This window comes from Microcoleus sp. B9-D4 (assembly GCF_036705105.1).
Taxonomy (GTDB): Bacteria; Cyanobacteriota; Cyanobacteriia; order Cyanobacteriales; family Microcoleaceae; genus Microcoleus.
Genome location: NZ_JAUBTS010000004.1, coordinates 1 through 57,671, shown reverse-complemented (window position 1 = coordinate 57,671; position 57,671 = coordinate 1). Strand labels below are relative to the sequence as shown.

The window sequence follows — 57,671 nt, the reverse complement described above, 5'->3', positions numbered from 1 at the left end:
ATCGATCGCACACTAAGATAAAACAATGGGGTTCAGTCTTAAACCGCTTGAGACTAGCCTCAACATCATCAGCCGATTTGCTCGTGTCATGGCTGGCGATCGCATTTTTACCAAAGATTTTCGCTAAATTTTCCGCAATCTCTTTACAAGTTGCAGTAAAACTGGTAAAAATTACAATTTTCGGGAAACGCTCGCCCGGAATCGGTCGTTTAATTTGCTGTTGAATTCTCGACAGTAAATCGCGAGGTTTGCTGTGATACTCGCGCGGAACCTTCAAAGCAACTGCGAGAAATCGGAGAATGGCGATTCGTAACAAACTCAGTCGATCGAGCCCTTCCTGGGGCTTTTCCAGGGTATTGAGCAAGGTTTCCAGCATTTCCCTTTCTTCGGGAAACAGCTCCGTTTTGGTCAAAATTGCCGTGTCATTTTGTCCAAATTCGCGATCGAGTTCTGGAGTCGATTTTTTCTGCAAACGAGCTTTGACAACCCGTTCTAAAACATTCAGCCAAGTACCAGAAGCGCGGAAAAACAGCAGAAAAATTCTCTGATATTCGCTCGACTTGGGAGCGACTGTGCGCCATTTATCGAGTACGGTTTGAATTTCCGACCACTGTTCATCATTCAGATCATACTCGGTTTTGGGGACAGCATCTCGATCGAAAATCACATCTTCAACCGCATCCCGGCGGTTGCGAAGGATGCGACGATGCAGGCGGTAGGTATCTCTAACGTGAGTACGAATAGCTTGGACAAGGCGAGCCTGTTCTGCGGTTTCTTTAGTTTTCAAACAACTTTCTAACTCAGTTGCTAATCCGATTAAATAATCATCTTTGGCAAAAATAGTGCGAAGTAGAGCGAGTTTTGTTTGCAAAACTGCAGGCTTAGCATTTTCTCTAAAATCCAGCAAAGCGCGGCCGATTTCTTGACGGTTTTGCACCTGTTCTTTGAAGCTTTCCAGGTCATCAAGACGGTAAGTTGTGGGATCTAGCAAGTGCAGCATCGTTAGAAAATCTTGCTCGTGGCCGAGAACTGGCGTTGCAGATAATAACAATACATTTTTGCTTTTCTGAGCTAGTTTCTGACAAAGTTCAAAGGACTGCTGCTGAGCGCGATCGCTCGAATTTGCCATTGCCGCCACATCATGCGCTTCATCAACAATCAGAAAATCTAGGTTAGCGTTGCGGCTAATTTGATTGATGTCGCTAACAGCCACAAGCTGCACTCGGTCAGCAAAATGAGACAAATAGAATTTATTTTCCAACTCCTGCCGCCACTGTTCGAGCAAATATTTCGGAACCAGAACCACAGCGCGTCCGTTCGGTTCATCTAGCAGGAATTGGCGGAGAATTGTCCCGGCTTCTACTGTTTTTCCGAGTCCTGGTTCGTCTGCCAATAAATAGCGCACGATTGGGTCTTCTAGGACGCGCCGGACGACTTCCACTTGGTGCGGATAGAGGTCTATGTTAGCAGAAATTAAACCCGTCATGCCGCGGCTGACGGCCCGCTGTTCGATCGCAGATTGAACAAATGCCAATCGGCGATCGTGAAAATACGGCGTTTCTTGGCCTTTGACTGCTAAAATGTCGATCGGATCGGCGATCGGAATATTGCAGCGAACGTAAAGTTCGCTTTCAACAGCTTGCAAACTTTGGCTGTCGGGCAAGTCAATTTCGTACTCTAATTTATCTTCATCCCAGTCATAAACTCGCCCAATTATCCATCTTTCCTGAGTGGTACTCCAGAGGTAGCAGCGGGTTTGGCGCTGAAGTCTGGCTTCTTGCAGCAAACCCAAGGGTACAGTTTTGCGGAGGCGGTTTTTTACTGAGCAAAAATATTCAACTACCGCCTCAGTACGCGATATCTCGACAACTTTTCCGACTCCCAAATCGTTTCTGGGCGATCGAACTAACGAACCAACATCAATCATAATTACAACCTGACAATACTTACTAGATTACAATCAATCCTTTCCAGTTAAAATTTTTAGCAAAATGCGATTTTTGCCTGCGTCATTTTTCTAGTCAAATGACAGTCAATCTTGTATTCTCAAAAAAATAAGTTTAGCATGGTAACTAACATTTTGCACCATTCTCAAGAACGGGATCTCCGGCCCGTTCCACAAAAGATAAATTTTCTTAAAGATAAATTTTCTTGTGGAACAGGCCGAAAAGCCTGTTCCTAAAAGGCTAATTGAGAATGGTTCAACATATAAGTTAAAACTAACATTTTGCACCATTCTCAAGAACGGGATCTCCGGCCCGTTCCACAAAAGATAAATTTTCTTGTGGAACAGGCAGAAAAGCCTGTTCCTAAAAGGCTAATTGAGAATGGTGCAACCTATGAGTTAAAACTAAAATTTTACACCATTCTCAAGAACGGGATCTCCGGCCCGTTCCACAAAAGATAAATTTTCTTGTGGAACAGGCCGAAAAGCCTGTTCCTAAAAGGCTAATTGAGAATGGTGCAACCTATGAGTTAAAACTAACATTTTGCACCATTCTCAAGAACGGGCTCTTCGGCCCGTTCCACAAAAGATAAATTTTCTTGTGGAACAGGCCGAAAAGCCTGTTCCTAAAAGGCTACCATTTTCTGTCCCAAGAAAACGTAGTGAAACAATCTCAAACCCTTGATTCAACGCCATTGAGTGCGTAAGTCCTGAATAACTAATTACGAGGAAGGAAAAATAACGCCTAGATTACCGGATTCCCATTTCGGATATTTCTGCATCACACTACTATAAATTTCCGAGTCTGTGAACCCTGCTAACCAAGCTTGTAGGGGAGGCCAAGGCTGTTGGTTGAACCAAGTTTGATCTGTATGAGCGAATTGACGAACAAAAGGTGCGATCGCCATATCAGCCAATGCTACATTGTTACCAAACAAATATTTAGTGGCGCTTAACTGTGCATTGAGTTTTTCCAGGAATAAAGAACCTTCATACCGATGTACTTGGGCATCAACATCGGGATAACGATCCGGGTACTTATAACGGTCAAGATGATATTTAAATCTATCATCAAATAGAGCGATTAGTTCCAGCATTTCTGTAACAGAACCTTGCTGTGGCATCAACCATTTTTCAGGATCATGTTGTCTCAATGCCCACAACATGATATCGATACTTTGATCGAGTACACGCCCGTCAACATCAATCAATATTGGTACTGTACCTTTGGGAGATACCTCCAACATCTCTTGTGGTTTGTCTCGCAAAACAACTTCCCGTAACTCACACACCCGATTGCTAACCATCAAGGCCAAGCGCGCGCGCATAGCATAGGGACAGCGGCGAAAAGAATACAAAATCGGGTATGTTGCTGACATATTATATCAATTCCGGTTGCACCGGAATTATTGTTGACTGTTGACTGTTGACGGTTGACGGTTGACGGTTGACGGTTGACGGTTGACTGTTGACGGTTGACTGTTGAGTGTTGACTGTTGGTCAAAGAAATGAAAATTGCGCGAATTATTTGTTGACCGCAGGATTAGACTTTACGCCCGACGATGAAGCGCGGATTTGATATCATTCCAGCCTGCGCCGGAATTGATATAATTAGTCGATCGCACGATCGGGTTTTTCGGGTCAGAAACCCGGTTTCTTTCGATATTTCTCGTCGCCAAACAAGATTTTTCCTAGAAACCGGGTTTCTTTGAACTTAGTGAATAATAATATTAGTCGATCGCACCATCTACTTTTTCCTTCCCATCGTAGCGCGCGCCTATATGTACTTGGTTGCGACGCTTAGCAAGCTCAATCTGACGTTGACGTTCAGATAAAGCTTGTTTTTTGGTTTCAGTTTTTGAGTCATGACAATGAGGACAACTCACACCAAGTACAAATAATTCAGAAGCCTTATCTTCCTGACTAATCGGGTGACGACAACCGCGACAAAGTTCATAGTTACCCGGCTTTAAGTCCTGACCAACAGAAACCCGTTCATCAAACACAAAACATTCACCTTCCCAACGACTTTCGGCTTCCGGCACCGTTTCCAAATATTTTAAAATTCCCCCTTCGAGATGATAGACTTCCTCAAAACCTTGAGTACGCAAAAAAGCAGTAGATTTCTCGCAGCGAATACCACCGGTGCAAAACATTGCCACCTTGGGTTTATTGCGTAAAGCAGTTTCCCGCAGCACCCATTCAGGTAACTCAGAAAAGCTTTTTGTTTTTGGATTAATAGCGCCTTCAAAAGTACCCAGAGATACCTCGAAGTCGTTACGCACATCAACCACGACAACATCGGGATCGTCAAGCAGCTTATTCCACTCCTCCGGCTTAACATATTTGCCAGCCATGAGGCGGGGATTAATGTCTGGTACTCCCATCGTGACTATTTCGCGCTTCAAGCGTATTTTCAGGCGGTAAAAAGGTGCTTTTTCCGAGAAAGATTCCTTGTGCACGAGATCCGCAAAACGCGGGTCACTACGCAAGAATGCCAGCACTGCGTGTACGCCCTCGGACGAGCCAGCAATCGTGCCATTAATGCCTTCTTGGGCCAGCAAGATAGTGCCTTTGACGTTGTTGTTGTTGCAACAATCGAGTAGCGGTGCTTTCAGCTCAGCAAAATCCGGTAGTTCAACGAACTTATATAAAGCAGCGGTTAAGAAATAAGCCATAGATTGAAGGGATAGCACTAATTAATTTTCATACTTCTATGAAAATTCAGTTAAAGCGGACGGTGGGACTCGAACCCACGACGTTCAGCATGGGAAGCTGACATTCTACCACTGAATTACGCCCGCGCTTAGTGTTTTTTACTTGCTTTCACCTTCTTTCACTTTGGAGGCCGATCAGTAAAAAACGACTAGAAAAACATTGTACAACTATTTTCGGATTTTGAGTATAGCATTTTGACAATCAATTTTGGGCGACAGCCGATCGCCCCTCCACCGCACAAAAAAAGTCCTGCACCAAAGGCAGGACTTAATGTTTGACAAGAAGCGGTTTCAACCGCCGATCGATCGAGGGGAATCGAACTTTGCCGTTAGACGAAGCGCAAAGAGGTGCTGTCAATAGCCAGGAAAGAAACTGATTGGACGATCGCAATCAATTCATCCGAGCCCGAAGTCTTCTTGAAAATAGCGGTTCCAGCAGGCAATCCTTCGGGTGAAGCACCTAACACGTAAGTGCTAGGAGCACCTTGAAGTTGGAGGATATCTTCACTCGGGTTGAAACCGACAATCAAAGCGTAGTCGCCTGCGCCAGTGCCGGTATCGTTGCCATCGTTGTAATAGAACTTGGTGGCATCTCCCAGCAAGAAAGTATCATTGCCTTCAGCACCAATCAGCGTATCGATTTCGCCTCGCCCTGGGTTAGCAGCAGTGCCGTCAACGCCACTCAGAATGTCGTTGCCTTCTTTGCCGTAGAGGAAATCGTTGCCAGTACCGCCCAGCAAAGCATCATTATCTTTACCGCCGTACAGGGAGTCATTACCAGCGTCGCCGGCTAACGTATTGTTGCCTAGATCGCCGCTGATGGCATCGTTACCGTCGCCGCCATACAAGAAGTCGTCACCTTTTCCTCCTAACTCAATATCGTTACCGCCACCTCCAATCACGGTGTCATTGCCGTCGTTGCCAAATAGGAGATCGTTGCCGTCGTCGCCAAATAAGGCATCGTCTCCTTTGCCTCCGAAGAATGTGTTGTTTTCGCTATTGCCGATTAAGGTGTCGTTGCCTTTGTTGCCGTAGACGGGACTGTTAGCGTCGATCGCAATAATCACGTCATTGCTGTTGCTGCCGATGTTCCCTGACGCTGAGCCTGTCGCTGCGGGCGCGCTTGTGACTGTGAGTGCGATCGGAAGTGCGATCGTCTGAGCCGGCGAGGGAGTGAAAACGGGTGTGGGTGTTGTAGCCGGTGTGGGCGTCGTAACCGGTGTGGGTATCGGTGTGGGTGGCAGCGGTGGGAGTGCAACCGGTGTTGGCGCGGTGGGTGTCGGCGCCGTGGGTGTTGGCGCGGTGGGTGTCGGCGCCGTGGGTGTTGGCGCTGTGGGTGTTGGCACTGTGGGTGTCGGCGCGGTGGGTGAGTCTGGTAAATTAGCAGCCAGAATGTCGCTACCAGAGAGGTTGTTGATGGTTTCGATCAAACCAGCGCCTGCAACCGTCGGCGATGCACCGAAAAAGTCTAGAATCACCAAGTCATCCGCAGCCTTGGCGATTCCGTCTCTGTTGATATCAACTACCAGACTCGTACCTTGCCGCCCTAAGCCCAGAGTTCCCGCTGCCAAGGACAGAGAAATATTGGTTGAGGTACTAAAACCGATTAGCACATTATCGATGCCATCGGTATCCTGAATCTGACTCGACTGGCCGATCAGATAGCGATCGCTACCTGCACCACCTCGCAGCACGTTGGAATTCCCATATTGGGCATCGAGCCTATCATCGCCAGCACCGCCATCTAAGGTGCTATTGGCGCTGCCAAAGGAGGTTGTGAGAGAGTCATTGCCATCGCCACCAAAGAGCAGGCTGTTGCCGCTGCCGGAGAGGTTGTCATTGCCCGCGCCCCCATCCAAAGTTGAAGAAGAACCGGAGCCTTGCAGCGTGTCTTCTCCATCGCCACCGGCCAGACTATCAATACCGCCGAAACCTCCATTCAGAAAGTCATTGCCTGCACCGCCATCTTGGGTGTCATTGCCACCAAGGCCAAGGAGGCTGTCATTACCCGCACCCCCACTGAGGCTGTTGTTTCCTGCATCGCCAACGAGGGTGTCATTGCCTTCTAAGCCAACGAGGGTGTCATTGCCTTCTAAGCCTGAGATGTTGTCATCACCGGCAGTGCCTGTGAGGTTATCATCGCCGGGAGTACCTGTGGTTACATTGAGTCCTGGTGCCGCCGTAGCCTCAGTGAGATTAGCAGCCAGAATGTCGCTACCAGAAAGGTTGTTGATGGTTTCGATCAAACCAGCGCCTGCAACCGTCGGCGATGCACCGAAAAAGTCTAGAATCACCAAGTCATCCGCAGCCTTGGCGATTCCGTCTCTGTTGATATCAACTACCAGACTCGTACCTTGCCGCCCTAAGCCCAGAGTTCCCGCTGCCAAGGACAGAGAAATATTGGTTGAGGTACTAAAACCGATTAGCACATTATCGATGCCATCGGTATCCTGAATCTGACTCGACTGGCCGATCAGATAGCGATCGCTACCTGCACCACCTCGCAGCACGTTGGAATTCCCATATTGGGCATCGAGCCTATCATCGCCAGCACCGCCATCTAAGGTGCTATTGGCGCTGCCAAAGGAGGTTGTGAGAGAGTCATTGCCATCGCCACCAAAGAGCAGGCTGTTGCCGCTGCCGGAGAGGTTGTCATTGCCAGCACCGCCATCTAAGGTGTTATTGGAGCCAGAACCACTCAGAGAGTCATTGCCCTCTGCCCCAAAAAGGCTGTCGTTGCCTAACCCGCCATTGAGAGTGTCATCTAAGGATGTACCCAGAAATATTGCCATGTTTTTTTCTTGCTTAGTGTAAACAGGCGAACGCTAATTTTACTTAGCTACTACGCCCTACTTATCTATCAGTGCTTTTTCCCAAAAATTATGCGGATTTTCCAAAATTTTTTTTAGGCAAAATTTGTTTTATTTGGGACAAAAGATGCTATTTATGATAGCATTTTATTACAAAAATCACAATATTATTTTGGTCAGCGTATATACGCAAGTATATATCACTTGAATAGACTAATTAACCACCAGTAAGTTTTTTTAATCATAAGGAAGGTAATAAATGTTATTAAATAGCGGAACCAATTCTCCTGTGATCATTATTACAGGAATGCACCGATCAGGAACTTCTCTGACTGCTGCCTTCCTACAGAAAATAGGCCTTGACTTGGGAAACAATCTCCTGAAAGGCAACTATTGGAATCCCCCAGGTTACTTTGAAGATAGTGATTTTGTAGAATTTCAGCGAACCATTCTGCAAACTTGCTCTCCGTCTGACGAAACAGGTTTTCCCGATTGGGGTTGGACAGAAACCGAACAGCTAGACGCCCAAAAACTTAACATTAATATAGAGCCTGCGAAGCAATTAGTCAAATCTCGAGCCAGCCACTCAGAACTTTGGGGTTGGAAAGATCCGCGCACCAGTTTAATGTTAGATTTCTGGAATCAAATCATCCCGAATGCTCGCTATCTATTTGTCTACCGCTATCCTTGGGATGTCACTGATTCAATCTTGCGGTTGAACATCCCATTTTTCTCACAAAACCCCGAATATTGCTTAAAGATATGGAAATTTTATAATCGCCACATCTTAGAATTCTATAAAAGGCATTACAATCAATGCCTACTCGTAAATTTGAATAGCTTGCTAACATCTCCCGGCAAAGTGTTAGAGTTATTAAAATTCAAGCTCAATCTGCCTCTGAAATCTCCCTACAACCAAGAACCAGATATCAAAAATACTTTTATGTCAGTTTATAACCCTCAACTTCTGAGCAGCTTGCACCTCAACCATCCCCTAATTCAAGTTCTCAATCTAACATCGGGCGGATGTTTTCAAATCCTAAATCAGCTAGATTTAGTAGCCGACTTGCCGAGTCCATTTTCCAGCTTATCCTTGCCGCGAAATGGCGGAACCCTAGAGCGTTTATCCCTCCGACTGCATCAGGAAACTATCAAAGTTCAGCTCAACCCAGAGTCGCCTCAATTTCTCACTTGGCTGTCCGGTTGTATCGATCGCTATCATAGCACATCCCATGAATCTGCCTTAACAGATTTGCGTCAAGCCCGCCATAAACTAGCAGCATTTTGGCTGTCAGCCCCACCAGATAAACTGCAAAACAGCTATTCTAGCCTTGCGGGAAAAGCCCAGAAAATGCTATTAGCTAGTGGCATGATAGACGAACCTCTGACTGATGTCGAACAGCGGGAAGTTGAGGAGTTATCTCAATATGTTGCTAAAGGATTTGAAGCCCCAGAAGCTATCCAATATTTGCTAGCAGCGATGCTGTATCGGCGGGCTGATCAGTTGCCGTTGCAGTATGGCAGAACTGCGGTTCCCCAGTGGTTTTTTAACGATTTGCTGGAGTTTATGCTTTACTTCCCCAGTTATTTTCAAGAAGTGGGAGAAGTCGAGAAGTATTGCAGCTATATGCAGCAATTAGTAGATTTAGTTCACAGTCGCGTTTTCAGCAATCCTGACTCCAAAATTTGGCAAAATGTTGCTTTAATATTTGCAGATACCGTTAACTTTGTCCCTCTCTATTTTAGCACAAATAACTTGAAAAATGTCTATACCAAGCGATCGGATATTCTAGAATTCATCCTAAAAACTAGGGGACATCAGATTGACTTCAGCTTTGACAAACGCCCCACTAACAGAGGCAAAATTCGCCTCGGCATTCTCAAAGCAAGTTTCGCGCCAATTTCAGAAACTTTTACGACTATCCCAGCTTTTGAGCATTTAGACAGAGAGAAATTTGAGATTATTTTATATGTCCTCAACGCGAGCGATCGCCCTTTGGATATATACTGTCAAAGTCGGGCAGACAAACTGGTGAAGTTGCCGCAGGAACTTAGCACTCAAGTCGAGATAATTCGCGCCGATGACCTGGATATTTTGTTTGTAGGGTCGATCGTCACCAATGCCGCTCAAAACATCATTTTACTAGCTTTGCACCGACTAGCGCGGTTACAGACCACCTATTTTGCATCTCCCGTCACTACAGGCATCCGCAATATCGATTACTACATTTCCGGCACTTTGACGGAACCTTTGCAAGCAGCGCAAGCACAATATCGCGAACGGTTAGTAATGTTAGATGGGACAGGATTTTGCTTTAATTATAGCATCCAAAAAGCCGAAGCAAGTATTAAATTTGAGAGACAAAACTTGGGAATTTCCGAGACAGCAGTTGTATTTATCTCCGGCGCTAATACATTCAAGATTATTCCCGAACTCAGGGAAACTTGGGCAAAGATTATCGCAGCGGTGCCCAATTCTGTCCTAGTTTTATATCCCTTCGGCAATACCTGGTCGGGTGATTACGTCAAACAGCCGTTTATTAATAAAATGTCTGCTATCTTTGATAAATATGGTATCGATCGCACTCGTTTAATTTTATTAAATACCCTGGCGAATCGCGAAGATGTGAAAGCAGTGTTACAACTGGCTGATGTCTATCTCGACTCCTATCCCTACGCGGGTGCAAATTCGACGGTTGATCCGTTAGAAGTTGGATTGCCTACTGTGGTGAGAGAGGGCAATAATTTGCGTTCCCGACAAGGGGCGGCCATCCTGCGAGACATCCAGTTGTTTGATTTAATTGCTGACAGCGAACAGTCTTATATTAACTTGAGTGTCGCACTCGGAATTAATGCCCAATTACGAAAGCAAAAGCGCGATGAAATCCAATACAAAATGCAGCAGCAACCGAGGTTTCTGGATAGTCGCGCTTATTCGGCAGCTTTGGGTTCGGTATTTGAAAAAATGCTAATAGTGAATCGGCTTTAGAACTCAGCCCTTTTTTGAAAAAAACAAATAAAGTCCGCTTCCCTACCCTACCCTTCGGGTCTTTTGAAAGTAATCCTATTAAAATAGGATCGAAATGTTTTTTTTGGGGTCAGACTTCATAGTCCGATCGCAGAATCTGCAAAATTAACTGATTCTCCACTCTTAACAGTACAATTTAGTATAATTTTTAACGATTTCCCGTTTAAATCTTGTCCCCCGCTAGGAAAGGGGGAACTCCAAAATAAGGATTTTAAAATCGCTTGAGCGCACAGACAGAGATTGCGTAGAGATTATATCGGCAGGTAGATGACTCATTATTCATTCGGATATGTATATATATATAAATATATAAATGCAAAATAACTATAATACGCCGCCAGGAAGCTATCTGGTAAAAAAAATGAGTCAGAATAAGTATTCCAAGAAATCTCAACCTAAAGCTGGCATCAAAGCTGATAGAAAGCAGCAAAATAATCAAAACGACTTATTTCCTGTAGTCGGAATAGGAGCATCTGCAGGTGGATTGGAAGCATTTATGCAATTACTGAGCCATTTGCCGATCGATACCGGCATGGCGTTTGTAATCATTCAGCATATGTTGGCGCATCAGGAAAGTGTGTTGAGTGTGATTCTGGCTCGATCGACCCTGATGCCCGTGCATGAGGTGACAGATGGGATGCTCATAGCACCGAATCAAGTCTACGTTATCCCCCCGAATGTCAGCATAACCATCGATCGATCAGTGCTGAAGCTAACGCCTCGCGGCAGAGGACGCGGGGTATTTATGTCCGTCGATATTTTTCTGTTGTCCCTCGCCGAAGAACGGGGGAACAAAGCCATCGGCGTCATTTTGTCCGGGGGCGACGGCGATGGTGCCCAAGGGTTAATAGCGATTAAGGCCGCGGGCGGTATTACTTTTGCCCAATGTCAAGAATCGGCACAAGTTAGCAGTATGCCGAATACTGCGGCGGCTACGGGTCAGGTAGACTTTATCTTGACACCGGCAAAAATTGCCCAGCAAATAGCAGAGATCAGCGGTCATCCCTACATGAGCGATCGGCTTTTAACAGAATTGACCAGCAGCGAAGATGCGATCGAAAGTGAAGGTGCGATCGAAAGTAAAGATGCGATCGAAAGTAAAGATGCGATCGACAGTGCAGATCCGCTCGCCATTATCTACAGTTTGCTGCGGGCGGCTACAGGAGTTGACTTTACTCACTACAAGCAAACCACCTTGAAGCGGCGGATACATCGGCGGATGTTACTCTACAAGCTCGAACGCATTGAAAATTATGCCGAATATCTCCAAAACACCCCAACAGAAGTAACGGCGCTGTATCACGATCTCTTAATTCATGTCACCAGCTTTTTCCGCGATCCCGAAACCTTTGATGCCTTAAACAGCAATGTTTTTCCCGCAATTGTCAAAGATAAATCGCCGAAAACACCGATCCGAATTTGGATTGCCGGCTGTTCCACGGGTGAAGAAGCTTACTCGATCGCCATTTGCTTGCTAGAGTTTTTAGCAGCTCGATCTACTAACCGGCCAATTCAGATTTATGCCACAGACATCAGCGAAAGTGCGATCGCGATCGCCCGCACTGGCTTTTATACCCACGCCCAAGTCGCCAATATTTCAGCCGAACGCCTCCATCGGTTCTTTGTCGAAGTCGAGGGCGGATACCAAATCGCTAAGCCCGTGCGGGAACTCTGCGTCTTTGCTAGACAAAACCTGATCGCCGATCCGCCATTTTCCCAGATGGATTTGATTACCTGTCGGAACGTGCTGATCTATCTGGGCCCCCAGTTGCAGAAAAAACTGCTGCCAATGTTCCACTATGGGCTTCGGCCCGCGGGCTTTTTGCTGTTAGGCACTTCGGAAACGGTGGGTGAGTTTTCAGAATTCTTTGCGGTATTCGACAAACAGAATAAAATTTATACTAAAAAACAGTTGTCGCATTGGCTCAGCATAGATTTAAATGCTAGCAACTATCCTCTGATACCCCCCAACCCTCCACCCCAGCAGACGGAAAGATTGGACGAAATCGAAATGGAAAAAGAGGCCGATCGCATTGTTTTGAATTACTATGCCCCTGTCGGGGTCGTGATTAACACAGCCAGCGAGATTCTGCAATTTCGAGGACAGACGAATGCCTACCTAGAACCGGCTCCCGGTAAAGCGAGCTTTAGCCTGCTGAGAATGGTAAAACAAGGATTGCGCGGGGAACTGCGAACTGCAATTCAAGAAGCCTCACAGCAGAAGCAGCCGATCGCACGGGCAGGCTTGCAAGTGAAAGAGGGCCAGATCATCCGCCAGGTCAGAATTAATGTGATTCCATTCCAAGCCGGCGCTGTGGCAAAAAACTATTTTTTAGTGTTGTTTCAAGACGAGTGCCCGATATCTGCAATGCCTGCTGCTGCTGCTGACTATGCGAGAGTCTATTCCGATCCTTCACAGGGTGAAAGTCTGGAGATTGCAAGGCTGCTACAGGAACTGAAAACCACAAAAGAACATCTTGGAGCGCTCGTCCAAGAACATCAAGCCGCTAATCAAGATTTGAGAGCCGCCAACGAAGAGATTTTGTCAAGCAACGAAGAGTTGCAAAGCATGAATGAGGAACTCGAAACGGCGAAAGAAGAGATTCAGGCAACCAATGAAGAACTCAATACGATTAATGACGAATTGCAGCGGCGCAATCTTGAATCTACTCTAGTGAGCAACGATTTAGAGAATCTGCTGGCCAGCATCAATATTCCGATCCTGATGCTGGGAAGCGACCTGGGAATCCGCCGATTTACTCCCGCAATCGAAGGTATCTTCAGCTTGATTTCTACCGATGTCGGGCGGTCTTTGAGCGACATTACTCACAAGTTGATGGTACCGGACTTACAGCAACTGATTTTAGAGGTGATCCGCACGCTCAATTTGAAAGTTCAGGAGGTTCAAGATCGAGACGGTCGTTGGTACGATCTGCACATTCGAGCCTACCGGACGCTCGACCACAAGATTGATGGGGCTGTGCTGATGTTGGTGGATATCAACGAGCTAAAAGTGAGCGCCCAGCATTTGATGGAAGCGAAAAATTACGCCGAAACGATCGTGGATACCGTGGTGCAACCGTTGCTAGTGTTAGATCTCAACCTGCGGGCGCTCACTGCCAATCGTTCTTTCTACGAGACGTTTCAGGTGATTCCGAGCGAAACTGAGCACCGCTCATTGTTCGATCTGGGTAATGGACAGTGGAATATTCCCAAGTTGCGATCGCTCCTAAAAGAAATTCTGGCAGGAAATGCCGGGTTTAAAGATTTTGAGGTCGAGCATGACTTTGAGCAGATCGGGCATAAAATAATGCTGCTCAATGGCCGCAAAATGCCTCCGACTGGCGATACACAGATGATTCTGCTGGCGATCGAGGATATCACGGAGCAAAAACAGTTGGAGACAGAACGCAGCCTTCGGATTCAAGAACAATCGGCTCGTGCGGCTGCTGAGGAGGCCAACCGCATCAAAGATGAGTTTCTGTCCGTCCTCTCTCACGAACTGCGGACGCCGCTCAATGCGATGATTGGCTGGGCACAGTTGCTGCGCGTGAAAAAATTTGACGAGGCTAAAACCCAGGAGGCCCTAAAAACGATCGAGCGCGCCGCCAAAGCACAAAACCAGCTCATTGATGACATCTTAGACGTTTCGCGGATTACCACAGGCAAATTTCGGCTCAATGCTTCTGACATAGAGATCAATCCACTGGTTGAAAATGCGATCGCGGTAATTCGTTTCGCCGCAGAAGCCAAAAATATTCTAATTGAATCCAGGCTAAGTCCTTTAAAACCAAAGATTTTGGCCGATCCAAGTCGCTTACAACAAGTGGTGTGGAATCTACTTTCAAACGCGATTAAATTCACCCCAGCCGGAGGAAGAATTGACATCGCATTAGACTACATAGATGGCATGGCTCAAATCGAAATTAGCGATACTGGTAAAGGCATTCAGCCTGATTTTCTCCCCTATGTGTTCGATCGCTTCCGTCAGGCGGATAGTAGCTTCTCTCGCAGAGACTCAGGATTAGGGCTAGGACTCTCGATCGTCCGTCATTTAGTAGAACTCCACGGCGGTACAGTTAGTGCAACAAGTGCGGGTGAGGGACAAGGCGCAACCTTTACCGTGAGGTTGCCGCTACGAACAGATATCTCATGATTGTTGACTGTTGACTGTTGATTGTTGACTGTTGACTGTTGACTGTTGACTGTTGACTGTTGATTGTTGACTGTTGACTGTTGACTGTTGACTGTTGATTGTTGACTGTTGATTGTTGACTGTTGACTGTTGATTGTGAGTCAAAAAACTGAAAATTGCGCTATATTTGTTGGCAGTTTGATTCGACTTTATCAGGACGATAAGCGCGGATTTGATATCATTCCGGCGCCACCGGAATTAATATTATTTCTAATCTTAAGCTGTTGTGCATTTAAATTGAATGTAAAAAAATAATCTAAGTCTTGTGGGGAGTAGGGGTTGGGTGTCTCGCCCGCCCTGAATATGCAATTTAGGCGTTGCTGATTTACGGTATGAAACGTTAAATATGCCCCTCATAGAAACCAGTATCCACAAAGCTTTTGGATTTTAAAGTTATTTTTTTCATACCCTGATTAAGCAACGCCGCAATTTAAATGCGTGACAGCTTATCTCCTGATATGATATCGTTTGCGGTTGCATCACAATAATAAAATCGAGTCAACAATCAACAGTCAACAGTCAACAGTCAACAGTCAACAATCAACAGTCAACAGTCAACCGTCAACAATAATAAGGAGTGCAACCGGAAGCGATATAACTATTTAGCAACCTTAACCTCAGCACCATCCTTAAGAAAACCAGCCCCAGTAACAACCACCCGATCGCCCGCCTTCAAACCCTTTTTAACCACCACCTTAGCAGCAGTCAAATCGCCCACAGCACCCCCAGAAATTTCCCCGATTTCCACCGGTTGAGCCTGCACCTTGTCCTGGCCGACAAGTTTATAAACCATAGAACTGCCGTCAGGTTGGGGTAAAATAGCTTTAGCGGGGACTTTCAAACCTTGAGCCGTTGCCGTCGCAATGGATGCGCGCAAGAACATTCCCGATCGCAAAAACTCGCTTGCCGGCAAATCAATCTTCACCGTAGCTTGCCGATTTTGCGGGTCAACTACCGGCGAAATCTCTCGCACAGTTCCTGACAACTTAATCCGCTTGTCAGAATCCGAAGTAATTTGCACTGCTGTTCCCGGCCGCACTTGCGAAACCTGAGTTTCCGGCACTTTCAATTGCAGTTCCAGCTTGTTTCCCCGAATAATCGAAAAGAGTTTTTGACTTCCCGAAGAAACATCCCCAACTCGACCAATTCTTTCAGCCACAGTGCCACTATCCGGCGCTCGAACAATAGTTTGTTCTAGTTGAGTTTGTAACTGTTTGACTTGTGCATCATTGCTGCGGACACTTGCTGCGTTATTTCCGACATTTGCTCTGGCACTGCTGACACTCGCTCCGGCCGTATTCACTTTAGCACGAGCGCTGGCGAGGGCCGCTCTAGCCGTACTGATATTAGCTTCCGCAGTAGCTACTTTAGCAATAGAAGATTGCACTTCTTCCGCTGCTTTATTCTGTTCTTGCAAAGCTGTATTCAAGTCAGCTTTAGCTTTGTTCAAATCTTGAACAGCAGTCTGCCGTTCCGTCTTTCGTCTTTCCAAATCTTGCTGACTAATTACTCCCTGAGCAGCCAAATCTTGGGTGCGATTTACTTCTCTTTGAGCTTGATCTAATTTAGCCTGAGCGGAGGCAATGCCGGCTTTAGCTTGAGTGACACCGGCTTTAGCTTGTTCCACACCGGCTCTTGCCTGCCCGACGCCTGTTTTGGCTTGCGCTGCGTCAGCGATGGCTTTTTCAACGCCGGCTTGGGCTTGAGCCACGCCGGCTTGGGCTTCTTGTTGGGCTGACTGAGCTTGCTGTACCTGAGCTTCGGCTTGTTCTACGGTAGAATTAGCGGATTGTACTCCCGCAAGCGCTTCGGCAATTTGCGATCGTAGTACCGAATCGTCCAAAACCGCCATCGTCTGACCTTTTTCTACCGCATCGCCTTCATTCACCAACACCTGCTTAATTTGCAAACCGTTGGCCTGTGGCAGCACTGGCAGCAAGTCATAGGCAGCCACGGTGCCCGTCGCTTCCAGAGTTTCACCCACCTGGGCAGATTCCACAGGCGCGACTGTTACCGTCGGAGCCGTCGCCTGCTGAGTTGCCGAGGGAATTGGAGCTGCAGGAGGCGAACTCTGATTTCCCCCAGTCAATTTTACTGCTAGCAACGTTGCAGCCACGCCAACCCCTGCGCCCGCCAACAAGGCAGGCCACCTGATTTCTTTGCCGGGCCCAACTTCAGTTGCTTCTGGTTCCCAAACTTGTTCCCCCTCGATTTCTGGAACTTCCAGCGCCACTTCTCGTTCATCATCCTCACCGGAGAATTGCCAGCGAGAGTTGTCTGAGACTTCACTTTCAGTTACAGCCACTGCTGAGTTCCTGTCGCGCCCGCTCTCCACGGGGGGAAGGGGTGGCTTTTCTTCCGCTTCTGAAAAAACTTGATTGGTCACGGTAATTCCTCTCGCCGCTATTAGCCTTTGGTTTTTTTATTGTAAAGAAAGATTACGGTTTTTATATTTGATTCATTTTAGCCGATAGCGTCAGCAATCCCGCGTCCCCCTTTTGGGTGAGTGCGGCGCCATTTCACCTTACAATGGCGAATCGATCGAAGTTTGTGCGATCGACATTTAATTTGATCTGCGTGCGGGGCATACTGAATATTAGCGCGATGGTCGATCGTGGGGTCGATCGGGCTGGCATTGTCTCTCCCCAAGTGGCTTGGCCGTCACCTATCTATGAATGCTGAGAAAAGTCAGTCTAATATTGAACTGAATTATAGCGGTTCTCAGGAAAGTAAGGTACTCTTCCTGTTTGGCCAATGCCCTGTTTGGCCAAGAACACCTCATGTTACTGAGAAAGGCTATATTCCTAATCTATACTATCATGTGTTTACTGTATAATACGCCACATATGCTGAAAAAATTGTGCCACTTTATTTAAAAAAAATCAAAATGAATAGTCTTTTTTCTCCCCTCCAACAGTTTCTAATTACTTGGCTGCTAGTGCTAGTGACGGGATGGTTTACCCTGACTGCTGTCAGTTATGTTGGGGAACTGGTCAGCATTTTAGTAACAGCGGGACTCATTGCATTTTTATTAAATTATGCAGTAAAAAGACTAGAAGTATTTTTGCCGCGGGGAGTAGCTGCAGGGCTGGTTTATTTAACTGCGGGTGTGATAGTAGTAGTAATCGGTTTGACTATTGTGCCGCCCGTGTTCAACCAAGCGAGCCAGTTGGGGGTGAGGTTGCCGGAATTGCTGGAGTCGGGGCGACTGCAGCTAGGTGAATTTCAAGCCTGGAGTGCGGAGCGCAATTTACCGTTTGACGTGCAAATATTGGAGCAGCAACTGTCAGCTAGAGTGCAAGGACAAGTCCAGGCGATCGCCGGTACGGGTGTAGGCTTAGTTGTAGGTACTGTTAACTGGTTTTTGGACTTAATTTTTATTGTGGTGATTTCCTTTTATATGCTCCTCGACGGGCAAAGAGTGTGGCAGGGTTTGACCAGCATTTTTTCCCCAGAAATTCGCTATGTTTTAACAGAGACTTTGCAACGAAACCTCCAGCGCTTTGTATCGGGACAGTTATTGCTGGGATTATTTATGGCCATCTCGCTAACTTTGGCTTTTTGGTGGCTGCGAGTTCCGTTTTTTCTGTTGTTTGCCGTGTTTATAGGATTGACGGAAATAATTCCGTTTATTGGAGCAACTTTGGGAATTGGCACTGTTAGTATAATTGTAGCGTTTATTGATTGGTGGCTGGCGCTGCAAGTGTTGGTAGTCGCGATCGGTCTCCAGCAAATCAAGGATAATTTAGTAGCTCCCCGAATTATGGGCAATCTCACCGGATTAAGCCCGGTAGTTATTTTCACAGCTTTGCTGTTAGGAGGTAGAGTAGGAGGATTGTTGGGAGTTATCCTGGCAATTCCGCTCACGGGAGTAGTAAAAAGTATAGTAGAAATTGTACTCAATCCCAAATTGCCACCCCAAACAGGCTCGTTTTTCTACAATCCTTTTAGCGGCGAGGAATTAGGGAAAATACCCGAAGATGAAACTAGAATAATCTTGGTCGCAGATGAACAAAAATAGCAGGTACACACTGTGCATTTTACTTGCGTAAGTCCTGTAATTAGTCAACAGTCAACAGTCAACCGTCAACAATTCCCAATTTCAAAACTTATGAAATGGTGGCAAAATCTTAGAAAAAATCCTCTAGCTCGGTTGGGAGCCGTGCTACTGTTAATTTTTTATACAGTCGCACTTTTTGCCGAATTTGTGGCCCCTTACGACCCCTACGACTCTCAATTAAACGGTTCATTATTGCCGCCGACTCAGATTTATTTAAGCACCCAAGACGGGCGCTTTATCGGGCCACACGTTTATCCGACTACTCAGGGCCCAGTGGATGCAAATACCGGCGCTCGTGAGGTAATTGTAGACTGGCAAAAACCATCTGCGGTCGGTTTTTTTGTCAAAAGTTCCCCCTATAAATTTTTAGGAATTTTGCCATTAGAAAGGCATCTTTTTGGCACTACAGGAGAAGGTAAAATTAACATTTTAGGAACGGACGAACAAGCGCGCGATCAATTCAGCCGCTTAGTACACGGCAGCAGAATTAGCCTCTGCATCGGTTTAGTTGGCATAGCAATTTCTTTCCCATTGGGATTGTTAATCGGAGGCATATCGGGTTATTTCGGCAGTTGGATTGATAGTATTTTAATGCGTTTCGCCGAAGTATTGATGACGATTCCTGGTCTTTATTTATTAGTAGCGCTAGCAGCAGTGTTGCCGCCGGGATTGACAAGTGCTCAGCGATTTATATTGATTGTGCTGATTACTTCATTTATCAGTTGGGCGGGTTTGGCGCGGGTAATTCGCGGTCAGGTACTGTCAATCAAACAACGAGAATTCGTGCAAGCGGCGCGGGCAATGGGCGCCAATCCAATTTACATTATTGTCCGCCACGTGTTGCCGCAAACTGCAACTTACGTAATTATTTCTGCCACTTTGGCGGTTCCGGGTTTTATTGTGGCGGAGTCGGTTTTGAGTTTAATTGGCTTGGGAATTCAACAGCCAGATCCTTCTTGGGGGAATTTACTATCCCTGTCTACTAATGCTTCAATTTTAGTGTTGCAGCCTTGGTTGGTTTGGCCTCCGGCGATACTGATTATTTTGACTGTTTTGGCGTTTAATTTATTGGGGGATGGGTTGCGGGATGCTCTCGATCCGAGAAGCATTCAAAGGTAATTGGTAAGTGGGAATCGGTAATGGGGAATTCAAATATTTGTAGGGGCGGGTTCACCCAAATTTATATCATCAATTCCCCGAACTAAAAAACCCGCCCCCACCCATCGCAGATACTCAAAAACTTGTTCCACAATCAGGGTTAATTGGTTTGGTGGGGGCGGGTTTATGAATATTTTGGATGTGAACCAAAGATTGTTGGTGAACCCGCCCCTACGAGATTTGGTAATACAAGGATAGCTCAAAAATACCAATATTAGTTAAGGATTAACAGGTAAGCAAATGGTAAAAGTAGAACCAACACCCTCCTGACTTTTTACGGAAATATGACCACCCATCATGAGGCAAAAACGCTGGCTAATTGCCAGTCCCAAACCGGTGCCGCCGTACTTGCGGGTGGTGGAAGCGTCTGCTTGGGTAAAGGGTTGAAAAATGTGCTGCAACTGGTCGGGAGTCATCCCAATTCCTGTATCTATACAATTAATAACTAAAAATTCTTTACTAGCAATTGAAGATTGAGAACTTGTCGCAGGTTCAGAAGTGTTTTCTTCTTTTCCTTCGCTGCTGTCACCCGCAATTTTTTCTCGGCTGGCTGTGAGGGTAATTGTACCGTTTTGAGTGAATTTGGCGGCATTGCTCAGCAAATTTAATAAAATCTGCTGCACTTTGGTAATGTCACCGTGCATCGTGCCGATATTCGTAATTTGGTGCAAGTTTAAAGTGTTGCCGTTTTTTTCAATTAGCGGCGCGGCGGTGGATGCTACTTCTTCAATCAAGGCGGCGATGTCGAAGGTTTCTAAGTAAAGATCCATGCGGCCTGCTTCGATTTTAGAAATGTCGAGAATGTCGTTAATTAGCGATAGCAAGTGTCTGCCGGAAGTGCGAATTTTGTCTAAATCTGGGGTGATTTCATCGTAACCCAATTCTGCGGTTTCTTCTTGGAGCATTTCGCTGTAGCCGATGATGGCATTCAGAGGTGTTCGCAGTTCGTGGCTCATGTTTGCCAAAAATGCGCTTTTTGCGGTGGAAGCGGCTTCGGCTGCTTCTAGGGCGAGTTGCAAGGCGGATTCAAAGACTTTTCGATCGCTAATATCCTCGACGCTGCCTTCATAGTAGAGTACCTCGCCATTGGTGTCGCACACTGCACGCGCGCTTTCGGAAATCCAAATTACCTTGCCGTCAACGCGGTAAACTTGTGACTCAAACCCCGAAACTTCTCCGAATTCTTCCATCACCCGCATAAACTTGTCGCCCTGCTGAGGATTGACGTAAGCTTGCTGTTTGATGTTGGTGAGATTTGATGTCAATTCTTCGGGAGTGGCGTAGCCATAGATGCGGGCTAAAGCTGGATTTACGCTCAAGAAGTGGCCTTCGGGGGTTCTTTGAAAAATGCCTTCGACTGCATTTTCAAAGATGCTGCGATATTTTTGTTCTGCTTGACGCAAAGCGCTTTGTGTACGATCGCGCTCGCTGGCTTCGATCGCCAATGATACCAAATCTGCCAGGGAAGCAGCAAAATTTTGTTCTTCTAATGTCCAGTTACGAGGAGTTCCCACTTGTTCGATACAGATAACTCCGACTGTTTGTCCTCCCAGCCGCACCGGCGCATCTAAGGTTGATGTAGTACCCACTTGTGAAAAGTAAGATTCGGCAAACTCTCTGGTTCTAACATCTGAGAGAGCGTCATCGGCTGCGATCGTCCGGTATTCTTCCAAAGCTTTAAAATAAGCTGGATAGTCTGCTGCTGCGAGTTCGGCACCTTGGGAATGGTGCGGGTTGCTGCGACTAAATTGGTCGAGACATTGCAGTTTCGATCGGCTTTCATCGTACAACCAAGCTCCGGCTCGTTCTGCATCTAGGGTATGAGTTGCCGCTTCGGTAATTTGCCTCAAAGCTACTTGCAAATTGCCTCGATATAACGCTTTATTTCTTGCTAATTCTACCAAAACCGTATTTTGTTTGAGCAATTGTTTTTGCCTTTGGCGTCGCGCTGATTCGGCTCGCTTCTGTTCAGTAATATCGCGGGCTACCATAATGACTGATTGTTCTGAAAGCGGTGAAATGCTGGCTGCAAAACAAACTTCGCGGTTGTCAATGGTTAAATCGTACTCAATGCTGACAGTTTGCTGAGTATCTAAAGCTGCTCGGATGTGGTTGAGAAAATTGTCTGCTGTAGCTTGCGGCAACACCTCTCCAACTGTTTTGCCCAATAATTCTTCGATGGGTTTGTAGAGCAGAGAAAGATTTGTGGGCGCGATTTTTAAATAGCGACCGCTGGCGTCCAGAACTATAATTAATTCATTCATAGCTGCAAACAAAGCCCGCAATTCTGCTTCGGCGGCTTCGAGTTCGGCAGTCCGCTCTGCTACTCGCTGTTCTAAACTAGAGTTGGTTTGTTCTAGGGCAACAAAAGACGATCGCAATTGTCTCGCCATTTGGTTGAAAGACTGAGCTAGGAGACCGAGTTCTTTGACTCCTTGAACTTCGACTTCGCCGTCTAATTCTGTGGAGGTGAAGTCGGATGATTCCGACATTTTTGTTAAAGCTTTGGAAGCTTGCAACAATCGGGTAATCGGTTTGACAACCCAGCGAGAGGTGAAAATTCCGAGTGCGATCGCCACTACGAAGGCAAAAAAGCACAATAAGATAGTTGTGCGAGTGTTAGCGTTAATTTGCTCCATAAAGTCGGCTTCCGGGATTGCGACTACAATCAGCCAATCGAGGCCGCGGCCGTCTTGCAGGGGAGCAACAGTAATGAATTGACGTTTGCCGTCTATCTCGAAGGTAAACTGTCCTTTGCTGTCAATTTGTTCAAAACTACCAAATCGTTGTTGCAAGTATGTGGAAGCCGATCGAATTAGCAAATTTTTGCTCTGTGTCGCCAACAGCCGTTCTTGTCCGTCTTGGCCGGTGACAAAGGGCAATTCGTCTGTGGAACTGGCGACTATTTCCCCGCTGCGTTCGATCGCAAAAACTTGTCCTGACGGGCTAATTTTGATGCTTTTGAGAAAATCGCTGATTTGAGAAAGAGTCAGGTCAATTGCCAATACCCCCTGCAGGCTGCCCGTTTGGCTGTAGATGGGCATCACCGGCGTAATCCCCAGAACTGGCGAGGCTGCGAAGACGTAGATGGGAGACCAAGTGGCTTTTCCTGACTGTTTGGCAGCTTGGTACCACGGTCTAGTACGGGGGTCATAGGGGACGGTTTGGATTAGCTCAGTGCGATTTCCTTGACTATCTAGGCGATAAATTTCGCGGTTTGGAGCCGTTGATTCGTCTCTGATGTATACTAAATGTTCTGCTTCTCTCTTGAGCAAGAGGAATTTTCCCTGTTCGTCGCCGTAGTAGATGGTTGTATTTCGATCGCTCAGCTTCGTCTGATTCCACAAATAGCGCTCTAAGTTGGGGAAGTCTTCCGGGTCTAAGTTGCCAGAGGCGATCGCAGCAGTATTCATTTGCAGAAATAAATGAGACACATCCCCAAAACTGCGGAAATTTTCTTTGGTTCTAGCTGCGACTTCCAAGCTTAACCTAGTAGCAAGGTCATTGACGGCTTTCTGGCCGTTGCGAAACGAAAGCCATCCAGTCACGCCGACTGCTACGGAGATTTGTACCACCAGCGGTATCAACAAGACTAGGCTTAGTGACATCTTGGGCGAGCTTTTCATCACACAACTGCTCAGACTTTTCAATAACATAAATATTGTGACACCTACCAGGTTTGTGTATCGTTTGTCGCTTAAACTGAAATGTTGCACCATTCTCAATAAGCTTTTTATGAACAGGCTTTCCGGCCTGTTCTGTCAAAGAGTGAATTTTCTGGTGGAACAGGCCGTCCAGCCTGTTAAGCGAGAATGGTGCAATATCTCAGTTAAAATCACCCTCGATATAAGTTACAACGTTGTACATACATAGTGAAGTGCAGTGACCGACTGCTCAAAACGGGGCTGAGGTTTCCACCGCTACTCTAAAAACTTGTAATATTAATCATGCCACTACTTGCCTGAATGTGGCGATCGCTCTGCAGACTCCCGATAAAAAAGCCACAGCCCGTAAAAAAAGCAACTTTAGGCCCGTGTTCCCCACCCTGGTTGTCATCAGTCATTGCCAATTATTCAATTTTTTAATCTAAACTTTTTAATCTAAAATAAGCTCACTTTCTCCGGGCCGGCTTTGTCTTCCTTACACCTGGTTAATAAAAATTTTATTTAATTTTTTCTACAGTGCCAGGACAAATGTAAAGTAGGTGACAATCGGCTGTTAAAAAATTTGCTATTAATAAGATAAGCCGCCAAAATCCCGTAGCGTAGCGGGGCGTAAGCCATCGACTACAAAGAGGATAATTGAAGCATCTGCATTTAATCAACGCCAGCAAAGTAAAGCGTTTTTGGCTTTTTTGGACGCTCGATATTTTGGCAAAATAATACTTCTGGAGGATGACATGAACTATACATTTGAAATCCTGGGCGTATCTCCAACTTTAACATTTTTTAACCAGCAGCAGGAATTGCTGCAACAACCGCAACCGTCCGGTGTAGAATACTTGGCAAACCGAAAGTGCACTCTCGATGCGTTTGTGGCATCCGTAGAGACAGTTTCTCCTAACCGCGGCTGGGATGTCGATCGAGTTGTAGACACCGTGATTAGTTTCTGGATGAACAACTCCGATAGCATCCAGTATTGGAGATACAGGCTGCAGGATGCCGGCAGCGAAAACTTGTTAGTAGCCAGAGTAGGCGATATCAAGTCTTTGCAAGCCGCCTTTGAATCGCTGCTGGGCGAATAGAAAAATCGCCAATTGCGAAAAAGTCGATCGACTTTTTCGCAAAAATCAACTCAACTGTCTATTCGCAATTCCCAATTCCCCTGATTCGCGGCACGGAAGTCGCAGATATAAAATATCTGTTTCTTCCAGCCAGCTTCTACCTTCTATCTGCCTGATGCCTTCTACCAATTTAATGTGAAGTTGCACATATCTCGATCCCCCTCGCATCCCCCTTAATAAGGGGGACTTTGAGTGGAATCTTGTCCCCCCCTTATTAAGGGGGGCTAGGGGGGATCGGATTCTACGGGGCATCATAAAAAATTGGTATTCAACATCTGGCTAATGACTAATGACTAATGACTGATTTATTCACAATTCCCAAATATTATGTCTCGTTCCAAAGCCCTGCAATCTTATATTTTTGTCCGCTTGCTCCTCGCACCGCTAATGTTGTGGACAATCACCACAGCAGTATTTTTATTGTTGCGGGCCACTCCGGGCGACCCCATAGATGCCATTCTCGGCTCACGAGCTCCCGCAGCCGCCAAAGAAGCAATGCGAACTCAACTCGGTCTCGACGCACCCCTGTGGGAGCAATATTTCAAATACATGAAAGACTTATTCAGTCTGAACTTGGGAACATCCATCACCACTCGCGGACAAACCGTGTGGCAAATTATCGGAGATTATTTCCCCGCTACAGTCGAATTAGCAGTTTGTAGCATGGCCATAGCTTTAATTGTCGGCATCAGTATCGGTTCCTTAGCAGCATCCCGCCCTAACACTATTTTCGATGCTGCAGGCCGTTTGTTTGGCATTATCACTTACTCACTGCCGGCTTTTTGGGCTGGCATGGTTTTGCAGTTGATTTTCGCAGTGCAGTTGGGATGGTTTCCCTTGGGAACTCGCTTTCCAGTCACATTCCCCGCCCCCGAAGGCTACACAGGACTATACACTATTGACAGTCTCCTGAGCGCTAACCCTGGTCAGTTTCTCACATCTTTGCATTATTTGGCACTTCCGAGTTTGACCTTGGGGATTCTTTTGAGCGGCATTTTCGAGCGCATTGTCAGAGTGAATCTCAAGCAAACTTTGCAAGCAGATTATGTCGAAGCAGCTAGAGCTAGAGGCATTCCCGAATTCCAGATTTTATGGGCTCACGCTCTGAAAAATGCACTAATTCCGGTGATTACTGTCTTAGGATTGACTTTTGCTGCACTGTTGGGCGGTGCTATTTTAACAGAGGTTACTTTTTCTTGGCCGGGGTTGGCAAATCGCCTTTACGAAGCGATTAGCTTGCGGGATTATCCAACAGTTCAAGGTATTGTGGTGTTTTTTGCAGCAATTGTCGTAATTGCCAGCATTGTAATTGATATTTTGAATGCTTACGTTGACCCGCGAATTCGCTACTAAAAATATCAAGGAAGAAGGGCAACGGATGCGCGACTGTAGCACTAAGCTGTTGTGCATTTAAATTGTATTTTGAGGGCGGGCAGGATGCCCACCCCACAAGAGTGAAAATTTATTTTACCCGGCAATTTAAAGGCGGATTAGCTTATCGGCTTTTTCTACCTGTACTTTCTGTCGGCGCGAGATGTTTTAGCCAGGGGTGGCCCTGTAGAAGCAGTTGTCAAAAAGATCGATCGGCTTTTAGAGTGACGACACTTGGCATTGTATGGGCAATACTGGAGAAAATAAACTTTAACATTTGAGGAAACGCTGATGAGATTATTGCGAACAATCGCCGCTCTATCGGCGGCCTTGACCCCACTGATGGCTGAAGCTGCCTTTAGCCGTCCCATGCCGGGAACAGCCGATTTTCCCAGAGCCTCAAACCCCCAAGTAAATGTGCCGGTTTGCTTCATCGAAACCCGAGGTGGCACAACTTTTGATTTAGTCAGCTTGTGCGGCAGCAATGCTGCTCCCCAAAACACTGCTCCGGCTGCGGGGAATGCTCCTGCAAATAACCCCAATGCAAGCACTCCGCCTCCTCCCCCGAACCCCAACGCCCTCACCAGAGATGCTGTCGGCACCCCGATAACTACTCCTGCTGGCACGGCAAATCCGAACAATCCCAACAATGCCAATCCGGGAACTTCGCCCGCAGGTACTCCTAATGCCAATCCGGGAACTTCACCCGCAGGTACTCCCAACGCCACTCCGGGAACTTCGCCCGCAGGTACTCCCAATGCCACTCCGGGAAGTTCACCGAGTACCAATCCCAATAATCTCAATCCGGGAAGTTCGCCCTATATCACTCCCAATAATCCCAATCTGGGAACTTCGCCGAATACCAATCCCAATAATCTCAATCCGGGAAGTTCACCGAGTACCAGTCCCAATAACAGTGCGTCTCCCACGGGTGGAACTGCTGGCGGCGGCAACGGCGATTTAGTGCCCAATCCCAATCTCAATCTTCCGAGAGTGCCGCCGAGTTCCTTTGGCCCTGGAGGTGTTGCACCGACTAGAGATGCGATTGATGGCCCCCGCCAGTAATCTGCGAAGTGTCAGAACTTTCATCACAGAAACCGGGTTTCTCGGAAACGTTCTCTTTGTAAGGGATATTTCAGCCGCGAGAAAGCCGGAATATTTATTTGCCTGCATAATATTGATGTCAGGTGCGATCGGCATATTTTGTAGCAGAGTAGCCAAATAAAAGTTAAGCTAAGAACTTGTAGACGCTATGGGCTAAGCACTCTTTTAGAACTGGCCAACCAGGTAGAAGCAGTGATACATAGCTAGCTTTAATCCGTAACAGGATTAGTTATCAGCACAGGTTAAAATTCTTACCAGGCGGGTGCTCGCCAGCTCCAAGTTCTCAAGCTAAACCATTCAACAGGCATATTTTTGTTAAGCCAGTGTGGTTTGGAAAGTGCCGGCTGATAACATTAGCAAGACAAAATTAACCCGATTATTCGGAGGCTCTTCATGAGCAAAATATTTGTTTTAATAAATTGGAACAAAATTGCTCTAGACCCGATCCTCTGCGTTGGCGTAGCCCCCGTAGGGGCGGGCTTCGCTAACGCACTTGAGGAGGAAATCTAGTGTCAAACTTAGTTCAACGCTTAGAAATAACCGCTCATCCGCAACTAGAAAAATCCCTCGGCTATCGAGGAGATAGTCGCTGGGTAGCTTGGCGCTGGGAACCCGACATCGACCAACTTATATCCAGCGACGGCAAAACAGTCGGCACTGGCAATAATATGGCTTGGCTGGTGTTTTTGCAGCACGATTTAGTCGATCCTGCCCTACAAGAGTACAATCTCGGCGAGGGCGATCGCTACTGGCTGCTTTTAGACACCGCAACTAGAAATCTCTACGTCGGCGAAGGGAAAACTGTTCAAAGTCTGCTAGAACAGCCGGAAAGTTTAGGTTTATTGGCTTGTCTTGATGGCGGGAATGCCGATCGACAAACGGGTGAAACTTGGCAGCAAACGCTATCTCAACTAACAGCCAAACCAGTTGTTCGCAACCTCACAAATATCCTTCCTTTCGGTATCGCGGCCGCTTTGATAGGTGCTTTAGGCATCGGAACCGGATTGTGGGTAGTACCGGCGGTGCAGCAGAAACTAGCCGAAAAAACAGCTTTTATTTCCCCAATTACTTCTGGCGCCAACTGCGGCCTTGGTGGTTCCGACGATTTTTCAGCTTATATCGGTTCCTCAAGCGGAAATAAAGAACTTCATTTAATAGGCGTTTACGAAGCTAATGCGGATCACAAGAACCGAGATTTATCAAAAAGTGCGTTAGCGAAGCCCTCGGAGAGGATCGAAGTCAAAGTAGAACGTCGAAACAAGCCAATAATTCTCGCACTTTCAGCCTACGAACCGGTGCAATGGAACATTACCGCAGAACCGGGCGCAGTAATCGAAAAAATCATTGTTAACGGATACCACAACCAAACTGTTTCAGGAGTTTCGGGCATTCCAATTGAAGAGCACAGCTACGAAGAAACCGGAGACAATCTCGGCGACTTTATGTACAAGTGGGGTGCTACCCCTGACACTTCCAATACTTCTTCCCTCGTGACTAAATTGGAACAGGGAAACAGCACCAGTTTAACTTCTTTTCAAGGATGCTACAGAGGTAAGAACTTTAGTATTAATTGAGAGTAGCGGCTGAGGGCGACAAGTTATACAATTTTCGATTTTCGATTTTCGATTAAAGAATTGGGAATAACTGATTCGATATGGGTTTAGAACTTGTTACTGTTCCGTTCTTTTTTTTAACAGGTGTTAAAATCTATCCCCTAAAATCACAAAACCCGCGTCGGCGGGTTTTTTATTGAGAGCTAAACTTATTGGCATCTCTATGGTATGATATCCCGTGGCGTCATTACCAATTCCCAATTATAACAATACTAATAGATTTCTTATGAAATACTGGTACGAAACGCTCGCCGTAGCACAGCGAATTTTAATTGAATTGGGGAGGCGGCGACGCAGCTTAGTCTTGTGGAGTATTTTTCCAATTTCTATCTTGCTAATTAACGGTTTGATTTTAAAAGAACGCGCTAATCTCACCACAGCAAAAGCCTTTGAAACTGCTGCACCTGCAAGCTTAGTAGGAGCGGCTTTATTTTTTAGCTGTCTCGGTGGTAGCGTAGCAACAGTAGTAGCAGAGCGAGAACAGCATACCCTCAAACGCTTGTTTATCTCCCCGCTGAGCGGCACTTCCTACTTTTTAGGAATTTTCCTGGCTCACAGTTGCATCGGCATCGGTCAGGTAATTTTAGTATACACGATCGCCTCTTGTTTAGGAGCACAATTTCAAGGCTCTATCCTGTTAGGATGTGCGATTATTCTGCTCAGTATAGTATCTTATGTAGGTGTAGGCTTTATTCTCGGCACCCAGTTTGCGAGGCGCACTGAAGATGTCAACTCGCTAGTAGCGGCTTTCGGCGTTCCTTTGTTGATTTTAGGAGGCGCATTTTTGCCGACTTCGCTCTTTCCCAAAAGTCTGCTGGAACTCGCCCAGTACAATCCAGTTTATCACATGAACGAAGCGCTGATGGGCGTGTGGGCTGACGGCAAAGATTTGGCTGATATTGCAGAACACTTTTGGTATTTATTCATATTTTCTATTGCCATGATTGCAGGTGGATGGCTTTCTTACCACAGGATGCTGAGAGTAGAAAGAAGACTTTAAAACTATCTCATTATGTCATAATTATTCATCTCTCTCTTCTCTTCCTCTGCGCCCTCTGCGCTCTCTGCGGTTTAATCGTTCAGAAACAACCGTAAATATATAAAATAATACGGAGAATTCAAGCAGTGCTACAAATAGAAAAGCTAAATAAGTCCTATGGCCAACGTTCAGTGCTTCAAGATTTAACACTGCACATTCAAGCTGGAGAAATTTACGGTTTGATCGGGCCAAACGGGGCGGGCAAAACTACAACGATCAATATTTTATGCAATTTGCTAAATGCCGACAGCGGCAAAGTTTCCATCAATGGCGAACCTGTTTCCGAAGCTACAAAATCCTTAATCGGTGTAGCGCCCCAAGAAAATTTGCTTTACAAAAGCCTTAGCTGCGAAGAAAACCTCAATTTTTTTGCTCAAATTTACGGCTTAGAGCGCAAACAGCGGCGCTATCAAGTAAGACACTGTTTGAAAGCAGTAAATTTAACAGATAGAGCTACAAGCCCCGTGGAAACTTTGAGCGGAGGAATGCAGCGCCGTTTGAATATTGCGGTGGCTTTGGTACACCAGCCTAAATTAGTAATTTTAGATGAACCGACAACGGGTTTAGATATTGAGGCTCGCTATGAAATTTGGGAGTTAATTCAGCGATTGCAATCCGAAGGAATTACGATTTTGCTAACAACTCACTTGTTGGATGAAGCTGAGCGGCTGTGTCAGAGAATCGGGATTTTGAAAAATGGCAGTATTGTGGCTGAGGGCAGTTTAGAAGAGTTGCAAAAACTGATTCCGGCTCAAGAAATTATCGTGGTAAAAACCGACGAAGAAGCTGAAGTAATCGCCCGCGCTCAAAAATACAGTTTCATCCCCCGCCGCTACGGTAGCGATTTGGCTTTTTGGCTGCCAGAACGTTTAGAATTAAAAGAGATTATTTTGCTGTTCGACGGGATTTCTATTGATTCAATTGCTCGGTATCCGGTGCGGTTAGAACATATTTATGTAGAAGTAACTAAACAAAGCGCACAATGATATAGTGCGACGGTCTCGCTTCTTGTGAACAGGCAAGATGCCTGTTCCACAATAAACTTAATGTCTGGTGGAACAGACATCTTGCCTGTTCTTGAAAAACTTATTGCCAATGGTGCAAGATGTGATATCTAACCAGATTTGATATTACACGGCTTTTGCCCATTCGATCCAAGTTTCCATCGGGCGGAAACCGACTGATTTGTAAAGCTTTGTCGCCCCCGTCAAACTGTCAGCATCGACGCTGAGTTTAGCTGTGTTTGCACCCGCTGCTTTCAACTTATGCAAACCAGCTAACAGCATCGCTTTTCCTAAACCCATTTTCCGAAAGTCGCGCCGCGTACCCAACAATTCAATCCAACCGTCTTTTGTGCCGCTGCGGGGGTTTTTTTGGGGTTTGATTTGACACTCGCAGAAAGCTGCAAATTTGCGTGAAGCGAAGCTATCCCTCAGGGAATCGCCCGAAACAGCAATCAAGTCTAATTCCGGCTGATAATTCGGATCTTGCATCCAATAACGCACGGTTTCCGCAGTTAAATCGTGGTGATTCCAGTGATCGATAAATGACTGGTTGAACATCTCTACCCAAGGTTGGATGTCTTGTTCTCCTGATACGTGTGTCAGCGCAAAATCTGCGGGAAATTCCGGTGTGGGAATGTGTTCGGCGAGGGATCGGGCCATTGTCCAAAAATAGCGATCGACCTCAAAGCCCTGTTTTTCTAACAGCCGCATCTCATCGGTTTTGTCCTCCCGGCTGTAGGTTCGCAATTTTGCGGGCAAATTGCGTTCTTTCGCCACTTCGCGCAGCCGTTTTTCTCCCCACTTAATTATGTCTTTTTCTAATCCTTCGCCACGGACATTTGGATGCACATAAAACCACAGACAAGCGTCTATTTCAGCCGGGGAATCTGGCATATCTAGGAGTGACAAACCGATTAGTTTGTAATTACCATCTTCCCACAACTGCACGTCGCGGGCTTGGTCGAGTTTGGGTGCATCAAGTATTAGCTTGAGTTCAGTTGCTGAGACTTCTTCGCCGAGTCGATCGACTGCTTCGCAAGCGTCGATCAAATTTGCGATCGCACACCAGTCAGTTGCGCCCTTGTAGGAGCGTGTTGTCAAGATATTCATAAAAAACTTGCAATCCGTAATTTCGGACTGTTCCTCTTAGTTGGTATTGGCAAACAAGTACAGTAATTCAGACATTTTGGACAAATGTCAGTAACAGGCTTCCCGGCCTGTTCCACAAGAAATAAATGTTCTTGTGGGGAGGGTTCGCGTGACCGCACCTAAACCGCTTTTAGTATTTGAGAATGGTGTCGATAAAACTCAGAAACCTGTTTATATCACCCAGGCTTTCAGGTTTTATCTTATAGCGCAATCATAAAAATTGGTTTGCCCTTTTGGGCTAGTTTTGTATGTGAGTTTATGGCTGGATGTCGATGAGTCGCGCTCTCTTTCGTTACCAAGCTTGGTGCTTAAGTAACTACTATTGTTTGAATAAAGTTTCTACAGCTAAGTAAAGAAGTTGTCACCCCCACCGGGTAGTTGATTTTTACTTTTGCTCTTTTTACAAGAAATCCTTTTTAAGGGATTTTTGCCTCCTCCTGTTAACTCGCCCGATCGGGGGAGGGGAGAAGTTGAACTTATTTAAAAGTTCCCTATTTCAACTATAACCTGAGCTGTTTTTTTTTGCAAGTTGGAAATCGAGGGAATCTTGCTAGTATTAACGAGGCTGGCATTTGATTGCAGGAGCGATCGGCTTTTAACCAGCCGTAACTGTAATTTTTATAACGTTTTCCCCTGAATTGAGGATTTAATTTTATCCAAACGTTAAACTAACGTTAAACTGTTTTTTACAGATTAATATGAGGTAAATATGCTCGACAACCTCGATTTAGATATCTCCCTGGATAAAGAAACCTATGATGCCAAGATAGAAATTTTAATGCAGCAGTTGCGATCGCTCCAACTGGCCTGCAGGGAAAAAAATTTGCCCGCAATCATCGTCCTCGAAGGTTGGGCCGCCGCCGGTAAAGGCGCGCTGGTCAAAAAAATGGTGGGGTATATGGATCCGCGGGGGTTTGCCGTCCACCCGATTTGGCCGCCGTCAGATGCAGAAAGGGGCTATCCTTTCCTATGGCGGTTTTGGCAGAAACTCCCCGCCCGCGGCAAAATTGGTTTTTTCTACCACAGTTGGTACACTCACATTTTAGAAGACCGATTGTTCGATCGAGTCTCCGACGCAGAAGTACCGACAGCCATCAGGCAAATCAACGCCTTCGAGCGGCAGATGGTAGATGACGGCGCAGCAATTGCCAAATTTTGGATTCACTTGAGCAAAAAAGAACTCAAGCATCGACTCAAAAAACTAGAAGACGACACCTTACAAGCTTGGCGAGTGCGACCCGAAGATTGGAAACAAGCCAAAAAATACGAAGAATACACAACTTTTGCCGAAGAAATGGTAGCCCAAACCGGCACGGGCCGCGCACCTTGGACGCTAGTAGAAGGCGATTGTCAACGCTGGGCGAGAGTCAAAGTTTTAACGCAAATGGCAGCGACAATTACCGAAGCCTTAGACAGACGAACGATGCAATCTGCACCTGTGAAATTGCCACCTCAAGAAAGCTTGCAACCCACCGAACCCGACTTGCTGGCCCAAGTAGATTTAACTCAATCGCTGTCGCCCGACGAATACAAACAGCAACTTCGCGAGGAACAAACCCGTTTTGGCAAACTACAACAAAGCATCTACGAAGAGGAAATCCCCGTGTTAGTGATGTTTGAAGGTTGGGACGCCGCCGGTAAAGGAGGAGCAATCAAACGCTTGACGGACATATTAGACCCCCGCAGTTACATCGTTAATACCTTTGGGGCCCCGACAGACGAAGAAAAAGCGCATCACTACCTCTGGCGGTTCTGGCAGCGGCTGCCGACTGCTGGTAAAATCAGCATTTGCGATCGTAGTTGGTATGGTAGAGTGCTGGTCGAGCGAGTCGAAGGATTTGCCACCGAACCCGAATGGCGCCGAGCCTATCAGGAAATCAACGAATTTGAGGAGCAACTCACCAGTTTCGGTTGTGTCTTAGTTAAATTCTGGCTGCACATCAGTCCTGACGAGCAACTAAAGCGGTTTACAGAGCGGCAAAACAATCCATTTAAACAATACAAACTCACTCCTGAAGATTGGCGGAATCGGGAAAAGTGGAATTATTATGAAGTGGCGGTGAATCAAATGATTCAGCGCACCAGCACGCCGCTAGCTCCCTGGACGCTAATTGCGGCCAATAACAAGTATTATGCTCGTGTTAAAGTAATTCAAACGGTAACGCAGGCAATTCGGAATCAACTGAAGCGCCGATAAATTGGGATTGGTGAATCGGTAACAGGTAATGGGGAAAAAAGTAGGCAGAACAAAGCAGGCTGGAATTGTCAATTCCACCTGCGGCGTGCTCGATCCATTACCAATTACCCATCAACCATTACCAGTTATCAATTACCAATTAACTGTCAGCAATCTGTGACTGGAAGTAGCGGGTTTCACCCTGCAACCAATAGTTGATAGCTGACCGGAAGCGAGCATTAGGATAAATGCGATCGGACTGCGTTATTGGCGAAAGTTAAAAACCCACCGATGCCCGTATTTCCTCCCGCAGCTAAAGTCGCGCTCGTTTCCACACTTCCGTACTAATTTATGAAGACACAGAATATTCCAAGATGCCAGAACTGTTAGCTCGCATTCTATTTCTATTCCTCCTGTTCTCACTGATCAAATCGTGGTGGGATCAATCAGGGGGCAAAGACAATCCATTATTAGATCGGCTGCGCGTTTTACTGCTGATCAGCCTTTTGATCCTAGCTTTTTTTGCACCAGACACCCCGGTCGGAGCAGCGATTTTCGGGCTCATAGCCTTCTTCTTTAAGCCGCTGGGCTTTTCCATCACGCTGCTGGTGATTGCATCGGCGCTGATCACAAACGGGGGCATCCGCAACCCGGCGCCGAGAATGATCCTGGCAGCGCTGCTAGTTTTGATCCTTTCGAGTATGCCAGTTGTCGCTTACTGGTTCGCCGAGCAAGCAGAACGGGACGCCGCCGCAGCCGTCCGCACAGCTTGCTGCGACGAAACCGCAGCGGCGATCGTCCTGCTGGGCAAGGGAACCACTCAGCCCCACATCCCCAACCGAGTGGCGATTCAACTAACAGATACAGGCAATCGCCTGCCCTATGCTGCCGTTTTGTACCGCCAAAAAGTGGCACCGATGGTCATAGTTACCGCTGGCCCCAGACCAGAGTTGGAGGGTTATGTTGGGGAAGCGAAGGATATCGAGACTTTGCTGGCAAACAACATGGGCGTGCCGCGCAGCAGTATCGTTCTCGACGATAACGGCAGCAACATACGCACCAGCGCCGAAGAAGTGAGAAAGATACTCGACAGCCGTGGCGCCCCGCGCAAAGTAATCCTGGTAACATCTGCGATTCAGATGCGCCGTGCCAGCCTCGCTTTTGCGAATATGGGAATCCAGGTGATTCCGAGGGCTACCGACTTCTACACTTTTCAACCCACTTCAGGAGGGAAATCCAGTAGACTTCGCTTAGACGCGGGAGATTTTTTGCCTAGTGCAGAAGCTTTGGTAACTACGACGCGAGTATTCGATGAATATTTCGGGTCTTTCTATTACTATTTGCGCGGCTGGCAAGCTCCCAGGGCCTAAAGTGGCAAGTTGCTGGTGTTTTTCTTAGGCAACAGCGACTGCTCCCCAGATTGGTTTAAAATCTGATGAGAATGAGACCTTTGTGGGGAGCTGTTTTTTCTCATTCCGGCGGGGTCGCCGACAATCAAGTTTGCCATAAATGCAAACAATACCCAAAAGATAACTGGCTCCCACTGGGATTTTTTGGGCGGTGCTTCTGCCGCTTTGACAGATTCAACATTGACTTTGATGTCTAGTTTGCCTTCAATTTCTTTGCCTTTGAGAACTCCGTCGCTGCACACACCCTTAAAAATCATGGGAGCGGGCTTTGGTGCTTCTGCTTTCGGTTCGTCTGCCATTTTTTTATCCTGGTTTTGGTGAATCCGGTTGGATAGTACATTCTTAAAGGTTCGGGGGTTTTCCGGACAGGATTTCGCGAACTCTGAAAGAATTAAGTTAAATATGCACCCCGCCCCTTGCTGGGGCTTCAACATAAGAATCTGAAGGCATTTCCAGCTAGTGCTGGTTTGTTTTAGATAGCAGCCTTGCCTTGAAGCTGCTACTTATATATCCGGGTGAAGGGAAGATTTTTATGCAAAGTACAGGTTTTTTATGAAAAATTTATTTGCTCCCGACGGGCCCAAAGGTCAACAGCCTTAAATAAGGTGTCCCGCATCTTGCGTTGTATTTTTCGGGCAGGCGCGACACCAGACAAAAATTTCATCAAATTATGATCTTGCCTTATCTCACCTAAGAAACGCGGTTTCTGCCAGCAGAGAGCCCAAGTGACGCAATTCGGTTAATAAACCGGGTTTCTGGCTCAATATCGCGCCAGGAATACCAATCTAAAATTTAAATCGAAATAATCGAGCGTGAATATATCCACCAGCCAACTATCTTCCCTGCAACCCGAACAACTGGAAGCTTGGGCAAAAGAGGCAATTAATCGCAGTAAATCGGGTCAAATCCCTGCGTACATACCTCTCCTAGCGCAAGCCGATCGACAAGGGTTTGCCGTGCAAATTCGGGCAATTGACGCGCAAATTATGAGCTGGGGTAGCATTGCTCAAACATTCCCGCTGATGAGTGTAGTCAAGCCTTTTGTGCTGCTTTATTTGCTGTGCGAATTGGGGGAAAAAACGGTATTTGACTGCGTTGGGTGTGAGCCTTCGCAACTGCCTTTCAATTCTTTAACTCAACTCGAAATAGACCAAGGGAAGCCGAGAAACCCGATGATTAATAGCGGGGCGATCGCCCTAGCGTCTTTGATTCCCGGTCAAAATGCTGTTGCGCGCTGTCAAAACTTGCGAACTTGGTTAAATCAACAGGCAAACAGTCAGTTATTTGTTGACGACTTAATGCTCGATTCAGTGAAGACAAATCCGAATCAAAACAATTGGAATCTCGCCTTGAAAATGGTAGAATCGGGTTGTATTCAAAACGCGGAAATTGCTTTAGAAACCTACAATCGCGTCTGCTGTTTGTCGGGAACTGTGGAGGATTTAGCTAAGCTGGGGATGGTTTTGGTAAATAGTGGCGATCGAGCAATGGGGGAAAACTGCCGTACTGTCAAAGCGCTGATGGCAACTTGCGGTTTGTATGAAGCATCGGCCCGCTTTGCGCTGCGGGTGGGGTTGCCGGCAAAGTCGGGAGTTAGCGGGGCAATGCTGTCGGTAATTCCGGGCCAGGGGGCGATCGGCTTTTACAGTCCGCCCCTGGATAAAGATGGAAATTCTATCTGTGGGTTATTTTTGTTAGAAAAAATAGCTAAAACTTTGCGGCTAAGCGTATTTGATTAGATTGGGAATTGGGAATTGGGAATTGGGAATTGGGAAACAATATAATTCCGTAGGGGCGGGTATTACGACAATATCCAATCAGTACAAACAAGCTTTATAAACCCGCCCCCACACCGCTAATAATCAACATCAACCAACACGGGCGATCGCCTGAAAAAAAAATGTATATTTCGGTTTCCCGTAGTAGGGCGGGGGCGGGTTTTTGAGATTATTTGTTTGAGGCGTAGATTGTCGAAAAACCCGCCCCTACAACCAATATTTTAATTCCCCAGTATGAAGTAATTGGGCCTAATTAATGGGACATAATATCACAACTAATGCCCCATGCCCCATGCCCGATAACTAATGCTTTTCGCCCAAAATAGCATAAACCACAGTCTCTTCTTTTTTGCCGCGCAATTGAATCGAGCCTACTTTTTGGCCTTCGTAGCGATCGCGCACATAAGCAAAAGTCCTCGCCGTCACCAACAAATTAAAAGGACTGTCAGAAACAATTTCCTTATTCATCGCCTCCAATCTAGCAGCAACGTTGACAGCATCGCCAATCACAGAATAATTCAAACGCCGGGAACCGCCCACGCTACCGGCAACTAACTGTCCGGTATGCAAACCGATGCCAAACTTAATTAAAGGTTTGTGTTCACTTCTAAGCTGCTGATTAAGTTGGTGCAGCCGTTCGTGCATCGCAATACAAGCCGCAACTGCATTCAAAGCATCTTGTTGAATTTCTCGATATTCGGTATGGCAAAAAGGCACTCCAAAAACTGCCATAATTGCATCACCGATGTATTTATCTACAACGCCGCCGTGATCCATAATACAGTTAGTCATCGCTTCCAAATAATTGTTCAACCAGGTGAGTAAATCTCGCGGCGGCATTTTTTCTGAAATGGAAGTAAAACTACGAATATCCATAAACAGCACCGTTGCTGTAAGTTCTTGAGGTTCGAGTTCTCCCTGTTCAAATATCTCCGCTTTTCGTTCCCAAATAAGCTGAGCTGTCTCCGGAGCGACGTGCTTTTCAAATAACCTCATCAACTGCTGCTTTTCGTACTGTTCCCGCAGTTGCAAAGCAGTGCCCGATAAAATGAGGGTGCCGATAGGTGCGGCAATCGGAACCCACCAAAAAAAGAAGCCAAATAACAATGCACCAGCCCCAATCCAAATTATAGGCAAACCGAGAGCGATCGCAATTCTCTCTTTAACACCTCGGTTGCCCAGAACCAAAGCGGTAAGGGGGCCAATCCCCAACAATAACAAAATTTCTAGGAGTATCGGCAGCCGCTGCAGCAAGCGTTGATTGAGCAAATTGTCAACCAACGCTGCATATAAATAAACCCCAGCCGTAGTCTTATCGAGAGGTGAAGATATCGGGTCTAAACCAGTAGCAACTATGCCCACTAAAACTAACTTATTAGTCAGAGCATCTGGGGGAATTCTACCTTCTACGACATCCACAAAAGCATAGGTAGGTAGATTTTTAGTTTTTCCCGGCCAGTTAACCCAGACTTTTTTGTCCTGTTTATTTTTGGATTGTGGGATCAATACTGGATTTTGGGGATTAGCAGCATTGTACCTGTGAGTCATTGCTAAACCGAAATTAGGAATCCCGTTGAGAAAGATTTTTGACTCGCGGCTAATACCGTCGCTATCGGGTTCCTGGCCGATGTGGCCGACACCTGCGGCGGCTGCTTTTAAAGATGCTACGGGTTCTTCTTTAAGGGTTCTAGCGAGTACAACTTTGCCGTTGGCGGCGATCGCAGCGGCTAAAATATCATCTTTCGGACTTGGATCGAGGAAAAGAATGTCAAAACCCACTGCTGTAGGGGGAGATTTTTTCAGTGCTTCTAGCAGTTGGGCGTAGCGGTTGCGAGGCCAAGGAAATTGACCGTATTCCTGCAAGGAATGCGGTTCGATCGCAATTACCGCAATTCTCGAATCCCATCCAGGATTTGGCAAACTTCCAGATTCTCGAATTTGAAATAGCATTTTGTATCCCAAATATTCAAGGGGTTTCCATATTCCAAATTGCAGCATGGCTACAGACATTATACCTACTACTGCCCCTGTCATCCAGGGAGGATTTGTGCTTATATATTGCCGGAGGCCGATCAGTTGATTTTGTTTGAGATGATCAATCCATTCTTTGAACTTCATGCAATTAATTTGACGCAAAAATTGACATTCGAGTCCGAACTTCGAGACGAGTGGGAGTCAATCGATTTTAGATTTTAGATTTTAGATTTTAGATTGACTTGCGCGAGATAAATACGTTCGGCAAGTTTCATCGGATACAGGTTTTTTATTTCACCGGTCCTGAGTCTGCTTTCGGAATGAATCACGTGGCGGGTATCCTGGATGCTTTCGGTCATGAAGTTTTACAATACCGCAAGGGCGAAGGGTGGGGCAAAATTTATTTATTTTGACTACCGAGATTCACCGCAAAATGCTTCGCACCTACACAAAATAATCAACCCAGATAGGACTTAGGATCTAACTCACATCTTGCACCATTGTCAAGAACAGGCTTTTCGGCCTGTTCCACAAAGAGTGAATTTTCTTGTGGAACAGGCCGAAAAGCCTGTTCCTAAAAAGCTTATTGAGAATGGTGCAACATCTCAGATATAACTCACGTCCTCAGAGACGGCCCGCGTACATTACTCGCGACGATAGGTTGTTTAGCGAACTGCGAAGCTGTAATGCCTTTCTGTGACTGACGGGCCTCGCACTACGATTTTGAGGCGGCGACTTGGAGGTAAAATTCCTTGGATTTTGAAGTTGCCCTTTCGATCGATCTTAATCTCTTCGTTGTTGACATAAACTGTGTCGATCGGGTTAATTTGACCGCTGAGGCGATAGATATTGCCGCTGACTCTCAACAAACTGCGGACTTTGAGTTGAGCTAGGCGAGGGCTCGCTGAGGGCGCCACGGGTGAGGTTTGAGGGAAAATTGTCGTGGCGTTGCCGCTGTTGACAACTACTTCCGAGTCGCTGCTGCTGGATACTGCGACTGCACCTTCAATAGTTTCGACTGCGGTTTTGCCTTCGCCCACGCTGACGCCAAAGGAGGTGCCCCGGACTCCAGCAACGCCTTCTGGGGTTTCAACCCTGACAGGGGCGGTTCTGGCAGAACGGGTTTTTTGGGCAATTTGACTGGATTTGCCGAGTCCGCTGAAGGTATTGAGGGCGACTATTTGGTTCGGCGGGATAATTTTTGAGGTGTTGGCTGCGGGAGTTGTCGCAGCAGTTTTGCCGATCGACAACCTGACTCGCCCCCTGCTGACAAAAATCGCTGTGTCTTTTTCGCCACCTGCACTGCTTGACAAATTGGATATTCTGACTGCGGTTTTTTCGGCAACTTCCACGATGCCGATGTCGTTGTCGATGCCTAAACGGGCTGTGGAATCGGGGCCGGTGATGATTTCATCTCCGGGGGCGAGTAGCCGATCGCCCACAACCGCCGGCCGCCCTTTAAAGCTGACTGTACCGCGAATTTCTTCTATTTCGAGCGATCGTCCCGTCGCTGTTCCCTGAGCCTTTATCGTCTCTGCTGGGGATGAATTCGCCGCCACTGTTGCCGGATTTTTGGGAGCTTTTGAGCCGATTGGCAATGCTGGCGGTCGAGCGAGTGAGACAATTTTAGTAGGGTTCGACGGCTGTTTGGGGGATGGAGAGAGCGGACTGGCGATCGTCCCACGAAAGGGCGATAGACTCGCCAGCACAGCCAAGGACAAACTTAGGAGCGGAATTTTGGTCGATCGCCCACACGTAAAAATTTTATTCATAATTTCAATTTTGTGATCTTGAAGTTCCTTGACTTCCTTTCCTCTCTTAGACTCCTTAAATCCGGCAATCGTTCCATTTTTTATGCCGTAACACAGCAGCAAAAATAAACTTTCTCAGCCTGAAAGTTTAGCATTAAAAATTATTTTTTTGGTCATATTTTAGTAAACTGTTACAACATGGCATTTTACTAAAATCTGAGCTTCGGGAAATTTTGCCAACCCGACTCAAAGTCCTTTGCAGCATGAAATTTCGCCGATGTCAACGTTAGAGAGGGCAGATTTATATATAGCAAACATAAAATTAATTACTGCCTGTGAAGGCCTTTTGGCCTCTGCCGGAAGGATGACTAATTAGGGATAAATTCTGTAGTTGTGGCAATTAATAAAAAACTTCTTTTTGCGAAGCAATAAAAAATAATTATCTAAGTGGTGCGGAGGCTCTGGTAGTGGAGCTGGCCACTGTGAAACCTTATGAAGCAAACCCAAGCGAATCAGGGTAGACGATCGACCAACTCCGACTAGAATACCGTCTTTTAGGGAAAGTTGGTGGAAATTTCGATGGAAAATCATAGGGAGCGATCGCCTGCTGGTGTTGCTGTTCCGAAGTAGACGCCAAACTGTAAAATGGACGGTTGTATATAGGTTATATAGAGCAGGAGAACAATTTCAGTGGCAATAGAAGTAGGTCAGAGAGTCAAGGTGCGCCGTCTCAGAGATCGGATACCTGCAAATATGGTGGGCAAGATAAAGGAGAATCCAGTAGGCACTGTTGACGGATTCAGAATGGTTGACGGTAGCGGAGTAGGCGTGGTTGTCAAGTTTGACGGTTTTGCGACTTGGTTCTTTGAAGATGAGCTAGAACCCGTTTAACAGAAGGCAGTTGTCAGTGGGCAGTGGGCTGTGGGCAGTCGGCAGTCGGCAGTGGGCAGTGGGCAGTGGGCAGTGGGCAGTGGGCCCAAAAGCAATGGGCCCAAAAGCAGTGGGCCCAAAAGCAGTCGTTATTTGTTATTAGTTAGTTGCCACCAATTACTAATGACAACTGACAACCGTCAACTGACAACTGACAACCGTCAACTGACAACTGACAACTGCCCCCTCCCCCACTCTGGCTGAAGGTTGCGCTTAAATGTTAAAGAGTAAGCTTTGGCAGTGAGAACAGAAAATGGCTTTGATTTTGACATTTTTGGGCAAAGGCGGCACTGGCCGCAGTACGATCGCGATCGCAACAGCTAAAAAATACGCGGCTCAAGGCAAGCGAGTTCTGCTGCTCGGCCAAGATCCGGGCCCTGCATTGGGCATCCTGCTAGGGACTCCCCTGACTCTCAACCCCCAGGAAATCGCCCCCAACCTCAAAGCAGTTCAGGTGCAAAGCGCGCCGCTGCTAGAACGCAGGTGGGACGAAGTTAAACAACTAGAAGCTCAATATGTCCGCACTCCGTTTTTCAAGCAGATTTACGGTCAAGAATTAGGAGTGTTACCGGGAATGGACAGCGCGCTGGCGTTGAACGAACTTCGGGAATACGAGGACAGCAAACAATACGATGTAATCGTTTATGACGGCAATGGCGGCATGGATACGCTGCGGATGCTGGGAATGCCGGAAATTCTGAGTTGGTACATCCGCAGGTTCCGTCAAGCTTTGGTAGATTCGGATTTGGGGAAAGCGCTTTCACCTTTTATTCAACCGGTTGTCAGTACGGTGTTGACTGTGGATTTGTCGGGAGACAATGCTTTTCAATCTACTAAGCAAGTCGATAATCTTTTGGATAAGGGTAAGGAAGCGCTGGCAGATCCGAACCGCACGGCGGCTTTTTTGGTGACGACTGGGGATGCAAGCGCGATCGCAACTGCCCGCTATCTTTGGGGAAGTTCTCAACAAGTTGGTTTGACTGTGGGCGGTGTCATTGTCAATCAAGCACCGGTTACAGAAGCTATTACTGCCGATTTTGAGCCTTTGACGGCTGTTTCGGTTCCGGCGCACAGTGACAGTAACTGGCAGCCGCTAATTGATGCTTTGCCCGATTTTTCTCAGGCCGCAAAAGCTCCTAAACCGATTAACATAAACATTGCACAGCGTCAAGTTAGTTTGTTTTTGCCTGGGTTTGACAAGAAAGAAATTAAATTGATTCAATCTGGGCCGGAAGTGACGATCGAAGCGGGCGATCAGCGGCGCAATATTTTGCTGCCTCCGGCGCTAACTGGAAAGTCTGTTACTGGTGCTAAGTTCCTAAACGGTTACTTGATTATTTCTTTTTAGGGTAAGGAAGAAGATCGTTTCTAGTAAGGACTAAAGTCCTTAGTTCCCCGAAAATTATTTGGGGTAGGGAGACGGCATTGCCGTATCCTCCGCGGCCTAAGTCAGGACACGGCAGTGCCGTTTCCCTACAATTAATCGAGGGTAGGGAGACGGCATTGCCGTGTCCTCCGTTGCTTATGTTACAATTTCCAACAACACATCACCAACCCAGCCAATGCTCGGACACATTTGGCAAAGAATCCTCAACCTGTGGCGGCAAATTCAGCGACATTTCCGCAAACAACCAGCACCCCCACCGCCACAGCCAACTCCGATTCGCACTTTTGGGGAATACGAACAGAAATTCATGGCACTGTTAGAGGGTGTGGAACAAGGCTGGAGTCGCGGCGAAATTAAAGGCTTTTTAATCGGTAGCAATATCAAAGATGCTGAGTGGGTAAACTGGCTGCAAGAATTTGGAGAAAGGTTGCTGGTATCCCCGGAAACGCATTTAGAATTGGGTGGGCGGATGGTGCGGCTGGGTGAGATGAATTGTGGGAGAATTAGTGAGGTTGCTGGCAATATCGGCAGGCAATTGTTGGCTGGGGAGAGTTTGAATTTGACTCCGGCGGATGATTCATTGGTTATTAGTGATAATGTTCCTGAATTGTTGGGAAGGGAAAGTTTGAGTTCTCCTACAGATAATTTATCTGAGGCAATAAAATTATGTAATGAAGGAACATTATGTTATAGTTCACGAGATTTACAAGGGGCGATCGCAGCCTTTGAGAAAGCCTTAGAAATTGACCCCAAATTCCACCCTGCCTGGTGCGAACTGGGCAATGCCCTAAAGGATTTGGGCCACTACAGTGAGGCGATCGCAGCCTTAGAGCAAGCTTTAGAAATTGACCCCAAAGACCAATTTTCTTGGAGCCGACTGGGCGATATCCTACATAATTTAGGGCGCTACAGTGAGGCGATCGCAGCCTACGATCGAGCCTTAGAAATTTACCCCACATTCTTCGTTACCTGGAACAACCTGGGCAATACTTTACTAGCTTTGCGTCGCTACAGTGAGGCGATCGCAGCCTACGATACAGCCTTAGAAATTTACCCCAAATACCACAATGCCTGGAACGGGCTGGGCAATGCCCTAAATCATTTGGGCCGCTACAGTGAGGCGATCGCAGCCTTCGATCAAGCCTTAGAAATCACAGGCGATCAATACGGGCCAGCTTGGACCTATCGAGGTTGGGCATTTTTCGACTCAGGGCGCTACATTGAAGCTATTAAAAACTGGGATGAAGGCTTAGAGAAATATCGGCCCAGCAACCGCGACTATCGCCTCACTTGCGGCAGATTGCACCAACAAAAAGGCGAGGCACACTACAAACACGGCAAACAAACATTCACTTATTTTGAATGTTTCCACAAAGCCAAAGCCAGCTACGAACAAGCCCGCGAATTCTTGAAATTACCCCTCATCCCAGAAACTTATTTAGAAGTATTGCAAGGCTTAATTACCGTCTGCCGCAGCTTGGGAGATCCCAAAACCAGCGAGTACCTTACCGAAGCTACTACCGTCTTAGAAAACTTAATTTTAGACAATGAAACTCACCCCGAAATAAAACTGCGACTCCAGCGCAAGTTTGCCGGACTTTACCAGTTAGAAGTCGATACCCTCGTCAACTCTGGCAACAAGGTAAAAGCACTGGAAAAAGCCGAAGACAGGAAAAACTTTTGCCTGCAATGGATGCGCCCAGGTTGGCAAAACCGCACCGAAAGCCCGACTTATTACCAAATCCGAGACTTACTGGCAAACAACACCGAAACGGCAATTATTTACTGGCATTTCAGCCCAGTTTCCCTGACTGCTTTTATCATTACCCTAGAAAAGTTTGAAGTTATCTGCACACCTGTCACCGATATATTCGCAAAGCGCAACAGTCAGAGTTTAGAAACATGGCTGGAAAACTGGAAAACAAACTATCAAAATTACGGCAAAACTACCAGCAAACAGCAAAGCAAAGAATCCCATCCCTGGCGCGAGTCAATGACAGCGCAATTGCAACAACTCGCTGACATCCTCAAAATTCCCGAAATTTGTAAGCACCTCACCAATATCCAACACTTAATCTTAATTCCCCACCGCGACTTGCACCTGCTGCCCCTAGATTGTCTGTTTTTTCCTCCCTTTTTCGCAGAGTCTTTTACAGATACTCGGCACATCAAAATTCGCAGGATTACCCGCCTCCCCAGCGCCCAAATTGCCATCCAACAGCAACAGCAAAACCCCACCGCAACTGCGCCAAATTCACTGCTGATGGTAGAGCACTCACAAGGCAAAAGTGCTTTAAAATTCACCCAAATAGAAGCAGCGGCCATCTGTCAAATTAACCAGACTGATCGCGCCTCCAATGCAACCACCAAAACCGCAATTATTGAAGCACTAAAAGCCAATAGTGGCATCTTTCATTATACAGGTCACGCCTACCACAACACCGAAAAATCCGAGGCTTCGGCGTTAATGTTAGCCAAAGACGAAGAATTGACATTGACCGACATTTTACAGCTAAAACTTGTCAATTATTACCTAGTCTGCCTCAGCGCTTGCGAAACCGGCATCACCAAAAAAGGCGAGTTAATCGATGAATTCGTGGGCATAGCCAGCGGCTTTTTGCCGGAGACTAATTATATTATCAGCACACTGTGGCGAGTGGACGAACGTTCTAGCGCTTTGTTAATGATTTATTTCTACCAGTTATGGAAGCAGGGAATCCAGCCGCCGTTCGCCCTGCAACAAGCAAAAGATTGGCTCAGAGAACTCACGAATGGTAAGCTAGGCGAGTGGTACGCCGGAGAGTTGCTGCCTTTGCTGAGAGAGGCTGAGTTTAAAAGCATATTCTTTTTTGAAATGGAAGCTTCGCGGCTGCAAGAAAATTTAGCTAAAATAGAAGAGAAACCTTATAACCATCCCTACCACTGGGCTGCTTTCACCATCACCGGCAACGGCTAAACTAACATGACTTATCAAGAATCTACCTTATCAGGATTTGATCTGTTTGCGCCCAAAGCTTTTTTAATCTCCCTTGCCAGATTTGAAGAACCTCTTTCACCTGAGTTGATAGCAGAAGTGAATGAAGTTGGCGAGGCTTTGGTCAGTGGCGAGTTAGAAAAAGCCTCTGCACTTATTAGTATAGCTCAAAAAGATGCGGCTTTTTATGAAGATTTTAAGAAGGCTTACAAGGAATTGCAGGAACTTGATGAGTCGGAGGAAAAGAATAAGTTTCTTCCTGAGTTAGATGAAAATACTCCTTCGCGGCAGACTGATGATTATAATAATTTTTTGGCACCTCCTTTGACTAATTCTAATCCGCAGAGTATGGCGAGGAGGTTATTGGGAAAGGCTAGTGATTTGGTTGAACGGGTTTATCTATTGAAGTTTTAGTCCTCTCGATCCCCCCTAACCCCCCTTAAGAAGGGGGGGAAAAGAGTGTTCCAAGTCATGATTTGTAAGAGGGATATAAAAGTGTTCTCAAAGTCAACCCCTACTCCCCTTCTTAAGGGGGATTTAGGGGGATCTAGACTCGACAACAAGCGACATTTATCACATATTTTATGCTCAAATTAGTTGATCCTACCCTGAATTTATTTAGCTACACTCTCAAACAAGGGTTGGGTGTCGGCGAGCCGGAAACTCGGAAAGTTTACCGCAGATTTTTAGCGAGTTTGTCTGCACAATTGCACAAAAAGCTGAATGTTTCCTTTACCCCTGAACAAAAACAAAAGTTTCTGGCGCTACAGGAGGAAACAGTAGCCGATTTACCTTTTACAGGAAACCTGAACAACCATCAACTTAAGGGTCGCTACCGCCGCTGGAATGTTACGGATAATTACCAACTTTTATTTGACGGCTACGTTGATGATAAGTATCAACCTGACCAAGTTATTAAACTGATTGAAAGTTTGCAATATTTAATTCCCCAACCACCGAAGTTGGAAAATATCGGCAAAACTTGGATGCTTTCGGGTTGGCTGGAATCAGGGACTGATTTGGAAGCGGCAGAACTTGCAAAACAGGTTTACAAGTGTTTGTTTGAAAAAGATGGTGTTTCTCAAGGAAGCGGTCTGTTTTTAGGTGGGAAAGTAGCTGAGTTTTGGGGCGATAAGATTGAGGATAATTTGCAACTTTTGGTAATTTTGTATCCCGATGAAGCGGCTTGTCAGGAATGGGCTAGGGATTTTTATGTTAGTTGGCTGGATTTGCTGTGCTTCCGCCATAAAATTATCTGGGCTTATGAGAACAGTCTACTGTTAAAAGAACGGTTGGTGAGTAATTACAACCAAATTGTGGGGATGAGGAATACTTCTCGACTCAATCTCAAGAAACTGCTGGAGGCGATGGGGAAATTGTCTCAGTTTGCGATCGACCTTAATTATTTGGAGTTGCAACATAGTACAATTAATGTTAATCTGGAGAAATATGAGGCTAAGCTGGCAGAAATTCAAGCCAAGGCTAGACCTACTGATGATTTGAAGTTTTTGCAGGATTTTTGCGATCGGGCTAAACAACACTATCCCAAGCAAATCCAAAAAGATATTGACAATTTTCGTCCTTGTTTGGAAATATTGCGGAGTCTGACTGATACAATTAGAGGTACGGTTGAGATTCGGAAGGCTGAGAGCGATCGCACTTTTCAAGCAGTAGTCGGCATTGTCGGAGTCGGGCTGTCAACTGGCGGGACTGTAGCTTCTGCGGCCGCCGGTTTTAAAACAGAAATAGAAGCAAATCATACTATCAATAGTGCGATAAATACGCTAGTGCCAATTTTCGCTCCGGGTTCGGGATTGAGGGTGATTATGGGATTTAGCATTCTATCGGGAGTAGCGGCTAGCCTGCTGACTGCGATAATTATAACTGTGTGGCCGCGCATTTTTCGGCGTTAGTTAGGTTGACGACATAATCGCGATCGCGCCCCACGTCCTTACAAAATAGCGATCGTAGTTGCTAAAATATTAACACGCAAAGCACTCCCAATCAACGATTATGACTGCCATCCAAGAGCCAACCATTAAAACGACGCCCTTTGACGATTTAATCGCCGATTTCAATAAAATAAGAAGTCTCTACACAGTAGAAGAACCTCTAGAAGCCTTTAAGTTAATCATCGACCAAGAAGTGATGATAAGTTTAATTTTAGAAGCTCACTCTAAAATTAGAGAACTATTTCCTAGCGAAAGATTGGGCTTAGAAGTGAAAACCGATCCAGAAATTGCCAACTGGCGATCGCTGTGGATTACCATTTACACCAAACTCGAAGTCGATGAAGCTGTTGCAAAGTTAAACATCCTTGATGATAGTTGGTGGCTCGAAGCTAAAATAGCTGCCCCCAAAAATGATTTACATATTAGCCTTGAATGGGAGCCAAATGAGATTTGATTGGTCTGAATATTTGAATTTAGCTCAAGAGTTAGCTGCCACGAATAGTCACAGTTCACCTAACAGGGAAGCCAAGTTGCGATCGGCGATAAGTAGAGCATACTATTCGACATTTTGCCTAGCGCGAAATTACTTGCGCGACAGTGAAAAAGACCCAAGACTTTTTCGTAAGAATCGCGATATCAACGAACATCAATATGTAGCAGAAGAATTTATATACCACCCAACTAAAAAGAAAAACCTGGTCAAAATAGGTGAAAATTTAAGCAGATTGAGAGAACTTAGGAATAAAGCTGATTATGAAGATACTATATTTATTAACTTACAAAAAGAAGCGAGAAATGCGCTAGTGCTAGCTGAGAATATTATTTCAGCGTTAAGTAACTTAACTGAATAATCAGGTAAATCTGAGATGTTGCAGCATTCTCAATAAGCTTTTTATGAACAGGCAAGATGCCTGTTCCACAAGAAAATTCACTCTTTGTGGAACAGGCATCTTGCCTGTTCTTGAGAATGGTGCAAGATGTGAGGTAAATGGGAATTGAACCCAATAAACTTTAATGGCAACTCCTGCAAAAACCCGGTTTCTCCAAGAAACCGGGTTTTTTAAGACAATTACCTAACTTTTGCCGTTACCGTTTCCATTGCCGCCAGTCGTTTGCAAAACCCGCTTAGCTAAAGGTTCCGGCACTTCTTGCAATCGATCGAACTCCCAATTAAAAAATCCTACTCCCATTGTCTGCGATCGCAATTCTACGATCAAATTCTGCATTTCTGCGATCGGCAAATAAGCAGAAACTGCATCCCATCCCTTCCAGTCTTTTTTACCTTCGTAGCCGAGAATTTGGCCCCGGTGTCCGCTGACCAACTGCAACACCTTTGATGTACACTCGTTAGGAGCGCAAATTTCAACTTTGGCGATCGGCTCCAGCAACGCCGGTTCGCACTTCGCCATTCCCTCCTGCATCGCCAAACGCGCCGCTTGCTTGAAAGCTTGTTCGGAACTGTCAACGGTATGATAGGAACCGTTCGTCAGCGTCACCGCTACGTCTACCACCGGGAAACCCAGCGGGCCGCGATCCAAATACTCGCGCACTCCCACTTCAACGCCGGGAATGTACTGTTTTGGAACGACGCCGCCGACTATTTTGTCGGTAAAGGTGAAACCTTCTCCGCGAGGCTGCGGTTGAATGTCGAGGTACACGTCGCCGAATTGTCCGTGCCCGCCGCTTTGGTGTTTGTAGCGCCCGTGGATGGAAGATGCAGGTTTGCGGATGGTTTCTTTGTACGGCACTTGTGGTAAGTGAGTTACCATCGGCAAATTATACTTGCGGCGCAACCTGTCTAAAGCGACTTTCAGGTGGATTTCGCCTTGACCCCAAAGTATAATTTCGTGAGTGTCGCCGTGCTGTTCCCACACTAAAGATGGGTCTTCTTCTAGCAATTTAGCTAAAGCGGAGCTCAGCTTAACTTCATCGTTGCGCTTTTCTGGGACGATCGCCAGTGCGTAGACAGGCGGGATGATTTCGGCTTTTGGCAATTCTTCCTCCGAACCCAACGTATCGCCTGTTTTCAAGCCTTCTAGCCTTCCTACGGCCACAATTTCCCCGGCGCTGACAGACTGCAAACTTTGCGTTTGCTGGCCGGTCAAGCGGTACAAACCGTTAACTCGAACGCCGTTCAAAATTGCTCCGTCTGCCAGCGTCCCCCGCCACATTCTCACTAACGATAGTTTGCCTCCCTGCGGCGTGTAATAGGTTTTGAGGATTTGAGCCAGAACTTTGTTTTCACTTTGTATAATGCCGCGGCGATCGGCTGTAGTTTCCGGTGTCGGCGCTTCCCTCAGCAAAGCTTCCAGCAGAGGCCGCACGCCGAAATCTTGTTCTGCCATGCCGATGAATACTGGCACAATTAAATCTGCGCCTAATTCCATTTTTAAATCGCGGGTAATTTCTTCAACGTCGGGATTGATTTCTTCGAGCAATTCTTCGAGTAAATGGTCGTCAAAATTAGCCAATTCTTCGAGCATTTGCTGCCGCGCTGCGCTTTCTTGTGCTTTGAGGTGTTCTGGAAGCGGGACGGGATCTGCGGCGGCGCCCGGATGGTAGTGGTAAGCTTGTTCGGTTACTAAGTCGATAAAACCGATGATTTGTTCGTTTTTGCCGATCGGATATTGGTGAGGTACGATCGGTCTAGTGGAAACGGATTTGAGCGCGTCGAGCACGTCGGTGAAGTTGCTGCCGCAAGTAGTTTCGTCCGTACAAGCGCGATCGATCTTGTTGATGAAAACTAAGTGGGGAATTTCCCAATCGTCGAGGAATTTAAACAGGGGTGCGAGGGTTAAAGTGCGATCGGCAACGGGTTCGCAAACAATTATCGCCGCATCCACACCAATCAGCGCATTGTAAGTTTCTTGGGCAAATTCTACCGAGCCCGGACAGTCGAGAAATGTGAAGCGGACGCCTTGATATTCAGCGGTGGCGGCGTTTACTTCTACGCTCATTTGGCGATCGCGCGCTTCCGGCGAACTATCACCTATTGTGTTGCCATCTTTGACATTTCCTTTGCGGGTAATTGTTCCTGTCACCGACAGCAAACTTTCGAGCAGTGCGGTTTTTCCGCTTAAATAAGGGCCAACAATTGCAACGTTTCGCGTGGCCCCAAGGACTTTTTCGTTCATATTCCCTCCAACAGAAAACTTGTTTTCCATTGCTCTTGGTGCAATCAGTTCTATACCATTTTCTAGACTTTTTCTAGGTTAATTTTTATTGCATTTTCGAGCAACTTCAGATTTTGGTATGATTCTATACTTTTGACGGTAGCGTGTTTTGAGTGACCAAAACACAAATTGTAGTTTTTCTTAATATTTGGATTTTTTAACCGCAGAGAACGCAGAGAACGCAGAGGAAGAGAAGAGAGAGACTAATAATTCCGATGAAGAGCGGATTTGATATCACTCTTCCTCTGTCTCGATTGGTCTAATTTCTGAGCAGTCGCAAACCGCTCAGAGTTACTATTACTGTAGAGCCTTCGTGACCGATGACGCCGAAAGGCATGGTGATATTTCCGAAAAAATTAGCCGCCAATAACAAGACAATGCAACTGAGTGCAAAAACAATGTTTTGTTTGATAACATTTTGAGCGCGGCGGCCTAAACTAATTGCTTTAGCTAGTTGCTCTAACTTATCTGCCATTAATACGATATCAGCAGTTTCTAAAGCAACATCGCTGCCGGAAATTCCCATCGCAATGCCCACGGAAGCTTGAGCGAGGGCGGGGGCGTCGTTGATGCCGTCTCCCACCATTGCTACAGTTTGATACTGGGTTTGCAGTTGTTTAATTGCCTGCACTTTGTCTTCTGGCAAAAGTTCGGCGTACACTTCATTGATGCCTAATTGACGGGCGATGTGTTGAGCTGTTTGCTCGTTGTCGCCTGTTAGCATAATTATATGTTCTACGCCTAATTTTTGCAAGTGTTTTACTGTTGCGGCTGCTTCGGGGCGGAGGGTATCTGCTACTGCAATTATTCCTAAAAGTTCCTCGCCCTTTGCCACCCAAACAACGGTTTTACCTTCGGCTTGCAACTGCTGGCTGATTTGACTCAATTCGGAAGTTGCTTCGACAAATTCGGCTTTACCAATGGCAATGATTTGATTGTTGACTTTGCCGACAATTCCTTGACCGATTTTTGCTTGTACGTCGGTAGCGGTTGACAATTGTAACTGTTGCTGCTGGGCGGCGCTGACAATTGCAGAGGCGATCGCGTGTTCGGAATGAGCTTCTAGGGCTGCTGCCAATTGCAGAACTTCTGTTTCAGTATATCCGGCTGCTGGTACAATTTGGATAACTTCAGGTTTTCCCGTGGTGAGAGTTCCGGTTTTGTCAAAGGCGATCGCCCTGACTTTACCAATCATCTCTAATTGCGCGCCACTTTTAAACAAAATCCCCTGTCTCGCCCCGTTAGCAATTCCCGAAAGCAGCGCGGGCATAATCGAAGCCATCAGCGCGCAGGGGGAGGCGACTACTAGGAAAATCAGCGCCCGATAGATTGTCTCTTCCCAATTCCAGCCCAAAACAAAGGGCGGCAAAGTTGCCAGCAGCAAGCCTAAACCGACAATTAATTTGGCATAACCGCGCTCGAATTTTTCCACAAACATTTGAGAAGGCGGCGCTGCTGTTTGCGCTTCTTGAACCAGCCGAATCACTCGCTGAATCAAGCTGCTTTCTGGAGTTTTATGAACTTCGAGTTTCAGCGCGCCGACACCGTTAATTGTACCTGCATAGACTTCATCGCCGCTGGTTTTTTCCACGGGCATCGATTCGCCGGTAATCGAGGCTTGATCGATCGCACTGTAGCCTTCAATAATTATCGCATCTGTGGGGATGATTTCTCCAGGCTTGACTAAAATGTAATCGCCAATTTCCAATTTGTCGATCGCAACTTCCCTTTCCCCGCCGTACATTACCACCCTAGCAGTATCCGCAGTCAAACTCATCAAACTGCGGATGCTGCGTTCAGTCCGCTGCATAGCATAACCTTCAAGGGCGCCGCTAATTGCAAAGATTAAAATCAACACCGCACCGTCAACAATTAAATGATATTCTTGCTGCCACAGCCCCAAACCGGCCGCGCCCAAAGCAGCGACAATCATTAACAAGTCTACATCTAATTCGCGTTCTTGAAAAAGGGTAGTTAAGCCTTCGCGGGTGCTGGAATAGCCACCGATAACATAAGCTGCGGGTAAGATTAACACGGCTACACCCAGCCAGCCGAATTGCAGCGCTAGCGAACCCAAGATTACTAGAATTCCGCACAGGGCCGCAGTCACAGCATCGGGGTGTTCTTCGGCGAGGCGCCAGAGGCGAGAAATGGGGAGGGAATTGGGAGTCATTGGGGAAATTTGATTTGGTAGATGACTCCTTTACCCTAAACCTTGACATTAGTGTCAATGTCAAGAGTGAAAGCAAAATAAATCTAGCATCAACTCGCCCCTCGTTGAGTCGCAGAGTCCGACAGTCCGACAGGGAATGAATTCCCTGTCTCATAGCGCAAGTCCTCTCAAAGAGGACTCAAGAGAGTTCAAAATTGAATTTAATGTTTCAGTCGGTTTTAACCGACTTGTGATCTCTCGACGGGGAATTCATTCGCTCCTAGGACTGTGGGTGAATTCGAGAACCAAATATACAATTCCAAAATTTCCAAAATCCCATGCAATCAGAATAGTTGAGTACCAGAGTCCGACAGGGAATGAATTCTCTGTCTCATAGCGCAAGTCCTCTGAAAGAGGACTGAAGATAGCTGAGAATTGAATTGAATTTATTGAATTTAATGTTTCAGTCGGTTTTAACCGACTTCTGCTCTCTCGACGGGGATTTCAATCCCCGGCGGACTGTGGGTGAATGCGTGGGAATTGATTCACTCCTAAGACTCTGGGTGAATTCTAGAACCAAATATACAATCCCAAAATTACCAAAATTCAATGCAAGAATACCTGACAATCAAACAACTTACAGAAGCGGTAAAAGGCACAATTACCCCTCGGATGGTGCGACATTATCACGCTTTGGGGCTGCTATCTCCGGCGGTAAGATCGACCTCTAACTACAGATTGTACACCCGCAGCGATGTGCAAAGACTGCAAAGAATAGTCGCACTGAAGCAGCAAGGCTTTCAACTGTCTCACATCCGCAAACTGTTAGAAACTGACGCGGATGCTTCGCCTGACGCGCTGATGGCGACTCTGCAACGGCAATATCTGTCGGTTATTCAGCAAATTGTTCGCCTCAGAGAAACGGCTTCGGCGCTGGAAGGATTGCTGGGGCGGGATATTTCCTGTAAAGCGGTGCAAGCGGACGCACTGGCGCAATTAAGGCTGTTGCAGGCGGAAACTGAGGGGGGGTTGGATGAGTTGGAACAATTTTGGGAGGGTTGGGATGCGGGGGCGCACACTCACCCGGAGGATTTTGGGGAGTCGTTGCAGCTTTTGTTGCCGGATTTGCCCGATCGCTCAGAAATTGAGGTAGACTTGCTTTCTAAACTGGTGTTAGCTTGCGGAGATTGTTCGCTGCTGCCGTTTGTGAAGTTGAGCGAAACGGCGATTAAATCGGCGCGGGAAGCTTTGAAAAATCAGTGTCAAATTGTGGCTGATGTGCCGCCTGTTTTTGCGGCTTTGGATGGGACTAGATTGGCGCATTTGGGAACAAGTATTGCAACTTTAATTGATGATCCGCACATCAATGCTGCGGCGGAAGCGGAACAGGAATTCTGGCGGCAGGGTGAGTGGTTTGAAAAGTTGTTGAAACTGGAAAAAGGATGTATATTGGTGATAGGATATGCGCCGTCTGTGCTGATGGCGGTTTGCGAGGCGATCGAGAGCGGGCAACTGCAACCGGCTTTGGTAGTTGGAATGCCGATCGGTTTTAGTCATTCTCCGGTGGCGAAACGGCGGTTAGTGCGATCGGGGGTTCCTTTTATTACAACTGTGGGGACTTTTGGCGGCGGGTTGTTGGCGGCGGTTGCTTTGAATGCTTTGGTTGAGTCTTTGATTGAAAAGCCGAATTGTCATTGTCATCTTAAGTGAAGAGGGGATTTAGGTTAATTGCGGCTTCAAACGCCGCCTATTCGTGCAAGACGTGCCAACCCCGGTTTCAATCCCTGATAGGGAGTTAGGTTAATTGCGGCATGGGGTTGCCAGTTTCCACTGAGTCGTTGAAGAAAAAGTTTCAATCCCTGATAGGGAGTTAGGTTAATTGCGGCCAGCAGTATCGGCAATTACATCAATGAAAGAATCGTAGTTTCAATCCCTGATAGGGAGTTAGGTTAATTGCGGCAAAATTCTTAGGAGGATAATTATGGATTGGCAAGTTTCAATCCCTGATAGGGAGTTAGGTTAATTGCGGCCTCATGCGCTTCAAATTTGTGGTCAACTGAAGAACAATAAATTTGCGTTTCAATCCCTGATAGGGAGTTAGGTTAATTGCGGCGCAGCAAAGCCAGTTCCAACACCACCAGCAAATGTTTCAATCCCTGATAGGGAGTTAGGTTAATTGCGGCAAACACCCATTGTTGTAGCCAGTAGGTCAGCACTTGTTTCAATCCCTGATAGGGAGTTAGGTTAATTGCGGCGGCAGTCTTCCCGATTTTCGTTGCCTCCAGTAGCTCAACGTTTCAATCCCTGATAGGGAGTTAGGTTAATTGCGGCTCGCTGAGTGGATTGAGAAGCTACAGGGACGGAAGTTTCAATCCCTGATAGGGAGTTAGGTTAATTGCGGCCTTAACCATCGTAAAGCCCTTGTGTTCTGGGAATGTTTCAATCCCTGATAGGGAGTTAGGTTAATTGCGGCGCAACTGGATTTTTACCAGTAGTCATCCATTGCTCGTTTCAATCCCTGATAGGGAGTTAGGTTAATTGCGGCTCCCTTTTAGATAAGTCAACCCCCGCAAAAGCTTTAGTTTCAATCCCTGATAGGGAGTTAGGTTAATTGCGGCAGGTAAATCTAAGTCTTTTACATCAATAGGCTCACGTTTCAATCCCTGATAGGGAGTTAGGTTAATTGCGGCGAACAATATGAAAATGTGGATGAGACATAAGCTGTTTCAATCCCTGATAGGGAGTTAGGTTAATTGCGGCCAAATTCTTGCTGCTGCCTGTCCCGCTATAGCTACTGTTTCAATCCCTGATAGGGAGTTAGGTTAATTGCGGCCGTAAACCAATAATCAGTACCAGCATGAAATGTATTGTTTCAATCCCTGATAGGGAGTTAGGTTAATTGCGGCCAATCATCTTATGTAGATTCTTTAAATTATTAGCGTTTCAATCCCTGATAGGGAGTTAGGTTAATTGCGGCTCAAGCCAATTTAATTTAAATGGGTCATCAGATAAAGTTTCAATCCCTGATAGGGAGTTAGGTTAATTGCGGCACTAGGCAGACCACTATCGAGCGACTGGGTTTCGTTTCAATCCCTGATAGGGAGTTAGGTTAATTGCGGCGATGAGGCCTTTGGATTTTACAAGTGTTTGAGCTGCGGTTTCAATCCCTGATAGGGAGTTAGGTTAATTGCGGCCTTCAGAAGAGAAGGAAAGCAATTCATAATCTATTAGTTTCAATCCCTGATAGGGAGTTAGGTTAATTGCGGCTTATGAAAGCGAACTGCCAAAATAGCCGTCAATCTGTTTCAATCCCTGATAGGGAGTTAGGTTAATTGCGGCGCAAAACGCTCTGGTGTCCTATCCAGCGAAATTCTAGGGTTTCAATCCCTGATAGGGAGTTAGGTTAATTGCGGCTGGCAAACGATTCAGCCAGTTCGAGCAAGTCAAGTTTCAATCCCTGATAGGGAGTTAGGTTAATTGCGGCCCAAGATTTGCAATCATCGAAAATGTTGGCGGACTCCTTGTTTCAATCCCTGATAGGGAGTTAGGTTAATTGCGGCTCAAGCGAGTTGAATATCTCTCTGGCCTTGCCGCCGGTTTCAATCCCTGATAGGGAGTTAGGTTAATTGCGGCTACACGGGGCAAGATAGTCCCGCCCCGTGTAGAGTTTCAATCCCTGATAGGGAGTTAGGTTAATTGCGGCGCTAGCTAACCAGCGCCAGCCACGTTCTTTACAAATAGTTTCAATCCCTGATAGGGAGTTAGGTTAATTGCGGCCCAGTCAAGATAAACACTTTTGTTCACAAAGTAGCGAGTTTCAATCCCTGATAGGGAGTTAGGTTAATTGCGGCATACCAATCTATCGGTTAATTCTTTCGGGTTTGGCAAGTTTCAATCCCTGATAGGGAGTTAGGTTAATTGCGGCAATTCTCTCTTTAAGATTGAGTAATTGCCCTCGGACGCTGGGGGGGTGACAAAGAGGCCTAGGAGATAGACCGAATCAGGGTTGCAGCCCGCATACCTTGTTGGTAAAAGCGGC

General features: G+C 46.5%; 38 protein-coding genes, 1 tRNA gene and 1 CRISPR repeat array (1 of these 40 running past the window's edge). Of the genes, 22 read left to right on the top strand and 17 right to left on the bottom strand.

The annotated features are described in order from the left end of the window. From dpdE to QUB24_RS03470, 6 genes are all read right to left on the bottom strand, one after another. Window positions 1-1,927, bottom strand: partial view of a protein DpdE gene (gene dpdE, locus QUB24_RS03495; protein WP_333150685.1) — the 5' portion only. It extends 1,412 nt beyond the left edge of the window; 1,927 of the gene's 3,339 nt are visible here — the first part of the coding sequence; it begins with the start codon at window positions 1,925-1,927; the stop codon falls past the left edge of the window. Between the two features lie 740 nt (window positions 1,928-2,667). Continuing rightward, window positions 2,668-3,324 carry a glutathione S-transferase gene (locus QUB24_RS03490; RefSeq protein WP_333150683.1) on the bottom strand — a complete coding sequence of 219 codons (657 nt, stop codon included), beginning with the start codon at window positions 3,322-3,324 and terminating at the stop codon, window positions 2,668-2,670. A gap of 171 nt (window positions 3,325-3,495) precedes the next feature. After that, window positions 3,496-3,624, bottom strand: a complete 129-nt coding sequence (locus QUB24_RS03485) for a hypothetical protein (protein WP_333150680.1) — start codon at window positions 3,622-3,624, stop codon at window positions 3,496-3,498. A gap of 51 nt (window positions 3,625-3,675) precedes the next feature. After that, window positions 3,676-4,623, bottom strand: coding sequence for an oxygen-dependent tRNA uridine(34) hydroxylase TrhO (gene trhO / locus QUB24_RS03480; RefSeq protein ID WP_333150678.1), 948 nt, complete (start codon window positions 4,621-4,623; stop codon window positions 3,676-3,678). Window positions 4,624-4,677: 54 nt separating this feature from the next. Then, a tRNA-Gly gene (locus tag QUB24_RS03475) sits at window positions 4,678-4,749 on the bottom strand. Between the two features lie 242 nt (window positions 4,750-4,991). Next, window positions 4,992-7,454 carry a calcium-binding protein gene (locus QUB24_RS03470; protein WP_333150676.1) on the bottom strand — a complete coding sequence of 821 codons (2,463 nt, stop codon included), beginning with the start codon at window positions 7,452-7,454 and terminating at the stop codon, window positions 4,992-4,994. Window positions 7,455-7,731: 277 nt separating this feature from the next. On the opposite strand from QUB24_RS03470, the gene QUB24_RS03465 reads away from it, so the two are divergent. Beyond that, window positions 7,732-10,461, top strand: a complete 2,730-nt coding sequence (locus QUB24_RS03465) for an O-linked N-acetylglucosamine transferase family protein (RefSeq protein ID WP_333150674.1) — start codon at window positions 7,732-7,734, stop codon at window positions 10,459-10,461. Between the two features lie 400 nt (window positions 10,462-10,861). Continuing rightward, window positions 10,862-14,656 (top strand): CheR family methyltransferase, encoded by a 3,795-nt coding sequence (locus QUB24_RS03460; protein WP_333150671.1) that lies wholly within the window; start codon window positions 10,862-10,864, stop codon window positions 14,654-14,656. Here the strand turns inward: QUB24_RS03460 and QUB24_RS03455 are convergent. Both QUB24_RS03455 and QUB24_RS03450 read right to left on the bottom strand, forming a co-directional pair. Next, window positions 14,651-14,800 carry a hypothetical protein gene (locus QUB24_RS03455; protein ID WP_333150669.1) on the bottom strand — a complete coding sequence of 50 codons (150 nt, stop codon included), beginning with the start codon at window positions 14,798-14,800 and terminating at the stop codon, window positions 14,651-14,653. The two genes, QUB24_RS03460 and QUB24_RS03455, sit on opposite strands and share 6 nt — an antisense overlap. A 493-nt stretch (window positions 14,801-15,293) precedes the next feature. Next, the gene (locus tag QUB24_RS03450; RefSeq protein ID WP_333150667.1) at window positions 15,294-17,081 is read right to left on the bottom strand and encodes an efflux RND transporter periplasmic adaptor subunit; all 1,788 of its coding nucleotides are present in this window, start codon (window positions 17,079-17,081) and stop codon (window positions 15,294-15,296) included. Window positions 17,082-17,224: 143 nt separating this feature from the next. Here QUB24_RS03450 and QUB24_RS03445 point away from each other — a divergent pair, with 143 nt between their 5' ends. The 3 genes from QUB24_RS03445 to QUB24_RS03435 all read left to right on the top strand — a co-directional run bounded on the left by QUB24_RS03445 (window position 17,225) and on the right by QUB24_RS03435 (window position 19,874). After that, entirely contained in the window at window positions 17,225-17,377 is a 153-nt protein-coding gene (locus QUB24_RS03445) for a hypothetical protein (protein WP_333150665.1), read from the top strand. Window positions 17,378-17,582: 205 nt separating this feature from the next. After that, a complete protein-coding gene (locus QUB24_RS03440) occupies window positions 17,583-18,716 on the top strand; it encodes an AI-2E family transporter (protein WP_333150663.1) in 1,134 nt (377 codons plus the stop codon). A 90-nt stretch (window positions 18,717-18,806) separates the two neighbouring features. After that, entirely contained in the window at window positions 18,807-19,874 is a 1,068-nt protein-coding gene (locus tag QUB24_RS03435) for an ABC transporter permease (RefSeq protein ID WP_333150661.1), read from the top strand. Between the two features lie 257 nt (window positions 19,875-20,131). On the opposite strand, the gene QUB24_RS03430 is transcribed toward QUB24_RS03435, so the two are convergent. Further along, window positions 20,132-23,521: a PAS domain S-box protein gene (locus tag QUB24_RS03430; protein WP_445300380.1), complete on the bottom strand. Its 3,390-nt coding sequence runs from the start codon at window positions 23,519-23,521 to the stop codon at window positions 20,132-20,134. Between the two features lie 317 nt (window positions 23,522-23,838). After that, entirely contained in the window at window positions 23,839-23,976 is a 138-nt protein-coding gene (locus QUB24_RS03425) for a hypothetical protein (protein ID WP_333150657.1), read from the bottom strand. Window positions 23,977-24,312: 336 nt separating this feature from the next. On the opposite strand from QUB24_RS03425, the gene QUB24_RS03420 reads away from it, so the two are divergent. Next, window positions 24,313-24,657, top strand: a complete 345-nt coding sequence (locus QUB24_RS03420; protein ID WP_333150655.1) for a hypothetical protein — start codon at window positions 24,313-24,315, stop codon at window positions 24,655-24,657. A 45-nt stretch (window positions 24,658-24,702) separates the two neighbouring features. Here the strand turns inward: QUB24_RS03420 and QUB24_RS03415 are convergent, their stop codons facing one another. Continuing rightward, window positions 24,703-24,843, bottom strand: coding sequence for a hypothetical protein (locus QUB24_RS03415; protein WP_333150653.1), 141 nt, complete (start codon window positions 24,841-24,843; stop codon window positions 24,703-24,705). A gap of 180 nt (window positions 24,844-25,023) precedes the next feature. Between QUB24_RS03415 and QUB24_RS03410 the strand changes: the two genes are divergently transcribed. The 5 genes from QUB24_RS03410 to QUB24_RS03390 all read left to right on the top strand — a co-directional run bounded on the left by QUB24_RS03410 (window position 25,024) and on the right by QUB24_RS03390 (window position 30,809). Continuing rightward, entirely contained in the window at window positions 25,024-26,049 is a 1,026-nt protein-coding gene (locus QUB24_RS03410; protein WP_333150651.1) for an ABC transporter permease, read from the top strand. A gap of 309 nt (window positions 26,050-26,358) precedes the next feature. After that, window positions 26,359-27,132, top strand: a complete 774-nt coding sequence (locus QUB24_RS03405) for a hypothetical protein (RefSeq protein ID WP_333150649.1) — start codon at window positions 26,359-26,361, stop codon at window positions 27,130-27,132. A gap of 548 nt (window positions 27,133-27,680) precedes the next feature. After that, window positions 27,681-28,745: a hypothetical protein gene (locus QUB24_RS03400; RefSeq protein WP_333150647.1), complete on the top strand. Its 1,065-nt coding sequence runs from the start codon at window positions 27,681-27,683 to the stop codon at window positions 28,743-28,745. A gap of 265 nt (window positions 28,746-29,010) precedes the next feature. After that, entirely contained in the window at window positions 29,011-29,784 is a 774-nt protein-coding gene (locus QUB24_RS03395) for an ABC transporter permease (protein WP_333150645.1), read from the top strand. A 125-nt stretch (window positions 29,785-29,909) separates the two neighbouring features. Continuing rightward, window positions 29,910-30,809 carry an ABC transporter ATP-binding protein gene (locus QUB24_RS03390; RefSeq protein WP_333150643.1) on the top strand — a complete coding sequence of 300 codons (900 nt, stop codon included), beginning with the start codon at window positions 29,910-29,912 and terminating at the stop codon, window positions 30,807-30,809. A 144-nt stretch (window positions 30,810-30,953) separates the two neighbouring features. On the opposite strand, the gene QUB24_RS03385 is transcribed toward QUB24_RS03390, so the two are convergent. Next, window positions 30,954-31,937: a GNAT family N-acetyltransferase gene (locus tag QUB24_RS03385; RefSeq protein ID WP_333150641.1), complete on the bottom strand. Its 984-nt coding sequence runs from the start codon at window positions 31,935-31,937 to the stop codon at window positions 30,954-30,956. Between the two features lie 748 nt (window positions 31,938-32,685). Between QUB24_RS03385 and pap the strand changes: the two genes are divergently transcribed. Then, complete coding sequence (gene pap / locus QUB24_RS03380) at window positions 32,686-34,173, top strand: polyphosphate:AMP phosphotransferase (protein ID WP_333150639.1); 1,488 nt, start codon at window positions 32,686-32,688, stop codon at window positions 34,171-34,173. A gap of 353 nt (window positions 34,174-34,526) precedes the next feature. Continuing rightward, window positions 34,527-35,522, top strand: a complete 996-nt coding sequence (locus QUB24_RS03375) for a YdcF family protein (RefSeq protein ID WP_333150637.1) — start codon at window positions 34,527-34,529, stop codon at window positions 35,520-35,522. Here the strand turns inward: QUB24_RS03375 and QUB24_RS03370 are convergent. Then, window positions 35,519-35,860 (bottom strand): hypothetical protein, encoded by a 342-nt coding sequence (locus tag QUB24_RS03370; protein ID WP_333150635.1) that lies wholly within the window; start codon window positions 35,858-35,860, stop codon window positions 35,519-35,521. The genes QUB24_RS03375 and QUB24_RS03370 overlap by 4 nt on opposite strands. A gap of 513 nt (window positions 35,861-36,373) precedes the next feature. On the opposite strand from QUB24_RS03370, the gene glsA reads away from it, so the two are divergent. Next, the gene (gene glsA, locus QUB24_RS03365; protein WP_333150633.1) at window positions 36,374-37,300 is read left to right on the top strand and encodes a glutaminase A; all 927 of its coding nucleotides are present in this window, start codon (window positions 36,374-36,376) and stop codon (window positions 37,298-37,300) included. Between the two features lie 342 nt (window positions 37,301-37,642). Here glsA and QUB24_RS03360 read toward each other — a convergent pair whose 3' ends face one another. Continuing rightward, window positions 37,643-39,457 (bottom strand): adenylate/guanylate cyclase domain-containing protein, encoded by a 1,815-nt coding sequence (locus QUB24_RS03360; RefSeq protein WP_333150631.1) that lies wholly within the window; start codon window positions 39,455-39,457, stop codon window positions 37,643-37,645. A gap of 521 nt (window positions 39,458-39,978) precedes the next feature. Next, window positions 39,979-41,085: a FecR domain-containing protein gene (locus QUB24_RS03355; protein WP_333150629.1), complete on the bottom strand. Its 1,107-nt coding sequence runs from the start codon at window positions 41,083-41,085 to the stop codon at window positions 39,979-39,981. A 669-nt stretch (window positions 41,086-41,754) separates the two neighbouring features. Here QUB24_RS03355 and petP point away from each other — a divergent pair. From petP to QUB24_RS03320, 7 genes are all read left to right on the top strand, one after another. Then, on the top strand, window positions 41,755-41,955 hold the full coding sequence (gene petP / locus QUB24_RS03350) for a cytochrome b6f subunit PetP (protein WP_333054278.1): 201 nt from the start codon (window positions 41,755-41,757) through the stop codon (window positions 41,953-41,955). Window positions 41,956-42,247: 292 nt separating this feature from the next. Further along, window positions 42,248-43,342: a Get3/ArsA fold putative tail anchor-mediating ATPase NosAFP gene (locus tag QUB24_RS03345; protein ID WP_333150627.1), complete on the top strand. Its 1,095-nt coding sequence runs from the start codon at window positions 42,248-42,250 to the stop codon at window positions 43,340-43,342. A gap of 214 nt (window positions 43,343-43,556) precedes the next feature. Then, window positions 43,557-46,337, top strand: coding sequence for a CHAT domain-containing tetratricopeptide repeat protein (locus QUB24_RS03340; RefSeq protein ID WP_333150625.1), 2,781 nt, complete (start codon window positions 43,557-43,559; stop codon window positions 46,335-46,337). A 6-nt stretch (window positions 46,338-46,343) separates the two neighbouring features. Further along, window positions 46,344-46,769 (top strand): hypothetical protein, encoded by a 426-nt coding sequence (locus QUB24_RS03335; protein WP_333150623.1) that lies wholly within the window; start codon window positions 46,344-46,346, stop codon window positions 46,767-46,769. Window positions 46,770-46,939: 170 nt separating this feature from the next. Next, entirely contained in the window at window positions 46,940-48,268 is a 1,329-nt protein-coding gene (locus tag QUB24_RS03330) for a hypothetical protein (protein WP_333150620.1), read from the top strand. Window positions 48,269-48,368: 100 nt separating this feature from the next. Then, window positions 48,369-48,761 (top strand): peptidase, encoded by a 393-nt coding sequence (locus QUB24_RS03325; protein ID WP_333150618.1) that lies wholly within the window; start codon window positions 48,369-48,371, stop codon window positions 48,759-48,761. After that, a complete protein-coding gene (locus tag QUB24_RS03320; protein WP_333150616.1) occupies window positions 48,751-49,158 on the top strand; it encodes a HEPN domain-containing protein in 408 nt (135 codons plus the stop codon). The genes QUB24_RS03325 and QUB24_RS03320 overlap by 11 nt, the downstream gene beginning before the upstream one ends. Window positions 49,159-49,380: 222 nt before the next feature. Here the strand turns inward: QUB24_RS03320 and QUB24_RS03315 are convergent, their stop codons facing one another. After that, window positions 49,381-51,441 (bottom strand): elongation factor G, encoded by a 2,061-nt coding sequence (locus QUB24_RS03315; RefSeq protein ID WP_333150614.1) that lies wholly within the window; start codon window positions 51,439-51,441, stop codon window positions 49,381-49,383. Between the two features lie 298 nt (window positions 51,442-51,739). After that, complete coding sequence (locus QUB24_RS03310) at window positions 51,740-53,653, bottom strand: heavy metal translocating P-type ATPase (protein ID WP_333150611.1); 1,914 nt, start codon at window positions 53,651-53,653, stop codon at window positions 51,740-51,742. Window positions 53,654-54,241: 588 nt separating this feature from the next. Between QUB24_RS03310 and QUB24_RS33525 the strand changes: the two genes are divergently transcribed. Further along, window positions 54,242-55,342 (top strand): precorrin-8X methylmutase, encoded by a 1,101-nt coding sequence (locus QUB24_RS33525; RefSeq protein WP_445300379.1) that lies wholly within the window; start codon window positions 54,242-54,244, stop codon window positions 55,340-55,342. Between the two features lie 64 nt (window positions 55,343-55,406). Next, window positions 55,407-57,557: a CRISPR direct-repeat array (repeat unit 37 nt; unit sequence GTTTCAATCCCTGATAGGGAGTTAGGTTAATTGCGGC). Window positions 57,558-57,671: the final 114 nt, after the last annotated feature.

Excerpts from the sequence above, each read along its gene's own strand:
- QUB24_RS03370 (WP_333150635.1), bottom strand. The coding sequence starts at position 35,860 with ATGGCAGACGAACCGAAAGCAGAAGCACCAAAGCCCGCTCCCATGATT.
- QUB24_RS03340 (WP_333150625.1), top strand. The coding sequence starts at position 43,557 with ATGCTCGGACACATTTGGCAAAGAATCCTCAACCTGTGGCGGCAAATT.
- QUB24_RS03385 (WP_333150641.1), bottom strand. The coding sequence starts at position 31,937 with ATGAATATCTTGACAACACGCTCCTACAAGGGCGCAACTGACTGGTGT.
- QUB24_RS03490 (WP_333150683.1), bottom strand. The coding sequence starts at position 3,324 with ATGTCAGCAACATACCCGATTTTGTATTCTTTTCGCCGCTGTCCCTAT.
- QUB24_RS03355 (WP_333150629.1), bottom strand. The coding sequence starts at position 41,085 with ATGAATAAAATTTTTACGTGTGGGCGATCGACCAAAATTCCGCTCCTA.
- QUB24_RS03420 (WP_333150655.1), top strand. The coding sequence starts at position 24,313 with ATGAACTATACATTTGAAATCCTGGGCGTATCTCCAACTTTAACATTT.
- QUB24_RS03310 (WP_333150611.1), bottom strand. The coding sequence starts at position 53,653 with ATGACTCCCAATTCCCTCCCCATTTCTCGCCTCTGGCGCCTCGCCGAA.
- QUB24_RS03465 (WP_333150674.1), top strand. The coding sequence starts at position 7,732 with ATGTTATTAAATAGCGGAACCAATTCTCCTGTGATCATTATTACAGGA.
- pap (WP_333150639.1), top strand. The coding sequence starts at position 32,686 with ATGCTCGACAACCTCGATTTAGATATCTCCCTGGATAAAGAAACCTAT.
- QUB24_RS03330 (WP_333150620.1), top strand. The coding sequence starts at position 46,940 with ATGCTCAAATTAGTTGATCCTACCCTGAATTTATTTAGCTACACTCTC.
- QUB24_RS03360 (WP_333150631.1), bottom strand. The coding sequence starts at position 39,457 with ATGAAGTTCAAAGAATGGATTGATCATCTCAAACAAAATCAACTGATC.
- QUB24_RS03315 (WP_333150614.1), bottom strand. The coding sequence starts at position 51,441 with ATGAACGAAAAAGTCCTTGGGGCCACGCGAAACGTTGCAATTGTTGGC.
- QUB24_RS03435 (WP_333150661.1), top strand. The coding sequence starts at position 18,807 with ATGAAATGGTGGCAAAATCTTAGAAAAAATCCTCTAGCTCGGTTGGGA.
- QUB24_RS03470 (WP_333150676.1), bottom strand. The coding sequence starts at position 7,454 with ATGGCAATATTTCTGGGTACATCCTTAGATGACACTCTCAATGGCGGG.
- QUB24_RS03405 (WP_333150649.1), top strand. The coding sequence starts at position 26,359 with ATGAGATTATTGCGAACAATCGCCGCTCTATCGGCGGCCTTGACCCCA.
- QUB24_RS03460 (WP_333150671.1), top strand. The coding sequence starts at position 10,862 with ATGAGTCAGAATAAGTATTCCAAGAAATCTCAACCTAAAGCTGGCATC.
- QUB24_RS03320 (WP_333150616.1), top strand. The coding sequence starts at position 48,751 with ATGAGATTTGATTGGTCTGAATATTTGAATTTAGCTCAAGAGTTAGCT.
- QUB24_RS03335 (WP_333150623.1), top strand. The coding sequence starts at position 46,344 with ATGACTTATCAAGAATCTACCTTATCAGGATTTGATCTGTTTGCGCCC.
- QUB24_RS03375 (WP_333150637.1), top strand. The coding sequence starts at position 34,527 with ATGCCAGAACTGTTAGCTCGCATTCTATTTCTATTCCTCCTGTTCTCA.
- QUB24_RS03325 (WP_333150618.1), top strand. The coding sequence starts at position 48,369 with ATGACTGCCATCCAAGAGCCAACCATTAAAACGACGCCCTTTGACGAT.
- QUB24_RS33525 (WP_445300379.1), top strand. The coding sequence starts at position 54,242 with ATGCAAGAATACCTGACAATCAAACAACTTACAGAAGCGGTAAAAGGC.
- QUB24_RS03425 (WP_333150657.1), bottom strand. The coding sequence starts at position 23,976 with ATGACTGATGACAACCAGGGTGGGGAACACGGGCCTAAAGTTGCTTTT.
- QUB24_RS03345 (WP_333150627.1), top strand. The coding sequence starts at position 42,248 with ATGGCTTTGATTTTGACATTTTTGGGCAAAGGCGGCACTGGCCGCAGT.
- QUB24_RS03445 (WP_333150665.1), top strand. The coding sequence starts at position 17,225 with ATGGCGAATCGATCGAAGTTTGTGCGATCGACATTTAATTTGATCTGC.
- QUB24_RS03395 (WP_333150645.1), top strand. The coding sequence starts at position 29,011 with ATGAAATACTGGTACGAAACGCTCGCCGTAGCACAGCGAATTTTAATT.
- QUB24_RS03410 (WP_333150651.1), top strand. The coding sequence starts at position 25,024 with ATGTCTCGTTCCAAAGCCCTGCAATCTTATATTTTTGTCCGCTTGCTC.
- trhO (WP_333150678.1), bottom strand. The coding sequence starts at position 4,623 with ATGGCTTATTTCTTAACCGCTGCTTTATATAAGTTCGTTGAACTACCG.
- QUB24_RS03430 (WP_445300380.1), bottom strand. The coding sequence starts at position 23,521 with ATGTCACTAAGCCTAGTCTTGTTGATACCGCTGGTGGTACAAATCTCC.
- QUB24_RS03440 (WP_333150663.1), top strand. The coding sequence starts at position 17,583 with ATGAATAGTCTTTTTTCTCCCCTCCAACAGTTTCTAATTACTTGGCTG.